General features: G+C 67.6%; 50 protein-coding genes (2 of these 50 only partly in view). 21 read left to right on the forward strand and 29 right to left on the reverse strand.

The window, feature by feature from the left end; genetic code table 11:
- From ASC92_RS00240 to ASC92_RS00270, 7 genes are all read left to right on the forward strand, one after another.
- Positions 1-445, forward strand: partial view of a hypothetical protein gene (locus tag ASC92_RS00240; RefSeq protein ID WP_056508958.1) — the 3' portion only. It extends 152 nt beyond the left edge of the window; only the last 445 of its 597 coding nucleotides appear in the window; its start codon lies off the left edge, out of view; the stop codon is at positions 443-445.
- Positions 446-991, forward strand: a complete 546-nt coding sequence (locus ASC92_RS00245) for a TlpA family protein disulfide reductase (protein WP_056508963.1) — start codon at positions 446-448, stop codon at positions 989-991.
- Between the two features lie 100 nt (positions 992-1,091).
- Positions 1,092-1,562, forward strand: a complete 471-nt coding sequence (accB, locus tag ASC92_RS00250) for an acetyl-CoA carboxylase biotin carboxyl carrier protein (RefSeq protein ID WP_056508966.1) — start codon at positions 1,092-1,094, stop codon at positions 1,560-1,562.
- 2 nt (positions 1,563-1,564) lie between these two features.
- On the forward strand, positions 1,565-2,914 hold the full coding sequence (gene accC / locus ASC92_RS00255) for an acetyl-CoA carboxylase biotin carboxylase subunit (RefSeq protein ID WP_056508970.1): 1,350 nt from the start codon (positions 1,565-1,567) through the stop codon (positions 2,912-2,914).
- 14 nt (positions 2,915-2,928) lie between these two features.
- Positions 2,929-3,813, forward strand: a complete 885-nt coding sequence (prmA, locus tag ASC92_RS00260) for a 50S ribosomal protein L11 methyltransferase (protein WP_056508974.1) — start codon at positions 2,929-2,931, stop codon at positions 3,811-3,813.
- Positions 3,814-3,868: 55 nt separating this feature from the next.
- The gene (locus ASC92_RS00265) at positions 3,869-5,221 is read left to right on the forward strand and encodes a zinc-ribbon and DUF3426 domain-containing protein (protein WP_056508977.1); all 1,353 of its coding nucleotides are present in this window, start codon (positions 3,869-3,871) and stop codon (positions 5,219-5,221) included.
- A gap of 60 nt (positions 5,222-5,281) precedes the next feature.
- Positions 5,282-6,184 (forward strand): carbohydrate kinase family protein, encoded by a 903-nt coding sequence (locus ASC92_RS00270; RefSeq protein ID WP_056508979.1) that lies wholly within the window; start codon positions 5,282-5,284, stop codon positions 6,182-6,184.
- A gap of 82 nt (positions 6,185-6,266) precedes the next feature.
- On the opposite strand, the gene ASC92_RS00275 is transcribed toward ASC92_RS00270, so the two are convergent.
- From ASC92_RS00275 to ASC92_RS00310, 8 genes are all read right to left on the reverse strand, one after another.
- A complete protein-coding gene (locus ASC92_RS00275) occupies positions 6,267-6,788 on the reverse strand; it encodes a histone H1-like DNA-binding protein (protein WP_056508981.1) in 522 nt (173 codons plus the stop codon).
- 196 nt (positions 6,789-6,984) lie between these two features.
- Complete coding sequence (locus ASC92_RS00280) at positions 6,985-8,187, reverse strand: ribonucleotide-diphosphate reductase subunit beta (RefSeq protein ID WP_056508984.1); 1,203 nt, start codon at positions 8,185-8,187, stop codon at positions 6,985-6,987.
- A 185-nt stretch (positions 8,188-8,372) separates the two neighbouring features.
- Positions 8,373-11,288 (reverse strand): ribonucleoside-diphosphate reductase subunit alpha, encoded by a 2,916-nt coding sequence (locus ASC92_RS00285; protein WP_056508987.1) that lies wholly within the window; start codon positions 11,286-11,288, stop codon positions 8,373-8,375.
- A gap of 349 nt (positions 11,289-11,637) precedes the next feature.
- Positions 11,638-12,261, reverse strand: coding sequence for a 1,6-anhydro-N-acetylmuramyl-L-alanine amidase AmpD (gene ampD / locus ASC92_RS00290; protein ID WP_056508990.1), 624 nt, complete (start codon positions 12,259-12,261; stop codon positions 11,638-11,640).
- Positions 12,248-13,816 (reverse strand): sigma-54-dependent transcriptional regulator, encoded by a 1,569-nt coding sequence (locus ASC92_RS00295; protein WP_056508996.1) that lies wholly within the window; start codon positions 13,814-13,816, stop codon positions 12,248-12,250. The genes ampD and ASC92_RS00295 overlap by 14 nt, the downstream gene beginning before the upstream one ends.
- Positions 13,817-13,821: 5 nt before the next feature.
- On the reverse strand, positions 13,822-15,519 hold the full coding sequence (locus tag ASC92_RS00300) for a two-component system sensor histidine kinase NtrB (protein WP_056508999.1): 1,698 nt from the start codon (positions 15,517-15,519) through the stop codon (positions 13,822-13,824).
- Positions 15,516-15,776: a PP0621 family protein gene (locus ASC92_RS00305; RefSeq protein WP_056509002.1), complete on the reverse strand. Its 261-nt coding sequence runs from the start codon at positions 15,774-15,776 to the stop codon at positions 15,516-15,518. The genes ASC92_RS00300 and ASC92_RS00305 overlap by 4 nt, the downstream gene beginning before the upstream one ends.
- Positions 15,773-16,585 carry an inner membrane protein YpjD gene (locus ASC92_RS00310; RefSeq protein WP_056509006.1) on the reverse strand — a complete coding sequence of 271 codons (813 nt, stop codon included), beginning with the start codon at positions 16,583-16,585 and terminating at the stop codon, positions 15,773-15,775. The genes ASC92_RS00305 and ASC92_RS00310 overlap by 4 nt, the downstream gene beginning before the upstream one ends.
- A 184-nt stretch (positions 16,586-16,769) precedes the next feature.
- On the opposite strand from ASC92_RS00310, the gene ffh reads away from it, so the two are divergent.
- Positions 16,770-18,158, forward strand: a complete 1,389-nt coding sequence (gene ffh / locus ASC92_RS00315) for a signal recognition particle protein (RefSeq protein ID WP_056511684.1) — start codon at positions 16,770-16,772, stop codon at positions 18,156-18,158.
- A gap of 188 nt (positions 18,159-18,346) precedes the next feature.
- Here the strand turns inward: ffh and mdoH are convergent, their stop codons facing one another.
- The 7 genes from mdoH to ASC92_RS00350 form a co-directional block, all read right to left on the reverse strand.
- Positions 18,347-20,353: a glucans biosynthesis glucosyltransferase MdoH gene (gene mdoH / locus ASC92_RS00320; RefSeq protein WP_056509010.1), complete on the reverse strand. Its 2,007-nt coding sequence runs from the start codon at positions 20,351-20,353 to the stop codon at positions 18,347-18,349.
- Positions 20,354-20,358: 5 nt separating this feature from the next.
- Positions 20,359-20,562, reverse strand: a complete 204-nt coding sequence (locus ASC92_RS00325) for a hypothetical protein (protein ID WP_056509013.1) — start codon at positions 20,560-20,562, stop codon at positions 20,359-20,361.
- A gap of 193 nt (positions 20,563-20,755) precedes the next feature.
- Positions 20,756-22,144, reverse strand: coding sequence for a sigma 54-interacting transcriptional regulator (locus ASC92_RS00330; RefSeq protein ID WP_056509015.1), 1,389 nt, complete (start codon positions 22,142-22,144; stop codon positions 20,756-20,758).
- Positions 22,145-22,205: 61 nt separating this feature from the next.
- Positions 22,206-22,832 carry a hypothetical protein gene (locus ASC92_RS00335; protein ID WP_235505684.1) on the reverse strand — a complete coding sequence of 209 codons (627 nt, stop codon included), beginning with the start codon at positions 22,830-22,832 and terminating at the stop codon, positions 22,206-22,208.
- Positions 22,833-22,932: 100 nt separating this feature from the next.
- A complete protein-coding gene (locus ASC92_RS00340) occupies positions 22,933-24,360 on the reverse strand; it encodes a sensor histidine kinase (RefSeq protein WP_056509021.1) in 1,428 nt (475 codons plus the stop codon).
- Positions 24,360-25,721: a tRNA (N6-isopentenyl adenosine(37)-C2)-methylthiotransferase MiaB gene (gene miaB, locus ASC92_RS00345; protein WP_056509025.1), complete on the reverse strand. Its 1,362-nt coding sequence runs from the start codon at positions 25,719-25,721 to the stop codon at positions 24,360-24,362. Before miaB ends, ASC92_RS00340 begins: the two co-directional genes overlap by 1 nt.
- 81 nt (positions 25,722-25,802) lie before the next feature.
- Positions 25,803-26,261 (reverse strand): hypothetical protein, encoded by a 459-nt coding sequence (locus ASC92_RS00350; protein ID WP_056509028.1) that lies wholly within the window; start codon positions 26,259-26,261, stop codon positions 25,803-25,805.
- A gap of 254 nt (positions 26,262-26,515) precedes the next feature.
- On the opposite strand from ASC92_RS00350, the gene ASC92_RS00355 reads away from it, so the two are divergent.
- Together ASC92_RS00355 and ASC92_RS00360 are read left to right on the forward strand one after the other, a co-directional pair.
- Positions 26,516-27,682, forward strand: coding sequence for an efflux RND transporter periplasmic adaptor subunit (locus tag ASC92_RS00355; protein ID WP_056511687.1), 1,167 nt, complete (start codon positions 26,516-26,518; stop codon positions 27,680-27,682).
- A complete protein-coding gene (locus ASC92_RS00360; RefSeq protein ID WP_056509031.1) occupies positions 27,679-30,849 on the forward strand; it encodes an efflux RND transporter permease subunit in 3,171 nt (1,056 codons plus the stop codon). The genes ASC92_RS00355 and ASC92_RS00360 overlap by 4 nt, the downstream gene beginning before the upstream one ends.
- Before the next feature lie 36 nt (positions 30,850-30,885).
- Here ASC92_RS00360 and norR read toward each other — a convergent pair whose 3' ends face one another.
- Positions 30,886-32,448 carry a nitric oxide reductase transcriptional regulator NorR gene (gene norR / locus ASC92_RS00365; protein WP_235505627.1) on the reverse strand — a complete coding sequence of 521 codons (1,563 nt, stop codon included), beginning with the start codon at positions 32,446-32,448 and terminating at the stop codon, positions 30,886-30,888.
- Between the two features lie 161 nt (positions 32,449-32,609).
- Here norR and hmpA point away from each other — a divergent pair, with 161 nt between their 5' ends.
- Positions 32,610-33,806, forward strand: coding sequence for an NO-inducible flavohemoprotein (gene hmpA / locus ASC92_RS00370; protein ID WP_056509037.1), 1,197 nt, complete (start codon positions 32,610-32,612; stop codon positions 33,804-33,806).
- A 7-nt stretch (positions 33,807-33,813) separates the two neighbouring features.
- Here hmpA and ASC92_RS00375 read toward each other — a convergent pair whose 3' ends face one another.
- The 4 genes from ASC92_RS00375 to ASC92_RS00390 are packed head-to-tail and all read right to left on the reverse strand — an operon-like array spanning position 33,814 to position 36,631.
- Positions 33,814-34,458 (reverse strand): histidine phosphatase family protein, encoded by a 645-nt coding sequence (locus ASC92_RS00375; RefSeq protein WP_056509040.1) that lies wholly within the window; start codon positions 34,456-34,458, stop codon positions 33,814-33,816.
- A 25-nt stretch (positions 34,459-34,483) separates the two neighbouring features.
- Positions 34,484-35,416, reverse strand: coding sequence for a tRNA 2-thiocytidine(32) synthetase TtcA (gene ttcA / locus ASC92_RS00380; protein WP_056509042.1), 933 nt, complete (start codon positions 35,414-35,416; stop codon positions 34,484-34,486).
- Between the two features lie 43 nt (positions 35,417-35,459).
- Complete coding sequence (locus tag ASC92_RS00385; RefSeq protein ID WP_007831468.1) at positions 35,460-35,840, reverse strand: dihydroneopterin aldolase; 381 nt, start codon at positions 35,838-35,840, stop codon at positions 35,460-35,462.
- An 8-nt stretch (positions 35,841-35,848) separates the two neighbouring features.
- Positions 35,849-36,631, reverse strand: coding sequence for an SDR family oxidoreductase (locus ASC92_RS00390; protein ID WP_056509047.1), 783 nt, complete (start codon positions 36,629-36,631; stop codon positions 35,849-35,851).
- 23 nt (positions 36,632-36,654) lie between these two features.
- Here ASC92_RS00390 and ASC92_RS00395 point away from each other — a divergent pair, with 23 nt between their 5' ends.
- Together ASC92_RS00395 and ASC92_RS00400 are read left to right on the forward strand one after the other, a co-directional pair.
- Positions 36,655-37,770, forward strand: a complete 1,116-nt coding sequence (locus ASC92_RS00395; RefSeq protein ID WP_056509050.1) for a class I SAM-dependent methyltransferase — start codon at positions 36,655-36,657, stop codon at positions 37,768-37,770.
- Positions 37,771-37,864: 94 nt separating this feature from the next.
- Positions 37,865-38,755, forward strand: coding sequence for a TauD/TfdA dioxygenase family protein (locus ASC92_RS00400; protein WP_056509052.1), 891 nt, complete (start codon positions 37,865-37,867; stop codon positions 38,753-38,755).
- A gap of 28 nt (positions 38,756-38,783) precedes the next feature.
- Here ASC92_RS00400 and ASC92_RS00405 read toward each other — a convergent pair whose 3' ends face one another.
- Positions 38,784-39,176: a DUF5329 family protein gene (locus ASC92_RS00405; RefSeq protein WP_056509057.1), complete on the reverse strand. Its 393-nt coding sequence runs from the start codon at positions 39,174-39,176 to the stop codon at positions 38,784-38,786.
- Positions 39,177-39,290: 114 nt separating this feature from the next.
- Between ASC92_RS00405 and hisN the strand changes: the two genes are divergently transcribed.
- Genes hisN through ASC92_RS00430 form a run of 5 tightly spaced genes read left to right on the forward strand, consistent with a single transcriptional unit; the run spans position 39,291 to position 43,220 of the window.
- Entirely contained in the window at positions 39,291-40,079 is a 789-nt protein-coding gene (gene hisN / locus ASC92_RS00410) for a histidinol-phosphatase (protein ID WP_056509062.1), read from the forward strand.
- 12 nt (positions 40,080-40,091) lie between these two features.
- Positions 40,092-40,286, forward strand: a complete 195-nt coding sequence (locus ASC92_RS00415; protein WP_056509065.1) for a DUF2905 domain-containing protein — start codon at positions 40,092-40,094, stop codon at positions 40,284-40,286.
- A gap of 17 nt (positions 40,287-40,303) precedes the next feature.
- Entirely contained in the window at positions 40,304-41,230 is a 927-nt protein-coding gene (locus ASC92_RS00420) for an ROK family protein (protein WP_056509068.1), read from the forward strand.
- A 23-nt stretch (positions 41,231-41,253) separates the two neighbouring features.
- Entirely contained in the window at positions 41,254-42,777 is a 1,524-nt protein-coding gene (locus ASC92_RS00425; protein WP_056509071.1) for a tetratricopeptide repeat protein, read from the forward strand.
- Complete coding sequence (locus tag ASC92_RS00430; RefSeq protein WP_056509074.1) at positions 42,774-43,220, forward strand: DUF1877 family protein; 447 nt, start codon at positions 42,774-42,776, stop codon at positions 43,218-43,220. Before ASC92_RS00425 ends, ASC92_RS00430 begins: the two co-directional genes overlap by 4 nt.
- A gap of 4 nt (positions 43,221-43,224) precedes the next feature.
- Here the strand turns inward: ASC92_RS00430 and ASC92_RS00435 are convergent, their stop codons facing one another.
- Positions 43,225-44,670, reverse strand: coding sequence for a PLP-dependent aminotransferase family protein (locus tag ASC92_RS00435; RefSeq protein WP_056511689.1), 1,446 nt, complete (start codon positions 44,668-44,670; stop codon positions 43,225-43,227).
- Positions 44,671-44,849: 179 nt separating this feature from the next.
- Between ASC92_RS00435 and ASC92_RS00440 the strand changes: the two genes are divergently transcribed.
- Positions 44,850-45,188, forward strand: coding sequence for a hypothetical protein (locus ASC92_RS00440; protein ID WP_056509077.1), 339 nt, complete (start codon positions 44,850-44,852; stop codon positions 45,186-45,188).
- A gap of 255 nt (positions 45,189-45,443) precedes the next feature.
- On the opposite strand, the gene otsA is transcribed toward ASC92_RS00440, so the two are convergent.
- From otsA to ASC92_RS00460, 4 genes are all read right to left on the reverse strand, one after another.
- Positions 45,444-46,829: an alpha,alpha-trehalose-phosphate synthase (UDP-forming) gene (gene otsA, locus ASC92_RS00445; protein ID WP_056509080.1), complete on the reverse strand. Its 1,386-nt coding sequence runs from the start codon at positions 46,827-46,829 to the stop codon at positions 45,444-45,446.
- Positions 46,826-48,748, reverse strand: a complete 1,923-nt coding sequence (locus tag ASC92_RS00450) for a glycoside hydrolase family 15 protein (protein ID WP_056509085.1) — start codon at positions 48,746-48,748, stop codon at positions 46,826-46,828. The genes otsA and ASC92_RS00450 overlap by 4 nt, the downstream gene beginning before the upstream one ends.
- Positions 48,745-49,536: a trehalose-phosphatase gene (otsB, locus tag ASC92_RS00455; RefSeq protein ID WP_056509088.1), complete on the reverse strand. Its 792-nt coding sequence runs from the start codon at positions 49,534-49,536 to the stop codon at positions 48,745-48,747. The genes ASC92_RS00450 and otsB overlap by 4 nt, the downstream gene beginning before the upstream one ends.
- A 128-nt stretch (positions 49,537-49,664) precedes the next feature.
- Positions 49,665-50,828 (reverse strand): multifunctional CCA addition/repair protein, encoded by a 1,164-nt coding sequence (locus tag ASC92_RS00460; RefSeq protein ID WP_056509090.1) that lies wholly within the window; start codon positions 50,826-50,828, stop codon positions 49,665-49,667.
- Between the two features lie 165 nt (positions 50,829-50,993).
- Here ASC92_RS00460 and ASC92_RS00465 point away from each other — a divergent pair, with 165 nt between their 5' ends.
- Positions 50,994-51,719, forward strand: coding sequence for an OmpW/AlkL family protein (locus tag ASC92_RS00465; RefSeq protein WP_056509093.1), 726 nt, complete (start codon positions 50,994-50,996; stop codon positions 51,717-51,719).
- A 22-nt stretch (positions 51,720-51,741) separates the two neighbouring features.
- On the opposite strand, the gene ASC92_RS00470 is transcribed toward ASC92_RS00465, so the two are convergent.
- Both ASC92_RS00470 and ASC92_RS00475 read right to left on the reverse strand, forming a co-directional pair.
- Positions 51,742-52,428 (reverse strand): glutathione S-transferase family protein, encoded by a 687-nt coding sequence (locus ASC92_RS00470; RefSeq protein WP_056509096.1) that lies wholly within the window; start codon positions 52,426-52,428, stop codon positions 51,742-51,744.
- 399 nt (positions 52,429-52,827) lie between these two features.
- Positions 52,828-54,861: a lytic transglycosylase domain-containing protein gene (locus ASC92_RS00475; RefSeq protein ID WP_056509099.1), complete on the reverse strand. Its 2,034-nt coding sequence runs from the start codon at positions 54,859-54,861 to the stop codon at positions 52,828-52,830.
- Between the two features lie 9 nt (positions 54,862-54,870).
- Here ASC92_RS00475 and ASC92_RS00480 point away from each other — a divergent pair, with 9 nt between their 5' ends.
- Positions 54,871-55,488 (forward strand): 5-formyltetrahydrofolate cyclo-ligase, encoded by a 618-nt coding sequence (locus ASC92_RS00480; RefSeq protein ID WP_056509101.1) that lies wholly within the window; start codon positions 54,871-54,873, stop codon positions 55,486-55,488.
- A gap of 9 nt (positions 55,489-55,497) precedes the next feature.
- Here the strand turns inward: ASC92_RS00480 and ASC92_RS00485 are convergent, their stop codons facing one another.
- Positions 55,498-56,225, reverse strand: the 3' portion of a protein-coding gene (locus ASC92_RS00485) for a LysR substrate-binding domain-containing protein (RefSeq protein WP_056509103.1). Its footprint extends 256 nt past the window's final position; 728 of the gene's 984 nt are visible here — the last part of the coding sequence; its start codon lies beyond the right edge, outside the window; it ends in the stop codon at positions 55,498-55,500.

Consider the following 56,225-nt stretch of genomic DNA (forward strand, 5'->3'; position numbering starts at 1 on the left):
GGTGCGCGAGTACATCGAGCTTTTTTGCGCCGACACCCAGCCTCAGGAACTGCATGTGTTGCGGCTGCTCGCGCTCGAATGGATGGAGCGGATGGCCGCGTTCCGCCCTCATGTGGGCGGTGCCGTGTGGCACGGAACGGCCACACGGTTGTCGGACATTTATATTCAGTTGTTCTGCGATGACTCCAAATCGGCCGAAATCGCCCTGATCGATCACCATGTGGACTACGAGCCGCGCATGGTGACCGGCTTCCATGGCGAGCAGGTCGAGGCACTGAGCGTGCATGCTCCGAGCCGCGCGCTCGGCGAGGAAATCGGTGTGCACCTGCTGGTCTACGACCTCGACGACCTGCGCGGTGCCCTGAAGCCCGACGCCCAGGGGCGCACGCCGCGTGGCGACCTGCCCGCGCTGCGCCGACTGATCGAACGAGAAAAGGACAAATGAATGACTTCTTCGCCCACCCGACGCGGCATGCTCTATGCCGGCGTGGCGGCCGCGGCTGCGGCCGCCGGGCTTGGTGGCGCCTGGTTGAAGGAACGCAGCAGCGGTACGGGCGGTGAGATGCTCGACGCGGCCTTCTGGGCCCAGAGTTTCGAGCGGCCGGAGGGCGGCAACCTCGTGCTGTCGAGCCTGCGCGGCAAGCCGCTGCTGCTCAACTTCTGGGCGACGTGGTGCCCGCCATGCGTCGAGGAAATGCCCATGATCGACGCCTTTTTCCGTGAACAGGGTGCCAATGGCTGGCACGTGGTTGGATTGGCCATCGATCAACCGAGTGCCGTGCGCAAATTCCTGCAGCGTACGCCGGTCACCTACCCGACTGGCCTGGCCGGTTTGCAAGGTACGGAACTGGTCAAGAGTCTGGGCAACACGGGCGGCGGCTTGCCCTTCACGCTGGTCCTGAATGCAAACGGCTCCGTGGCGGCCCGTAAAATGGGCAAGCTCGATGCCACCGACCTGAACACTTGGCGGCGTGAACTGGTTCACGGTTAGAATCAGTTCCTTACGCTGGCGTTAGACGCCGAAAGCCGAAAATCACCGATTTTCGAACAAGTTATATCCTGAAGACCGGCTCAGCCGGCACTGGAGTCCCATGGATCTGCGCAAACTCAAGACACTGATCGATCTGGTGTCCGAATCGAATATTTCCGAACTGGAAATCACGGAAACCGAAGGCAAGGTTCGCATCGTCAAAGGCGGTGGTGCCGCCCCCGTGCAGTATGTGCAAACCCTGGCAGCGCCTCAGGCGACCGCCGCACCCGCAGTCACCGCTGGTGCTCCGGCGGCATCCGCCGTGGCCGGCGCTCCGGCAGCCGAAGCCGCACCGGCAGGCCATGCCGTGAAGTCGCCGATGGTCGGCACCTTCTACCGTTCGTCCAGCCCCGGTGCCGCCGCCTTCGTCGAAGTCGGCAGCAAGGTGAACGAGGGTGACACGGTCTGCATCATCGAAGCGATGAAGATCCTCAACGAAATCGAAGCCGACAAATCCGGCACGATCACCCAGATCCTCGGCGAAAACGGCCAGGCGGTCGAATACGGACAGCCGCTGTTCATCATCGAGTGACCATGTTCAAGAAGATTCTGGTTGCGAACCGGGGAGAGATTGCGCTCCGGATTCAGCGTGCCTGCAGTGAACTCGGCATCAAGGCCGTGATGGTCTATTCCGAGGCTGACCGCGACGCGAAGTACGTCAAGCTCGCCGAAGAAGCGGTGTGCATCGGCCCGGCCCCATCGGCGCAGAGCTACCTCAACATGCCGGCGATCATCTCTGCGGCCGAAGTGACCGACGCCGAAGCCATCCACCCCGGCTATGGCTTCCTGAGCGAGAACGCGAACTTCGCCGAGCGTGTGGAGCAAAGCGGTTTCCAGTTCATCGGCCCGACGCCCGACAACATCCGCACGATGGGCGACAAGGTGTCGGCCAAGCAGGCCATGATCAAGGCCGGCGTGCCGTGCGTGCCCGGCTCCGAGGGCGAACTCTCGGACGACGCCGCCACCAACAAGCGCATCGCGCGTGCCATCGGCTACCCGGTCATCATCAAGGCGGCGGGCGGCGGCGGTGGCCGCGGCATGCGCGTGGTGCATACCGAGGCGGCACTGGTCAATGCGATCCAGATGACCAAGGCGGAAGCCGGCGCGGCCTTCAGCAACCCGGCCGTGTACATGGAGAAGTTTCTCCAGAACCCGCGCCACATCGAGATCCAGATCCTCGCGGACAAGCACAAGAACGCCGTCTACCTGGGCGAGCGCGACTGCTCCATGCAGCGCCGCCACCAGAAGGTGATCGAGGAATCGCCCGCCCCGGGCATTCCGCGCAAGCTGATCGAGAAGATCGGCGAGCGCTGCGCTGCCGCCTGCAAGAAGATCAACTACCGCGGCGCCGGCACCTTCGAGTTCCTCTACGAAAACGGCGAGTTCTATTTCATCGAAATGAACACGCGCGTGCAGGTGGAGCACCCGGTGACGGAGTTCACCACGGGCATCGACATCGTCAAGACGCAGATCATGGTCGCGGCCGGCGAGAAGCTGCCGTTCACGCAGCGCCAGATCCAGATGCACGGCCATGCCATCGAGGTGCGCATCAATGCCGAGGACGCGTGGAAGTTCACGCCGTCGCCAGGCCGCATCACGATGTGGCATCCGCCGGGCGGCCCGGGCGTTCGCGTCGATTCGCACGCGTACACCAACTACTTCGTGCCGCCGAACTACGACTCGATGATCGGCAAGATCATCGTCTACGGCGACACGCGCGAGCAGGCCATGGCCCGCATGCGCACCGCGCTCAACGAGACCGTGATCGAAGGCATCTCGACCAACATCCCGCTGCACCGCGAGCTGATGGTCGACTCCAAGTTCATGACCGGCGGCACCAACATCCACTACCTGGAAGAGTGGCTGGCTGCACACAAGCGCTGACCGGAAAGCCCGCGATGTTTGAACTTCGCCTCATGGCGCCGGAAGACCGGGTCGAAACGCTCAGCGACGCCCTCGATGCACTTGATGCATTGAGCGTGTCGGTGGAGGACGCCGACGCGCAGACCGATGCAGAGCAGGCACTGTTCGGCGAACCGGGCTTGCCGCCGCCAAAAGAGGGCTGGCAGCGTTCGCGCGTGATCGCTCTGTTCCCTGACGAGGCGCTCGCGAAAGAGGCTGCGTCGGTGCTGGTGCTGCAGGACTTCTTCGAAGGCTGCGAGGTGCTCGGCATCGCGCCCGTGCCCGAGCAGGACTGGGTGCGCCTCACGCAATCGCAGTTCGCACCGGTCGAGATCACGCCCGAATTCTGGATCGTGCCGACGTGGCACGAGCCGCCCGGGCAGGCCAGACAGGTGATCCGGCTCGACCCGGGCCTGGCCTTCGGCACCGGCACGCATCCCACCACGCGCATGTGCCTGCGATGGATCGCCACGCAAGGCACGCTCGGCAATCAGCGCATGCTCGACTACGGCTGCGGCTCCGGCATTCTCGCGATCGGTGCGGCGAAGTTCGGCGCGGCCGACATCGACGCCGTCGACATCGACGAAGCCGCGGTTTCGTCGACCCGCCTCAACGCCGAGGCCAACGGCGTCCGGCTGAATGCCGGCCTGCCTGAAGCGGCCAAGGGCCAGTACGACACCGTGCTCGCCAACATCCTGGCCACGCCGCTCAAGGTGCTGGCGCCGCTGCTGCGCAGCCACGTGAAGGCGGGTGGATCGCTGGTGCTGGCCGGCATTCTCGAGCGCCAGGCCGACGAGCTGAAGGAAGCCTATGCGCCTTACGCTGCGCTCGAAGTTAGCGACACCGAGGACGGCTGGATCCTCATGACCGCGCGCTGCTGAGTCGCCGCATCGCGCCCCTCTTGCGGCGAGGGCGCAACCCTACAATCGCCCGGTCATGAGTCTCGTCACGCGCTGCCCTGCCTGCACCACCACCTTCAAGGTGGTGCGCGACCAGCTTCGCATTTCGGACGGCTGGGTGCGCTGTGGCCGGTGCAGCCATGTGTTCGACGCCACGCTCGATCTGCACGAGGCGCCGGATGGCGCTCCGGCGAATGCGTCGCTGCCGCCGCAGGGCGGTGGCTACATGCCGGGGCTGGTCGAGTCTTCCCCGGAGTCCAAGGCGGCGCCCGATTCGGAACACCGGCAGCCGGCGGAAGAAGCGGATTTCCTCGACAACGAGCCCGAGCAACAACCTCGGCACACGCCGCCACCGGAAGTTCCGGAATCTGCACCGTCGCCTGCGGCCGTGTCGGCTCCGCCAGCGCCGGCGTTCTCGCTGTCATTGCCCGAACACGGCATTGACGAACCGTGGTCCGACCTCGACGCCAGCGAGCCCGCGTGGAAGCCGCCGCCGAGCACGCTGCCGCCGTTTCCGAACATCGACCTGAATCTCGCTTCACCGCCCCCTGCGCCGTCACCTCCGGCACCACCGCTGCCCGTCGCCTCGGGCATCAAGACGCGCGCGCTGATCGAGCATGCGAGCATCGACGACGATGGGGAAGGGGAGCGCGAGCGGCAGGAGAAAGACCACGACCAGGTGCAGATGCAGAAGGCGCTGCGCCGGGCCCGCGCCAAGTCGGCCAAGATCGCGAGCGCCAAGGCCCGTGAGGAGCGCGCGGCCGCGAAGGCGCCGGCCGTGGTGGTGCAGGCGGAGAGCGAAAGCGAGCTTGGCCCTGCGTTCTCCTCGGACTTCGAACTGCCGGTGGGCCATCCCCTCGCAGACGAGGACGAGCTCGCCGAGAAGGCGCCCGGCTTCTGGCAGCGCAAGGGCGTGCGCATCTTGCTGATCTTGTTGGTGGTGCTCGCCGTACTGCTGCTCATCGTTCAGGTCATTCGCCATGAGCGCGACGGCATCGCGGCGCGCCAGCCGAACCTTCGGCCTGCCCTTGCGGCGCTGTGCCAGTACACCGGCTGCGAACTCGCGGCCCTGCGCCAGATCGGCGACATCGTCATCGAAGGCGCGGCCTTCGCTCGCGAGAAGAGCGGCGGCAACGACTACCGCCTGAGCTTCACCCTGCGCAATGGCGCGACCGTGCCGCTCGCCATGCCGTCCGTCGAACTCTCGCTGCTCGACACGCAGGAGCGTGCGGTGGTGCGCCGTGTGCTGATGCCGGCGGACTATGGCGCGCCGGCGGTGCTGCCGGCCCGCGCCGACCGCGCGGCCTCGCTGCCTCTGGTCTTGTCCGCCTCGGAGGCCGCGGCGCTGCCGCCCATCGCGGGCTACCGCGTCGAAGCTTTCTATCCCTGAGCGGCGGCGCCTGCCTGCACGCGTCCTTTACTTCCCCAATCTTTTACCAACGGTGCACCCATGGCAGCAGTGATTTGCGGTTCCCTCGCATTCGACACCATCATGACTTTCGAGGGCCGGTTTGCCGACCAGATTCTTCCGGACCAGCTGCACATTCTCAATGTGTCGTTCCTGGTGCCGACGCTGCGCCGTGACTTCGGCGGCTGCGCGGGCAACATCGCCTACAGCCTCAATGCGTTGGGCGGCACCGCGCTGCCCATGGCGACGCTCGGCAGCGACGGCGCGTCGTACCTCGAGCGCATGCGCTCGCTGGGCATCGACACGGGGTTCGTGCGCCAGCTCGACGACACCTTCACCGCGCAGGCGATGATCATGAGCGACGTCGACAACAACCAGATCACCGCCTTCCACCCCGGCGCGATGCAGCAGGCGCACATCACGAAAGTGGCGGCGCGGGACGACATCAAGCTCGGCATCATCGCGCCCGATGGCCGCGACGCGATGCTGCAGCACGCGGAGCAATTCGCCGCCGCCGGCATTCCGTTCGTGTTCGATCCGGGCCAGGGCCTGCCGATGTTCGACGGCGAGGCGCTGCGCCATTTCGTCGACCTTGCGAGCTGGGTGGTGGTGAACGACTACGAAGGCAAGATGCTGTCGCAGCGCACCGGCTGGAGCCTGGCCGAGATCTCGAAGCGCGTGCGTGGCCTGGTGGTCACGCTGGCGGCCGAGGGCTGCGAGGTATGGACCGATGGCGAGCGCGAGCATGTGCCTGGCGTGGTCGCGGCCGAAGTGGTCGAGCCCACGGGGTGCGGCGACGCCTGGCGCGGCGCGCTGCTGTTCGGCCTGGAAAAGGGTTGGCCGCTGGCGCAGTGCGCCGCACTGGGCAACAAGGTCGGTGCGCTCAAGATCGCGCAGCGCGGCCCGCAGAACTACGAGATCGACCGCAAGGCCTTGGGCCTCTGATCTTCTTTCTTCTGGAAGCTCCAGTAAAAAAGCCCGGCACCGCAAGGTGCCGGGCTTTTTGCCTTCAAGGCCGCTGAGAAACTCAGGGCTTGCTGGCCGTGGGAAACGGCCAGGCTGCCTGGGGATTCAGCGTCGTTTGCGCCGCAGGGGCAGGCGCTACGGCTGCAGCCTTGGCGGGTGCAGCGGCCTTGGGAGCCTTCTTCGCAGCAGGCTTCTTGGCAGCAGGCTTTTTCGCGGCTTTCTTGGCCGCAGCCTTTTTCGCAGGCGCCTTCTTGGCAGCAGCCTTCTTCGCAGGGGCCTTCTTGGCGGCTGCCTTCTTGGCAGGAGCCTTCTTCGCCGCCGCCTTCTTGGCTGGCGCCTTCTTCGCTGCGGCCTTCTTCGCCGGAGCCTTCTTGGCAGCGGCCTTCTTGGCCGGTGCTGCCTTCTTCGCGGCTACCTTCTTCGCAGGCGCCTTCTTGGCGGCTACCTTCTTCGCTGCGACCTTCTTGGCCGGAGCCTTCTTCGCAGCTACCTTCTTGGCGGGAGCCTTCTTGGCTGCGACCTTCTTTGCCGGAGCCTTCTTTGCAGCGGCTTTCTTAGCCGGCGCTTTCTTTGCAGTTGCCATTTCTATTTCTCCTTGATCAAGTTGAAAAAATCAACCTATTGAAGCACTCCACGCACGTTGGGTAGCGTGAAGCGATCCATGGCGTTGGAATCTGAGTCCAGCACCATGAACACCTGAGCCCTCGTCCATGCCGCGCTCTTCGGCGCGATCGGTGGCAAGGGCAATTCTTGAATTCATTAATTATTGTCGGAAAGATTCAATCCCAGGAGAGCGCACCACCCGACTGGTACTCGATCACGCGGGTTTCGAAAAAGTTGCGCTCTTTCTTCAGGTCAATCATTTCGCTCATCCAGGGGAAGGGATTTTCTTCGTTGGGGAAGAGCGTTTCGAGGCCGATCTGCTGCGCGCGCCGGTTGGCGATGTACCGCAGGTAGCCTTTGAACATGGAGGCGTTCATGCCGAGCACGCCGCGGGGCATGGTGTCTTCGGCGTATTTGTATTCGAGCTCGACGGCGCGCATGAAGAGCGCCTTGATCTCGGCCTTGAACTCGGTTGTCCACAGGCCGGGGTTTTCGAGCTTGAGCTGGTTGATCAGGTCGATGCCGAAGTTGCAGTGCATCGACTCGTCGCGCAGGATGTACTGGTACTGCTCGGCGGCGCCGGTCATCTTGTTCTGGCGGCCGAGCGCAAGGATCTGCGTGAAGCCGACGTAGAAGAAGAGACCTTCCATCAGGCAGGCGAACACGATGAGCGACTTGAGCAGCGTCTGGTCGGTCTCGTGGGTGCCGGTCTTGAAGAGCGGGTCGCTGATGGCGTCGATGAACGGGAGCAGGAACTGGTCCTTCTCGCGGATCGACTGCACTTCGTTGTAGGCGTTGAAGATCTCGCTCTCGTCCAGGCCGAGCGACTCGACGATGTACTGGTACGCGTGCGTGTGGATTGCTTCCTCGAAGGCCTGGCGCAGCAGGAACTGGCGGCATTCGGGCGCCGTGATGTGGCGGTAGGTGCCCAGCACGATGTTGTTGGCGGCCAGCGAATCGGCGGTCACGAAGAAACCGAGGTTGCGCTTGACGATGCGGCGCTCGTCTTCGGTGAGGCCGTTCGGGTCTTTCCAGAGCGCGATGTCGCGCGTCATGTTCACTTCCTGCGGCATCCAGTGGTTGGCGCAGGTGGCCAGGTACTTCTCCCAGGCCCACTTGTACTTGAACGGCACCAACTGGTTGACGTCGGTCTGGCCATTGATGATGCGCTTGTCGGAAGCCTTGACGCGCTGGGCGACGGGTGCTGCGGCACGCATCGTGTGTTGCTGCGCAAGCTGTGCAGTTTGCGCGAGCGACGAAGTCGGAGCATCCACCACACGGCCTGCGGGCGAACCGCTGGTCGATGCGTTGTGGTGCTGCAATCCTTGCTGCATATCCTTTGGTAAGGAGGGCTTGACTTCTTCGTCCCAGGTCAACATAGAAAAATCCAATGCTCAATTATCGGAGCAACGCGTGAGAGTTGCAAAGTGCTCGTTCACACCGTGCTCCATTTATGTGGTTGTTATGTTGCTCGCATGCGTCGCGCGGTGTCGGTCAATGCCTCGATCGACCGAACGCCGCGCGATTTTTTTCTTCGCACGCGCCTCGCTGATTCAGCGCCGAGTTACTGGCACGCTTCGCAGGTCGGATCGTCGACACCGCAGAACGCGATGTCGGTGGCGGGCATCGCGCTCATCTGTGCCTTTGCCGCAGCCGCCGCCGCTTCGAGTGCGCTCATGCCCGAGGGTGCGTCGTTGCCCGAGGACACCGCGTTGAGACGGCCCGATTGCACCGTCGATTTTTCGGCGTGCGTCGCGCTCTGCGTGCGCAGGTAGTACGTGGTCTTCAGTCCGCGCAGCCATGCGAGTTTGTAGGTGTCGTCGAGCTTCTTGCCCGATGCGCCGGCCATGTAGATGTTCAGCGACTGCGCCTGGTCGATCCACTTCTGTCGGCGCGCGGCGGCTTCCACCAGCCACGTCGTTTCGACTTCGAACGCGGTGGCGTAGAGCGCCTTCACGTCCTGCGGCACGCGGTCGATGGGACGCAGCGAGCCGTCGAAGTGCTTCAGGTCCATGACCATCACGTCGTCCCACAGGCCCAGGCGCTTCAGGTCGCGCACCAGGTAGTGGTTGATCACGGTGAACTCGCCCGACAGGTTCGACTTGACCGACAGGTTGCCGAAGCAGGGCTCGATCGAAGCGTCCACGCCGATGATGTTCGAGATGGTCGCGGTCGGTGCGATGGCCACGCAGTTCGAATTGCGCATGCCGTCGGACTTGATCTTCGAGCGCAGCGCGTCCCAGTCGAGGGTGGCCGAGCGGTCGACCTCGACGTAGCCGCCGCGTGCCTTTTCCAGCAGGTCGAGCGAGTCGATCGGCAGGATGCCCTTGTCCCACAGCGAGCCCTTGTAGCTCGAGTACTTGCCGCGTTCGCGGGCCAGTTCGGTCGAGGCCCAGTAGGCGTGGTAGCAGATGGCTTCCATCGACTCGTCGGCGAACTGCACGGCTTCCTGCGAGGCGTACGGAATGCGCAGTTCGTACAGCGAGTCCTGGAAGCCCATCAGGCCCAGGCCGACCGGACGGTGGCGCAGGTTGGAGTCGCGCGCCTTCTTCACGGCGTAGTAGTTGATGTCGATCACGTTGTCGAGCATGCGCATCGCGGTCGAGATCGTGCGCTTGAGCTTTTCCTGGTCGACCTTGCCATCCTTCAGGTGCTGCAGCAGGTTCACGGAACCCAGGTTGCAGACGGCGGTTTCGGTGTCGCTGGTGTTCAGCGTGATCTCGGTGCAGAGGTTCGACGAGTGCACCACGCCGGCGTGCTGCTGAGGCGAGCGCACGTTGCAGGCGTCCTTGAACGTGATCCAGGGGTGGCCGGTCTCGAACAGCATCGTGAGCATCTTGCGCCACAGGTCGGTGGCCTGCAGGGTGCGCGCGGGCTTGATCTCGCCGCGGGCGGCCTTCTCTTCGTAGGCGACGTAGGCCTTCTCGAAGTCGGCGCCGAACAGGTCGTGCAGGTCAGGCACGTTGGAGGGCGAGAACAGCGTCCAGGTGCCCTTTTCCATCACGCGGCGCATGAAGAGGTCGGGGATCCAGTTGGCCGTGTTCATGTCGTGCGTGCGGCGGCGGTCGTCGCCGGTGTTCTTGCGCAGCTCCAGGAACTCCTCGATGTCGAGGTGCCAGGTTTCCAGGTAGGTGCAGACAGCGCCCTTGCGCTTGCCGCCCTGGTTCACGGCCACGGCCGTGTCGTTCACCACCTTCAGGAACGGCACGACGCCTTGCGATTCGCCGTTGGTGCCCTTGATGTGGCTGCCCAGTGCGCGCACGCGGGTCCAGTCGTTGCCCAGGCCGCCGGCGAACTTCGACAGCAGCGCGTTTTCCTTGATCGACTCGTAGATGCCGTCCAGGTCGTCGGGCACGGTGGTCAGGTAGCAGCTCGACAGCTGCGAGCGCAGCGTGCCGGCGTTGAAGAGGGTGGGCGTGCTCGACATGAAATCGAACGACGACAGCACTTCATAGAACTCGATGGCGCGCGCCTCGCGGTCGATTTCATTCAGCGACAGGCCCATGGCCACGCGCATGAAGAAGGCCTGCGGCAGCTCGATGCGGGTCTTGCGCACGTGCAGGAAGTATCGGTCGTACAGCGTCTGCAGGCCGAGGTAGTCGAACTGGTTGTCGCGCTCGGCCTTCAGGGCAGCGCCCAGGCGGGGCAGGTCGTACTGCAGCAGCTTCTCGTCGAGCAGCTCGTTCTCGACGCCCTTCTTGATGAACTGCGGAAAGTAGTCGGCGTAGGCGGTGGCGCGCTCGACCGGCATCACTTCGCGGCCGATGATCTCCTTGAAGATCGTGTGCAGCAGCAGGCGCGCGGTGGCGAAGGTGTAGTCGGGGTCTTTCTCGATCAGCGTGCGGGCCGCGAGGATGGACGCCTTGTAGACCTCGTCGAGCGGCACGCCGTCGTACAGGTTGCGCATCGTCTCGGCGACGATCGGCGCGGCCGTGATGCTGTCGCCCAGGCCTTCGCAGGCGGACTCGATCAGGCCCTTGAGTTCGTTCAGGTCGAGTGCGACGAGCTCGCCGTTGTCCAGCACGTGCAGCGCGGGCGCGGCCGGCACGTCCTGTTCGCCCTGCTTCGAACGCTCCTGCGAGCGGCGCTCGCGGTACAGCACGTAGGCGCGGGCGATTTCATGGTGGCCGCCGCGCATCAGGCCGAGCTCGACCTGGTCCTGCACGTCCTCGATGTGGAAGGTGCCGCCGCCCGGACGCGAACGCACCAGCGCGCGAATCACACCCTGCGTAAGCACATCGACCGTTTCGCGCACGCTGGCGGAAGCCGCGCCCTGGGTGCCGTGCACGGCCAGGAAAGCCTTCATCATCGCGATCGCGATCTTGTTCGGCTCGAAGGGAACGACGGCGCCGTTGCGCCGGATGATCTGGTAGTGGGCGAGGTTCTGGCCGCTCGGGGAGCCAGCAGTGTCTCGCTGCTGTTGCAGTGACGTCGAGGGAACGGCACGCGGGGTCGATTGGGGGTTCAGGGCTGTTTGCATTCGCTTCCTCTCGGTTGGCAATTCTTGTTGGATGGCGACGCCTGGGTTGGGCGCAGCGCCGGTGTGAATGACCGGACGGAGGACACTATATCTAGGGTGCCGGGGGTCTACAAGCCACTACAGGTAGTGTTTTTCGGCAATTTTAAGTAGTAGGGGTAACTATCTAGGCGTCGACACGGCCGTCGATGCCGCGTGAACACTGGCCTATGGTCGCGCAACCCGCATGGAGCTTGGCTTGCAAGACGATTTGGGCCTGCAGGGCGCATGGTTGCTGCATTGCACGTTCGCAGTTTTCGCGTTGCTGCGCTGCACGAGCGGCGCATCGCGAGGCGCCGTGCGATTGAAAAAATTAGCGCTGCACCACCCGCGGCGGAAACATCTGTGGATTCCATCCGAGTTGTTCGCGCAGCAGACGCCAGTCGAAGCCAGCGCCCGGGTCCTGCTTGCGGCCCGGCGCGATGTGCTCGTGGCCGGCGATGTGCGCGATCGGATAGTGCTGCGCGACCGCTGCGCACAGGCTCGCGAGCGTCTCGTATTGCGGCTCCTCGAATGGCTGGCCTTCGAGTCCTTCGAGTTCGATGCCGATGGAGTCGTCGTTGCAGTTGCTGCGGCCGCGCCACGACGATGCGCCGGCGTGCCAGGCGCGATCGTCGCAGCTCACGAACTGCCAGAGCTCGCCGTTGCGGCGCACGTAGAAATGCGAGGACACCTCGAGCCCGCGGATCGACTGGAAGTAGGGGTGCGCGTCCCAGTGGAGCTGGTTGGTGAAGAGCTGCTGCACCGCATCGCCGCCGTATTCGCCGGGTGGCAGGCTGATCGAGTGCAGCACGATGAGGTCGGTCTGCGCGCCAGTCGGCCGGGGCCCGAAGTTGGGCGAGCGCAGCGCCTTCGCGAAGCGGTACCAGCCGGCTTGCCAGAGCCCGTCGTCGCCGTTGTTGGGAGCGCCGGGCGTGGGGGCTTCAGTCGTCGGCATGGCTGCTCGGACCATCTTCGCCGTTGGGCGTGGTGATGCCCAGCCGCGCGATGCGGTAGCGGATCTGGCGCAGGCTCATGCCGAGCCGTGCGGCGGCTGCAGTGCGGTTGAAGCCGCTCTCGTGCAGCGCGCGCACGAGGATCTCGCGCTCCTGCTGGTCGAGGTAGGCCTGCAGGTCGGAGGGCAGCGGCGGCGGTGCGGCCTTGGGTGGCGCGACCGGTGTGATCGGCAGCGGAGCCAGCACGGCAGCAGGCGCATCGGCGGCGGGCGACAGCGGGGCCGGTGCGGATGCCGCGGCTTCGACGGATGCGGTGAACCCGCCCATCAGGTCGAGGTGCAGCTCGTCGCCGTCGTTCAGCGCCACCGCGCGGTGCAGCAGGTTTTCGAGCTCGCGCACGTTGCCGTTGAGCGGATGCTGCGCGAGGCGGCGCAGCAGGTCGTCCGACAGGTGCGGCACCGGCAGTCCGCCGTCCTGCGCGATGCGCGACAACAGCGCGGCGCACAGCGCGGGCAGGTCCTCGCGGCGCTCGCGCAATGCGGGCACCGCGATCTCGATCACGTTGAGGCGGTAGAAAAGGTCTTGCCGGAAACGGCTGGCCTGCACTTCGGCATGCAGGTCTTTATGGGTGGCGCTCACGATGCGAACGTCGACAGCGTCTTCCTGCGTCGAGCCGATCGAGCGAACGCTGCGCTCCTGGATCGCGCGCAGCAGCTTCGACTGCATGGCCAGCGGCAGGTCGCCGATCTCGTCGAGAAACAGCGTGCCGCCGCGCGCGGCCTGGAAGTAGCCGTCGCGGTCCTGCGACGAGCCGGTGTACGAGCCCTTCTTGGCGCCGAAGAACTCGGCCTCGAGCAGGTTCTCGGGAATCGCACCGCAGTTGACCGCGACGAACGGGCCGTCGCTGCGCTGGCTGCAGGCATGCACCGCGCGCGCCACCAGTTCCTTGCCGGTGCCCGATTCCCCGCGCACCAGCACCGGCGCCATGCCGCGCGCCACCTTGGCGATGCGCGACTTGACGAGGCGCATGGGTTCCGAATCGCCCACGAGGCGGTCGAGCGCGGCGATGCCGGTGCTGGAGGTGGCCACCACTGCATCGCTGCTGCTGACGTTGTTGTTGACGGCGGGCGCCGCCTGCGCCAACTTGGGCGCCGGCTGCGGCGCGTGCCGCGCCTGCACGGCGGAGGCCACCACGGCGCGGAACTGCTTCAGGTCGACCGGCTTCGTGAGGTAGTCGAAGGCGCCGGCCTTCAATGCTTCCACCGCGTTCTCGGCGGAGCCATAAGCCGTCATCACCACGCAGCGCTCGCTGCGCTGGTCCTTCTGGATGCGGTGGATGATTTCCATGCCCTGTCCGTCGGGCAGCCGCATGTCGGTGATCACCGCGTCGAAGCGGCCGGCCTCCAGGTGCTCCCACGCTTCCGACACGCTGCCGGCGGCCTCGACGCGATAGCCCTCGCGCAGCAGCGTCAGTTCGTACAGCGTGCGCAGGTCGGGTTCGTCGTCGATGACGAGGATCTGCGCCGGCCGCTGGGTGGAAGGGGTGGAGTTGCTCACGGGCGTTATTGTGTCAGCCGGTTTTCGCTGGCGGTAAAGCTGACGAAGAATTCGTTGCCCTCGGGTCCGCCCGGCACCAGCGCGCGCCGCTCGTAGCCGATGGTGGCGCCATGCCGGCGGCACAGTTCGCGGCACAGGAACAGGCCGAGCCCGCTGGAGCGACTCTCGGACGAGAAGAAGGGCTCGAACAGGTGCCGCTGCACCGCCGGCTCCAGCGGCGCGCCGTCGCTCCACACCATCAGGCTCGGGCGGTTGCTGCCGCCGCGCTGCTGCGCGGTCAGCACCTGGATCGAGCCTTCGCTCTTGCCGGCGTAGCGCGAGGCGTTGTCCAGCAGGTTCACGATCAGCCGCCGCAGGTGCTCGGCGTCGAAGCGCACCTCGCTGCTGGGCGCGTCGAGCGACACCAGCACGCCCTTGCGCTGGGTCTGGCGCACCCATTCCTCGGCCAGCACCTGCACCGCGGGGTCGAGCACGACCTGCTCGCCGAGCGACAGCACGCGCTGCTGGCGCGCGCGCGAGACGTCGAGCACGTCGTCCACGATGCGCGCGAGCCGCTGCGCGTTGTGCTGCACCATGCTCGTGAGCTTGCGGTGCGCGGGGTCGGTCAGGTCTTCGTTGAGTAGCGCGCTGGCCTGCGTGATGGCGGCCAGCGGGTTGCGGATTTCATGCGCCACGGCTGCCGACATGCGGCCCATCGCGGCCAGCTTCTCGGTGCGGATGCGGGCCTCGAGCTCGCGCAGGTCCTGCAGGAACATCACGCACAGGCTGTCCAGGCGCTGCTCGCTGGTGGGCGTGAGCCGCGTGCGCACGCGCACCTCGCGCGCCGCGCCGCGCGCCTGTGCGACGGGGATTTCTTCCGTCTGCGGCTCCCGGCGCGCGAAGGTCTGGCGTGCCAGCGCGGCCAGCGCATGCCAGGCGGGCTGGGCATGCAGCGGAAACGGCAGCGTCAGCTTCGCCAAACCCTGGCCGAGGATCGCGTCGGCCGCCGGGTTGGCCGCATGCACCAGGCCTTCGGCGTCGATCACCAGCACGCCTTCGCTCAGGGTCTCGATCACCAGGTCGTTGACCTGCGCCTGCATCTGCGCGCTGCTGCGGCTGTGCTGCGCCACGGCTTCCTCGCGCGCCAGCCGGCGGGCCATTTCGTGCGCGAGCAGCGCCACCACGAACAGGCCGGTGCCGGTGAGCGCCGCCTGCACGAAGCGGCCCGACGAATCGACCGGCTGCTGCAGCCAGTGCCAGCCCGCGTCGGCCAGCAGCAGCAGGGTGACGGTGGCGGTGGTGCCCAGGCTCACGATCATGGTGCCGAGCACCGCGCTCATGAGCACCGGCAGCGCGAACAGCGGCGTGTAGTTGACGTTGCCGCCCTGCAGCACCTGCAAGGCAGTGAAGGCGGCCAGGTCGATGCCGATGGTCAGCAGCCAGAGCGCGGTGAAGCCGCGGATCGGCGGCTGGACGCGCCTGTAGCTCATGCCCAGCCAGGTCGCGACGAGGTACAGCGCCGAGATGGCGATGGCCACCGGCTGCATCGTCTGCCCGATGGCAAGGGCCACGCCCTGCAGCAGCATCAGCACCAGCGCGACGAAGCAGCGCGCCCCCATGAAGCCGCGCCAGAGCCGGATCAGCGCCGTGCTCTCGTCCGGGTGCTGGTCGAGCACGTCCCAGTCGGTGACCGGCTCGCCGCGCGACCAGAGGGAGGAGTTCATTGCGCGGCGGCGGCTTCGCGGTGCGCAGCGCTGCAGTAGACCGTGCCGCCGGGGCCGGAGATGGCATCGGTCGCTGGCAGGTGCAGCCCGCAATGAGCGCAGCGCACCATGGCCTGCGGCGGGCCGGGCGGAGTGGCGGCGCGTTGCTGTGCCTTGGCCGCGCGCTCGCGCATGGCGTCGCGCATTTCTTCGCGCCGGTTCTTGCGCCAGAGCCAGATCGCGACCCAGAGCACCGCGAGAACGAGGAGGTATTTCATACGGGAGGCCGGGCCAGCACCACTTCGAGCACGAAGCGAGAGCCGACGTAGGCCAGCAGCAAAAGGGCGGATCCTGCATACAGCACGCGCCGCGCCGTGCGGCCGCGCCAGCCGAAGCGGGCCCGGCCGGTCAACAGGATCGCGAAGGTGAGCCAGGCGAGCACCGAGAAGGTGGTCTTGTGGTCCCACTTCCAGACACGGCCCGCGGCGCCGTACAGCTGTTCGCTGAACAGCAGGCCGGCCAGCAGCGTGGCCGATAGCAGCACGAAGCCGGCGGTGACGAAACGGAAGGTGAGCCGTTCGAGCGTGAGCAGTGGCACGCCGCCTTGCGGTTCGGCGGTGGCGAGACGAATCTGCTTTTCGGCGCGGGTGATCAGCCAGGCGTGCACGACCGCGGCGCCGAACAGACCGTACGAGGCGATGCCGAGCGCCAGGTGCAATGGCAGCCACGGCGAGGCCGTGACGTGCAGCGGCGTGCCCGGGAACAGGATGGCCAGCAGCACCGCGGCCGCGCCCAGCCAGGCCAGCGCGCGCCGTACTTTCAATTGGGGATACATGCGGCTTTCGACCGCGTAGACGGTGAGCACCAGCCACGCGGTGACCGACAGGGCGGGCGCGAAACCGAAGCGCGGCTCGCTGCCGATGAGGCCGTGGGCCAGCACGGCGGCATGCAACAGCCATGCAATGCCGAGCGCCCACTGGGTCGATTGGCGGCTCAGTCTTGCGCCGGCAGCGGCGACAAAACCGTAGGCGACCGCGGTGGCGATGCCCAGCGCCACGCCGAGTGGGGAGGGGATCGCTAAAATCATCGGCTGGAGTTTATCTCCCCCAGGCTTGCGCACTTCGTGCCGCAGTGCCAACCCCCTCACCGGGGGGCGGCACCGGAGGCCCGGCACAGCCGGTTCCCGGCGTCTCGCGAAGGGGCGCAAGCCACCGATCCAGGTACACGACTTTCCAATGACCCGCCGCGGCGGGCAGCAAGGCATCCCGCTCATGGCCACCGCCCTCACAGAAAAGTTCTCCCGCCTCGTCAAGACGATGAGCGGCCAGGCCCGCATCACCGAAAGCAACGTGCAGGACATGCTGCGCGAAGTGCGCATGGCGCTGCTGGAAGCCGACGTGGCGCTGCCCGTGGTGCGCGACTTCGTTGCGCGGGTGAAGGACAAGGCGCTCGGCCAGGAAGTGCTGGGCTCGCTCAAGCCGGGCCAGGCGCTGGTCGGCATCGTGAACCGCGAACTCGCCGCCACCATGGGCGAGGGCGTGTCCGACATCAACCTCGCGGCCCAGCCTCCGGCCGTGATCCTCATGGCCGGCCTGCAGGGCGCCGGCAAGACCACCACCACCGCCAAGCTCGCCAAGCACCTGATCGAAAAGCGCAAGAAGAAGGTGCTCACGGTGTCGGGCGACGTCTACCGCCCCGCCGCCATCGAGCAGCTCAAGACCGTGACGAAGCAGGCCGGCGCCGAATGGTTTCCGAGCACGCCCGACCAGAAGCCGCTGGACATCGCACGCGCCGCGCTCGACCACGCCAAGCGCCATTATTTCGACGTGCTGCTGGTCGACACCGCCGGCCGCCTCGCGATCGACGAAGTGCTGATGACCGAGATCAAGCAGCTGCACGCGGCGGTCGATCCGGTCGAGACCCTGTTCGTGGTCGATGCGATGCAGGGCCAGGACGCAATCAACACCGCCAAGGCCTTCAAGGAAGCGCTGCCGCTCACCGGCATCATCCTGACCAAGACCGACGGCGATTCGCGCGGCGGTGCGGCGCTGTCGGTGCGGCAGGTCACGGGCGTGCCGATCAAGTTCGCAGGCACCAGCGAGAAGATCGACGGCCTCGAGGTATTCGATGCCGAGCGCCATGCGGGCCGCATCCTCGGCATGGGCGACATCGTCGCGCTGGTCGAGCAGGTCACGGCCGGCGTCGACGTGGCGGCGGCGCAGAAGCTCGCCGCCAAGGTCAAGAGCGGCGCGGGCTTCGACCTGAACGACTTCCTCGGCCAGCTGCAACAGATGAAGCAGATGGGCGGGCTCTCCAGCCTGATGGACAAGCTGCCCACGCAAATGGCCGCCAAGGCGACCGAGGCCGACATGACGCGCGCCGAGCGCGACATCCGCCGCAAGGAAGGGATCATCCAGAGCATGACCCCGCTGGAGCGCCGCAAGCCCGAGCTGCTCAAGGCCACGCGCAAGCGCCGCATCGCGGCCGGTGCCGGCGTGCAGGTTCAGGAGGTGAACCGCCTGCTCAACGAGTTCGAGCAGATGCAGGGCATGATGAAGAAGATGAAGGGCGGCGGCCTCATGAAGATGATGAAGAAGATGGGCGGCATGAAAGGCATGGGCGGAATGGGCGGCCCCGGTGGCCCGAAGCTCCCGTTCTGAGCGAACGCCACACGCACACATATATAAGAAGGCCCGCCGGTTCGCACCGGCGGGCCTTCTGTCTTAAGGGCTGCATTTCGTAGACCTGCTGCGCCTCGACGGCTTCGTGTGCGCCAGCGCGGTCTGCGTGCCCGCCATGAAAAAAGCCGACCCTGAGGCCGGCTTCGGGGCGCTGTGTCTTCAGCGCATCAGGCGGTTGCCAGCGCAGCAGGCCGCGCGAGGCGAACCGCATGCATCCACGCACGGCGCAGCACGGCCGGTGAACGCGATTCCTCGGGAATCAGCAGGAAGCCGCGGTCGCGCAGCGTGGTGCCCAGCGCGATCTGGCTGGTCAGCACGGTCAGCGGAATCGCCAGCAGCAGCGGCAGGCCGACGGGCATGAGCCAGATCAGCGCGCTCGGGTCGATCATCGCGACGCCGACGGCCAGCATGGCGATCACCAGCGTCATCGGGGCCAACTGCGTGGCAGCAATCTTCCAGGGCACGGCGTTGGCTTCGCGCGGGGGCGACTTCCAGTCGAGCTTGATGCCGGTGAGGGCGACCAGCACGAACAGCGAGTGGGCCAGCATGCGGACCGGGGCCTGCACGATGGCAAGACCGCTTTCCATCATGGAACTCTTCACCAGGCCCCACACACCGCCGTACTGGCGTTGCTCGCCGCGCATCAGCACGGCAGCGATGCCCAGCACGCGCGGCAGGAACAGCAGGCACAGGGTCCAGACCCACAGGCCGGCCAGTTCGGCGGGCAGCACGTTCCAGCTCGACACGAGGCTCGAGCCGCTCAGCCACAGGGCGGTGCCCAGCGTCAGGAAAGCCAGCCACAGCGGGGCGGAGACGTAGGCCATGGTGCCGGTCACGAACATCGCGCGGTGTACCGGATGGATGCCGGGCTCGGCCATCAGGCGGGCGTTCTGCAGGTTGCCCTGGCACCAGCGGCGGTCGCGCTGGAGTTCGGCCAGCAGGTCCGGGGGTTGCTGCTCGTAGCTGCCGACCAGGTCGGACACCAGCCACACGTTGTAGCCGGCACGGCGCATCAGCGCGGCTTCGACGAAGTCATGCGACATGATGCCGCCCGACATGCCGCCGGTGCCCTTGATCGGGGCCAGCGCGCAGTGCTTCATGAAGGGTTCGACGCGGATGATCGCGTTGTGGCCCCAGTAGTGCGATTCGCCCAGTTGCCAGAACTGCATGCCCAGCGTGAACAGGCGGCCCGTCACGCGGGAAGCGAATTGCTGTGCGCGGGCATGCAGCGTGACGTGGCCGATGGCCTGCGTCGCGGTCTGGATGATGCCGGCGGTGGGATTGGCTTCCATCAGCTTGACCATCGAGGTCAGGCAGTCGCCGCTCATCACCGAGTCGGCGTCGAGCACGACCATGTAGCGGTAGTCCTTGCCCCAGCGGCGGCAGAAGTCGGCCACGTTGCCGGCCTTGCGGTGCGTGCGGCGGGTGCGCAGGCGGTAGTACACCTCAACCTGCGGCTGGTTCGGGCTCTCGGCCAGGGCGGCGCGAAGGTCTTCCCAGGCGGCGCGCTCGGCGGCGGCGGTCTCGGGGTTGTAGCTGTCGGACAGCACGAACACGTCGAACTGCTTCGCGTGGCCGGTGGAGGCGACCGATTCGCAGGTGGCGCGCAAGCCGGCGAACACCGTGGCAACGTCTTCGTTGCAGATCGGCATGATGATCGCAGTGCGTGCCTCGGGGTTCATCGGGTGGTTGACGACCTGCTTGGCCGACAGCGCGTGCTTGTCACCGCGCACGGAGACATAGAAGCCCATGAGCGCGGTCACGAAGCCGGTCACGACCCAGCCCGAGAGCAGGCCGTACAGGCCGATCTGGCCGTATTCGAGCCAGACGTTGTTGTAGTCGGGTTGCACGCCGGCGAACAGCGTCGAGGCGATCACGGTGCTCAGCACTGTGAGCAGCATGAACGCGTTGCGGCGCTGGGCCGCGGCGCGCTGCCACGGTTGGCGGGCTTCGGCCGGGCCGGCGCTTTCGCGCTTGCCGCCAGCACCGAGCTTGACCAGCAGGGCGGTGCCGATGCTGTTCCAGAAACCGCGCCAAGGGCGGGGCGTCATCGAACCGCGATTGACCGGCGGGGCGGTGACCGAATTGGGATGGCGTTCTTCGCGGACCGCGCTGCGGTGCGAAAAATCGGTGTCGGCCAGCACGTTCAGTTGGGAGAAGTCGTTCGGCTTCATGCGGTTTACCAACGTTGCTTGTCGAGGGAAGGGGTGTCGCCAATGGCAGGAAAGCGCTTGATCACGCAATCCGGCTCGGCGCCGCCGGCGCTTGCGAGCGCGGCGAGCGAATGGCCCGCGGCACGGGGCCGCGAGGAGGAAAACTGCTTTTGACGCAGGCCGTCGCGCTGCTGGCGCAGTGCGAAAGATGGGCTGGTTAGTGCTGTCATGCCAGTACAGGGGCAAACCCTGTGCCAGCCTGGAAAAACGCTTTCAGATCAACGACTTGGGCCGATTCGAAGGTGTTTTTCGCGGGAGGAGGCCGCCGGAAGGCCTCCAAACCTCTATTTTTGTCGCCGAATCCCGACAAGCCTCTTGGGCTGGTAGGGATAGGCCATATAAATCAACGACTTAGGGGCGTCGCTACTCGGCGACAGGTTCCCCACCAGGAGCGACAGCGTCGGCCTTGAAGTGACCCGGCGTGAGTTCGTGCTTTTGCAAGAGCCGGTAGAACTCCGTGCGGTTGCGATCGGCCAGGCGCGCCGCATCGGCCACGTTGCCGTCGGTCAGTTTCAGCAGGCCGACGAGGTAATCGCGCTCGAAACGCTGCTTGGCCTCCGCATAGGTCTGCACTTCGACCGTCGGCACGCGCAACGCGCGCTGCACCAGCGCCAGGGGAATCAGCGGCGAGCTCGACAGCGCGCAGACCTGCTCGACCACGTTGAACAGCTGGCGCACGTTGCCCGGCCAGGCGGCCGTGGTCAGCGCCTTCAGCGCCTCGGGCGCGAAGCCCGACAGCCGCTTGCCGTACTTGGTCGACAGGCGCTGCAGGAAGTGGTTGGCCAGCAGCGGAATGTCTTCGCGCCGCGCCGACAGCGGCGGCAGCGTGAGCGTCACCACGTTCAGGCGGTAGTACAGGTCTTCGCGGAACTGGCCCGCTTCCATTGCGGCGTCGAGGTCGCGGTGGGTGGCCGAGACGATGCGCACGTCGACCTGGATCGACTGGCTCGCGCCCAGCGGCCGCACTGCGCGCTCCTGCAGCACGCGCAGCAGCTTGACCTGCAGCGCGGGCGGCATGTCCCCGATTTCGTCGAGCAGCAGCGTGCCGCCGTCGGCCTGCTGGAACAGGCCCTTGTGGTTGGCATGGGCGTCGGTGAAGGCTCCCTTCATGTGGCCGAACAGCTCCGACTCAAGCAGCGCTTCCGGAATGGCGCCGCAGTTGACCGCCACGAAGGGCTTGTCGGCGCGCGCGCTGGCCTTGTGAATGGCGCGCGCCAGCATTTCCTTGCCCGCGCCCGAGTCGCCGCGCAGCAGCACCGAGGCGTCCGACTTGGCGACCATGCGTGCCTCGGCCAGCAGCTCGGCCATGCGGTTGCTGCGGCTCACGATCTCGGAGCGCCAGCTGTCGTCGCCGGCCTTGCTCGGCGTGGTGGCGGGCGCGCCGAGCGCCAGCGCCTGCGCGATCTTGTCGAGCAGCTCACGGCCGTCATAAGGCTTGGTGAGGTAGGTGAACACGCCGCGCGCCGTGGCCTCGACCGCGTCGGGAATGGTGCCGTGCGCGGTGAGCAGGATCACCGGCAGCGAGGGATGGCGTTTGCGGATTTCGTCGAACAGCTGGAGGCCGTCGCGCCCGGGCAGGCGCACGTCGCTGAGCACGAGCTGCGGATGCTCGATCTCGAGCTGCGTGAGCGCGGTCTCGGCCGAGGTCACGGCCGTGACCTGGTAGCCCGCCGAGCTCAGCCGCATCGAGAGCAGCCGCAGCATGTCCGGGTCGTCGTCGACCACGAGGAGGCGGGCGCCGGTGGTGCTCATAGAAAAACCTCCGTGCTTCGCACCGCGGTGCGAGCTTGCCTGGAGCGGACCGGCGCTGCGCTCATGGGTTTGGTTTGCTTCCGCTTGGCGGTGCCGCCGGCGCGACGGGCGCCGGTGTGGCGTTGGGCCGCGCGAAGCTGCGCTCGATGGCGCGCAGGGCTTCGATGCGGTCGTTCAGCTGGTCGATGCGGCGCTGGCTGTCGCGCAGCTGCTGCGACTGCTTGTCGCGATCGTCCTCGACGCGGCGCTGCTCGATGTAGCGCGCGGCCAGGGCGCGTGCCAGCGGATGCAGGGCCTGCGCCTCGGGCGCGGGGTTGGCGATCACGCGCTGCAGCAGGCCCAGCGCACGCGCCAGGTCGGCCGGCACGCGGGTCTGCGAGAGCAGCAGCGCCAGCTGCATCTGCGTGGTGGGCGTATCGCCGGGGTCGCCGATGCGCGAGATTTCCGCGCTCAGGTCGGCGCCGTTCAGCGGGCGCACCTTGTCGGCGTACGACAGCATGGCCGCCTGCGGCCCCTGCGTCATCAACGTGAAGAGCGAGGAGGCGGGCTGCGTGGCCGGCGCCTTCGGCTCAGCCTCCACTGGCATCACGCGCGGCGCGACCGGGGGCGGCGGCAGCGCATCGGCCTCCGCGGACGGCTTGGGCTGCGTGGCGCAGGCGGCCAGCAGCAGGACGAAAGGCACGGCCATCGCCCCGGCGAAGGAGGAACGGCGGACGAACGAAAAAAACATGGGTCGAAGAAAGGACGCGAGGCGTTCGGACAGTATTTGGAGAGGGGTGCGGGGGAGGTCAGGCCGTGCGCGGCAGTTCGATGCGAAAGCGAGCACCGGGTCCGCCGGGCTGCAGGGTGATGCGACCCCCGTGGGCTGCAATGTACTCCTGCACGATGGAAAGTCCGATGCCCGTGCCTTTCACCGTGTGCTCGGGCTGGCGCTCGCCGCGGAAGAAGGGTTCGAAGATCCGGTCGCGGTCGCCCTCGGCGATGCCCGGCCCGGCGTCGTTCACGTCGATGTGGACCGCCTCGGGCGTCCCCGACACCGCCAGGGTGATGACACCGCCCGTTACCGAAAAGCGAATGGCGTTGCTCAACAGGTTGGCGATCGCGGTGCCGAGCTTGGTGCGGTCGACCGTGATCGCGACGGGGTCGCCCTCGGCCCGCACGCGCAGGCCATGCGACTGCCACTGCAGGCGCTGGGCCTCGATCTGTTCCTCGATCAGCGGCAGCAGCTCGGTGCGTTCGCGGCGCAGTTCGCGCGCCTCGAAGGCGGCGGCGTTGAAGCGCAGCAGCGCCTCGATCTGGCCCTGCAGCGACACGGTGTTCTGCTGCAGGATCTGCGCAACTTCGAGCTGCGCCGGGTTCAGCGGACCGGTCACGCCGTCTTCGAGCAGCGAGACGCCCTCGCGCAACGCGGCCAGCGGCGTCTTCAGCTCGTGCGACACGTGGCGCAGGAAGCGCGCCTTGTCGGCATCGAGCTCGGTCAGGCGCAGCCGCAGCCATTCGAGCTGCTGCGACACGCGCCGGACGTCGGCCGGGCCGCGGATGTCGATGGGCTCGTCGAGCCGGTTCTGCCCGAGACCGACGATGGCGTGCTCCAGCCGCTTGAACGGCCGCGCCAGCCAGATGCCGAAGGCCAGCGCCAGCGACACGGCCAGCACGCTGGCGGCCACCACTTCGCGCATCAGCCGGCGGCGCGCGTTCTCGATGCGCCTGGCCAGCGCGTCGTTCTGCGTTTCGATCAGGAACTGCGCCTGCTGCGCGAGGTTGGTGTTGAGCGCGTCGAGTTCGCGGAACTGCATCGCCATCGTGCTTTCGCGGGCCAGGGCGCTGTCGGCGTTGCCGCTCATCAGGCCCTCGATCACGCCGAGCTGGGCGCGCCACATCTCGGTGCCCGCGGGGGCCAGGCCGTTTTTCTCCAGGCGCTCCAGCACCTGATGCGCCTCGCGCGCCGCGTCATCGAAGCGGCGGCGCAGCACTGCGTCGTTGAGCACCAGCGACTGGCGCCCCGCGCGCTCCATGGCCGCGCTGCGTTCGGCCAGCGACTGGGCCGCGCCCGACAGGCGCAGCGCGCGCGCGGCCGCGTCGCGGCTCTGTGTCATCAGTGCGTCGTACTGCAGCACCGAGCGCAGCGCCACGCCGACCAGCAGCGCGGTGATCAGCAGGAAGGCAAACAGCAGGAGCTGCTGGAACGAGCCCCGGATGGACGGTCGCTTCGCCATCAGTGGGCGAGCACCGGCATCGACGATTCGCTCGTCACGACCTCGCCGCGCAGCGTGTAGGCCAGCGAGCGCGTGATGCGAAGGTCGGCCATTTGGCCGACGAGGCGCCCGGACAGATGAGGTGGGCCTTCGAAGTTGACGACGCGGTTGCAGGCGGTGCGGCCCATGAGTTCGTTCGCGTCCTTGCGCGAGGCGCCTTCCACCAGCACGCGCTGCGTGGTGCCGACCAGCGCCTGGCCGAACCGCTTCACGTTGACGTCGATCACGGCCTGCAGCGTGTGCAACCGCGCGAGCTTCACTTCATACGGCGTGTCGTCCTGCAGCGCGGCGGCGGGCGTGCCGGGGCGCGGACTGAAGATGAAGCTGAAGCTGGCGTCGAACCGGCAGTCGTCGATCAGCTTCATCATCTTGTTGAAGTCGTCGTCCGTCTCGCCGGGGAAGCCGACGATGAAGTCGCTGCTCAGGGCAAGCTCGGGGCGGATGGCGCGCAGCTTGCGCACCGTGCTCTTGTATTCCATGGCGGTGTAGCCGCGCTTCATCGCCATCAGGATGCGGTCGCTGCCGTGCTGCACCGGCAGGTGCAGGTGGCTCACGAGCTGCGGCACCTTGGCATAGGCCTCGATCAGCCGGGGCGTGAACTCGTTCGGGTGGCTCGTGGTGTAGCGGATGCGCTCGATGCCGGGGATCTCGGCGACGTATTCGATCAGCAGCGCGAAGTCGGCGATCTCGGCGGTGTCGCCCATCTTGCCGCGGTAGGCGTTCACGTTCTGGCCCAGCAGCGTGATCTCGCGCACGCCCTGCTCGGCCAGCCCGGCGATCTCGACCAGCACGTCGTCGAGCGGGCGGTTCACCTCCTCGCCGCGGGTGTAGGGCACCACGCAGTAGCTGCAGTACTTGGAGCAGCCTTCCATGATCGACACGAAGGCCGTCGCGCCTTCGACGCGCGCGGGCGGCAAGTGGTCGAACTTCTCGATCTCGGGGAAGCTGATGTCCACCTGCGGGCGGTTCAGGCGCTCGCGGTCGTTGAGCATCTCGGGCAGGCGGTGCAGTGTCTGCGGGCCGAACACGATGTCGACGTACGGCGCACGCGCAATGATGGCCTCGCCCTCCTGGCTCGCCACGCAGCCGCCCACGCCGATCTTCACGCCCCTGGCCTTCAGGTGCTTCACGCGGCCGAGGTCGGAGAACACCTTTTCCTGTGCCTTCTCGCGCACAGAGCAGGTGTTGAACAGGATGAGGTCGGCCTCGTCCACGTTCTGCGTGGGCTCGTAGCCCTGCGCGGCATTGAGCACGTCGGCCATCTTGTCCGAGTCGTACTCGTTCATCTGGCAGCCGAAGGTCTTGATGAATACTTTTTTCATGGGGAGCTCTCTCTCATGCCCTCCGCAACAACGGGGAGGGCTGGGCAGCGGGCAGCGCATGGGCCGCGCCGCCGTCTTTGCCTACTGCGTGTTGACGGTGTCGTTCGAGGTGAACGGCCAGATGTTCAGGAACGGCTTGTTCAGCGATTCGCGCGGGGCCGAGGCTTCGTCGGCCGTGAGGATCCAGACCTCGCGCAGCAGGCCGGCGGCATCGCGCGTGTAGTTGACCAGGTACTTCTGGCCCGTGATGGCGCCGGGCATGACCAGCATGTTCTGCGGGCTTCGGATGCGCGCGCCGGCCCCCAGCCGATCGGCATGGCCGTCGAGGTCGACGTCGGGCGCGTTGAGGACCGTGAACTTGCCGCGCAGGGTGCCGATGGGGAAATTGCGGCCGCCAACGAGCGATTCGTTCTGGGTCTGCGGCCGGGGCACTTCGTCCTGGGCGCTGGCGCTGAGCGGGAAAAGGCCTGCCGCAGCAATGGCTGCTGTGCAAAGCGCTATGAAGGTGAGAGCATTCGTGGGTGTCTTGCAGCGGTTCATGGGGTTTATCCAGAGGCTGTGGAGCGGCGATTTTAGCGAGGGGGTGCGGTTCCCCGGCGCCGGCCACAGCAGGTAGTGTGGGGCTTTCGGTTGACTGGCTTTACATTTCTTTACGGGGGCCGCGAACACCGGGAGTCGGCCGCTGATCCAATAGTCGGAGTCAGCCCAAAGTGCACAAAGAACCCATGAAGAAAAATGTCGCCGTCGCCCTTGCGGGCGTGTTGATCGTAGCCGTCGCGGGCGGGTGGTGGAGCATGTCCGGGGACAAATCTGCCGGCAAGGACGCGAAGGCTCCGGCCGCGGGCAGCAACAGCGGCGGCGCGCCCGCGCTCGTGACCCTGGCCACCGCGCAGAAGCAGGACGTGCCGGTGACGGTGCAGGTCAACGGCAGCGTGGTGTCTCTCAACAGCGTCGACCTGCGTCCGCAGGTGACGAACACGGTGAGCGCGGTGCATGTCAAGGAAGGCCAGTTCGTCAAGGCCGGCCAGTTGCTCTTCACGCTCGACGACCGCAACGACCAGGCCAACCTCGCCCGCGCCCGCGCGCAGCAGCAGAAGGACGAGGCCACCATGGCCGACCTGGAGCGCCAGTACAAGCGCAGCCAGGACCTCGTGGCGCAGAACTTCATCGCGAAGAGCGCTGCCGATGCCACGCTCTCGCAGCTCCAGGCGCAGCGCGCCGCCGTGGCGGCCGACCGCGCGGCCGTGCAGTCGGCGCAGGTGGCGCTGGGTTATGCCACGCTGCGCGCGCCCATCGCCGGGCGCATCGGCGCCGTCAACATCTACCCGGGCACGCTGGTGCAGCCGACGCTGTCGCTCGTCACCATCACGCAGCTCGACCCGATCGCCGTGAGCTTCCCGGTGCCCGAAGGCAACCTGCAGGATTTGCTCGAAGCCGCGCGCTCGCACGCCAAGGTCGAGGCCGTCGTCACCGGCGGCAAGGCGCCGCTGAGCGGCACGCTCGACTTCGTCGACAACACCGTCGACCCGCAGATCGGCACGGTGCGCGCCAAGGCCGTGTTCGCGAATGCCGACCAGAGTCTGTGGCCCGGCCAGTTCGTCGGCACGCGCATCACGGTGCGCATGCTCAACGGCGCCACGGTGGTGCCGGCCGCGGCGCTGATGATGCTGTCCGACGGCACTTCGCTCTATGTGGTCGACGAGGGCAAGACCGCCACGCGCCGCAAGGTGAAGACGCTGCACACCTTCGGCACCGATGTGGCAGTGAGCGGCGTGGAGCCGGGCGAGCAGGTGGTGATCGAGGGCAGCCAGAATGTGCGCCCTGGTGGCAAGGTTCGTGTCGATGCCAAGGCGCCGGGTGCGTCTGGCGCACCCGGCAACGGCACCACCGGCGTCACGCCGGGCAGCGCCGCTTCTTCCGGCGGTGCCGACATCAAGCCGCCGCAGCGGGAACGCGCATGAACATATCGGAGCTTTGCATCCGCCGTCCGGCGATGACGGTGCTGCTGTCCGCGGCGGCCGTGGTCGTCGGCATCTTCGCGTACTTCAGCATCCCCGTCGCCGCACTGCCCAGCTACAACACGCCGGTCATCAACGTCAATGCGCAATTGCCGGGCGCGAGCCCGGACACCATGGCAAGTTCGGTGGCGCTGCCGCTCGAAAAGCAGTTCTCGACCATCCCGGGCCTGCAGACCATCAGCTCGGTGAACACGCAGGGCGTGTCTTCGATCACCCTCGAATTCGTGAGCAGCCGCGACATCGACGCCGCCGCGGTCGACGTGCAGGCCGCGCTGCTGCGCGCCCAGCGCCAGCTGCCGCAAGAACTGACGCAGCTGCCCTCGTACCGCAAGGTGAACCCGGCCGACGCGCCGGTGCTGTTCATCGCGCTGATCTCGCCGTCGATGAACCCGTCGGAGCTCAACGACTACGCCGAGAACCTGATCTCGCCCACGCTGTCGACCATCGATGGCGTGGCGCAGGTGGGCGTGTACGGCCGCAAGGCTTTCGCGGTGCGCATCAAGGCCAATGCCGACCTGCTCAACGCGCGCAACATCACGCTCGACGAACTCGCCAAGGCCGTGAACTCGGCCAACGCCAACACGCCGGTCGGCGTGCTCGACGGCCCGCGCCAGACGCTCACCATCCAGGCCAACCGCCAGCTCATGAAGGCGGCCGACTTCGCCAAGCTGATCGTCGGCCAGCGCAACGGCGCGCCGGTGCGGCTCGACGAGGTGGCCACTATCGAGGACAGCTTCGAGTCGGTGAAGACCGCGAGCAGCTTCAACGGGCAGGACTCGATTTCGCTCGCCGTGCAGCGCCAGCCCAATGCCAACACCGTGCAGGTGGTGGACGCGGTGCGCGCGCTTGTTCCGCGCTTCAAGGCGGAACTGCCGCAGTCGGTCGACATCCAGGTGGTGAACGACCGCTCGATCTCGATCCGCGAGGCGGTGCACGACGTGCAACTCACGCTGTTGGGCACCATCGCGCTGGTGGTGCTGGTGATCTTCCTGTTCCTGCACCGGCTGGTGGCCACGTTGATTCCGGCCGCGACCATCCCTATTTCGCTGATCGGTGCGGTGGCGTTGCTCTACGCCTTCGGCTACAGCCTCGACAACATCTCGCTGCTCGGCATCACGCTGGCCGTGGGGCTGGTGGTCGACGACGCCATCGTGGTGCTCGAGAACATCATGCGCTACGTCGAGAAGGGCATGGACCCGTTCGCGGCGGCGCTGCGCGGCGCGCGCGAGGTGGGCTTCACCATCGTGTCGATCTCCATCTCGCTGGTGGCGGTGTTCATCCCGATCTTCTTCATGCCGGGCGTGATCGGCCTGCTGTTCCACGAGTTCGCGGTGGTGGTGGCGCTGGCGGTGCTGGTGTCGGCCGTGGTGTCGCTCACGCTGGTGCCGATGCTCGCGAGCCGGCTGCTCAAGCAGGTGCCGCGCCGTGCGGGCGCGCTCGATCACGAAGAAGAGCATCCCGAGCCGGGCACGGCCATCGGCCGAGCCTTCGAGCGCGGCTACCGCGCGGTGCACGCAACCTACATGCGCTCGCTCGGCTGGACGCTGGTGCACCGCAAGGTGATGCTGGCGATCGCAGGGCTGACCTTCGTCGTCACGGGCTGGCTGTTCGCGACCATCCCGAAGGGCTTCTTCCCCGAGGAAGACATCGGCCAGATCCAGATCACGACCGAGGCCGCCGAGGACATTTCATTCAACGCCATGAAGGCGCTGCAGGACCGCGTGGCCGCCACCCTCAAGGATGACCCGAGCGTCAACTACGTGAGCTCCTTCGTCGGCGTGGGCGGCCCCACGGCCACGCAGAACTCCGGCCGGCTGTTCGCGGTGCTCAAGCCGCGCAGCGAGCGCCCGCCGATGGCGAAGGTGCTCGAATCGCTGCGCCAGCGCTTCCGCGAGATCCCGGGCATTGCCGTCTACATGCAGCCGGTGCAGAACCTGCGCCTGGGCGGGCGCCAGAGCAAGGCGCGCTTCCAGTACACGCTGCAGAGCGTGAACGCGGGCGAGATGGTGCCGTGGTCCACCAAGCTCATGGAACGCATGCGCGCCGACCCGGCTTTCCGCGACGTGACCAGCGACTCGCAGAACCGCGGCCTGCAGGCCACGCTCGACATCGACCGCGACAAGGCCGGCGTGCTCGGCGTGGCCGTGGGCGACCTGCGCACCGCGCTCTACAACGCCTACGGCGACCGCCAGATCGGCAGCATCTACGGCACGAGCAACACCTACCAGGTGATCCTTTCGGCGGCCGACAACGACCGCCAGTTCGAGGAAGACGTGTCGCGCCTGTCGGTGCGCAGCACCACCGGCCGGCTGGTGCCGCTGTCGGCCTTCTCGACCGTCAAGCGCACCGTGGGGCCAACCGCGGTCAACCACCAGGGCCAGCTGCAGGCGGTGACGGTGTCGTTCAACCTCGCGCCCGACGTGCCGCTGGGCAACGCAACCGCGAAGATCGACCGGTTCAAGGAAGAGCTGAAGATGCCGCCCTCGATCATCACCACCTACGGCGGCGATGCGGCGGTGTTCCAGAGCTCGCAGTCCAGCCAGGCCGTGCTGCTGGTGCTGGCGGTGCTCGTGATCTACGTGCTGCTCGGCGTGCTGTACGAGAGCTACATCCATCCGATCACGATCCTGGCCGGGCTGCCTTCGGCGGCGGTGGGCGCGCTGATTTCGCTGAAGCTCTTCGGCTTCGACCTGACGCTGATCGCGACCATCGGCATCCTGCTGCTGATCGGCATCGTGAAGAAGAACGCGATCATGATGATCGACTTCGCGCTCGACGCGCAGCGCACCGAGGGCCTGCAGCCGGTGGACGCGATCCGCGAAGCCTGCCGCCTGCGCTTCCGGCCCATCCTGATGACCACGCTGGCCGCGCTGATGGGCGCGCTGCCGCTCGCGCTGGGCCTGGGCGCCGGCGCCGAGTTGCGCCAGCCGCTGGGCGTGGCAGTGGTGGGCGGGCTGATCTTCTCGCAGGTGATCACGCTGTACATCACGCCGGCGATTTATCTGGCGCTGGACCGCTACAGCGGCACGGGGCCGATGGTGGATCTGCCGGACGAGGCGAAAGCCGAGGCCGGCAGATCCACCGGCGGCCACGCGGCCTCGCACGTCTGACGGACGTACCGGCGCGGCATTCGCCCGCCGCGCATTTCAACCGGGCTGCTGCTGCGGGCGGATGCCGAACTTGCGCAGCAGACGGTGAAAGTTGCTGCGATCCATCCCGGCCTGCCCCGCCGCCTGGCTGATGTTGCCGGCATGACGGGCCAGGCAGGCAGCCAACCAGTCGCGCTGGAAGGCCTCGGTGGCGTCCCGCAGCGTGGTCGCCGTGGCGTCGTTCCCGGCCGAGGCCGAAGCGGGCACGCCGTAAGCGGCCGGCGCGGTGTCTGGCGGCAGGGCCGGGGCGATCATTTCCTCCAGCAGCAGGTGCCGGGGCTCGATGGCCACCCAGCGCCCGGCGCGCCCGTGCTCGCGGTATGCGCGCAGGGCGGCGCGGCTGATCGCGTGCTCGAGTTCCCGCACATTGCCGGGCCAGGGGTGCGCCAGCAGCGCGGCCCGCGCGCCGGGCGAAAGCCGCAGGTTGCGTGCACCCAGGCGGTGCTGGTTCTCCTCCAGGAAGCCGCCGGCCAGCGCGAGCACGTCGCGGCCCCGCGCGCGCAGCGGCGGCACCACCAGCGGGTAGACCGACAGCCGGTGGTACAGGTCGGCGCGGAAGCGCCCCTGCGCGATGGCGGCGGGCAGGTCGCGGTTGGTGGCGGCGATCACGCGAACGTCGACCCGCAGCGTGCGGTCGCTGCCGGGACGCTGCAGCTCGCCGCCCTGCAGCACGCGCAGCAGCTTGGCCTGCACGGTGAGCGGCAGCTCGCCCACCTCGTCGAGGAACAGCGTGCCCCCGTCGGCCAGCTCGAACTTGCCGGTGCGGTCCTGAATGGCGCCGGTGAAGGCGCCCTTGCGGTGGCCGAAGAGCTCGCTGTCGGCCAGCGTCTCGGGCAGGGCCGCGCAGTTCACCTGCACCAGCGGCTGCGCCTCGCGGCGCGAGCGCGCATGCAGGCGCTGCGCCACGAGGTCCTTGCCCACGCCGGTCTCGCCGAGCAGCAGCACGGTGAGGTCGGAGGCGCCCACGGTGTCAATCTCGCGGCGCAGCTGCTGCATGGCCGCGCTGGTGCCCAGCAGCTCGCGCGTGGCGACGCGGCTGGACTGCCAGGCCTGCGCGAGCGCCTGCTCCTGCGCGGCGCGCCGGGCCATGTCGCGGATGGTCTGTGCCGCGTCGATGCCCGACTCGACCAGCCGCACCAGCGCCTCCATCCGCGCTGGGCCGACTGCGTCAAAAGCTGAGGCTTCGAGCGCGTCGAGCGTGAGCAGGCCCCAGAGTTCGCCGCGCAGGCGCAGCGGCGCGCCCATGCAGTCGTGCACCGGAAGGATCTCGGGCTGGCCCGACACCAGCCCGTCGTACGGGTCGGGCAGCTCACAGTCGGGCGGAAAGCGCAGCCCGGCCGGACTGTCGAGCAGGCGTGCGAAGCGCGGGTGCGCGGCCACGGTGAAGCGGCGCCCCAATGTCTCGTCGCTGAGGCCGTCGACCGCGACGGCGGAGAGCGCGCCGTCTTCCAGCCGCAGCAGCGCGGCCGCGTCGCAGCGCACGAACTCGCGCACGGCCTTCAGCAGGGCACTGAAGCGTTCGGCCTCGCTGGGGAGTTCCGGGCCAGTGGATGTGGTCATTTCTGCACTCATGGGTGTCCATTTGACAACGAGTTTTTGTTGTCGCTTTGACCATGCTCAAGAAAATGGCTTGAAAAACAAGGGCTTGCGCACGTGCGGCAGCTGGCACGTTTCATGACTGGGAAAGAGCTCACATCCTTACTTTCAATATCTCATCCGCCATGTTCACCGACCGCACCATTTCTCTCGTCAAGGCCACCGTTCCCCTGCTGCAGACCCAGGGGGAGGCGATCACCACCCACTTCTACCGGCTCATGCTCACGAACCATCCCGAGGTGAAGGCCTTCTTCAACGAAGCGCACCAGGCCAGCGGCACGCAGGCGCGCGCGCTCGCGGGGGCGGTGCTGGCCTTCGCGGCGCACATCGACCGGCTGGAGGCGTTGTCCGGCGCGCTGCCGCGGATCATCCAGAAGCACGCCGCGCTCGGTGTGCTGCCGGAGCACTACCCGATCGTCGGCCGCTGCCTGCTGCAGGCCATCCGCGAGGTGCTGGGCGAGGTGGCAACGGACGACATCATTGCCGCGTGGGGCGAGGCTTACCAGGCGCTGGCCGGCATGCTGATCGCCGCCGAAGAAGAGGTCTACCGCGCCAACGAGCAGCAGCCGGGCGGCTGGCGCGGCGCGCGCCGGTTCCGTGTCGCGCGCCGCGAGGCCGAAAGCGAACTCATCCTCTCGCTGTACCTGGAACCCGAGGACGGCGGCCCGCTGCTCGGGTTCACGCCCGGCCAGTACCTCACGCTGGTGCTGAACGTCGACGGCGAGACGGTGCGGCGCAACTACTCCCTGTCGGACGCGCCCGGCAAGCCCTGGTACCGCATCAGCGTCAAGCAGGAGCAGGGCGGGCGGGTGTCGAACTGGCTCCATGCGCAGGCCCCGGTCGGCACGGTGCTCGAGGTGCTGCCGCCCTGCGGCGACTTCGTGCTGAAGCCCGCACCCGCGCAAGCACAGGGCCGGCCGCTGGTGCTGGTGACGGGCGGCGTGGGCATCACGCCCGCAATGAGCATGCTCGAAGCCGCGGCGCCCACGGGGCGGCCGATCCGTTTCATTCATGCCGCGCGCCATGGCGGCGTGCATGCCTTCCGCGCGCGCGTCGATGCGCTGGCGGCCGCCCATGCCAACGTGGAAGCGCTGTACGTGTACGACACCCCGCGCGATGCGGACCGCCCGCACGCGACCGGCTTCGTGACGAAGGAACTGCTCGCGCAGGCACTGCCGGCAGACCGCGACGTGGACTTCTACTTTCTCGGGCCGAAGCCCTTCATGCAGGCCATGTACGCGAACGGCCTGACGCTGGGCGTGCCGGCGCAGCAGATCCACTACGAGTTCTTCGGACCGCTGGAAGAACTGCGCGCAGCCTGAGCACGCCTCAGCTCGTGGTTTCGTCGAGCGGGGTGTCCGTGGCAAGGTGGGCGGTGTCGCTCCAGCCCACGAGGCTGAAGCCCTCGGGCGTCCACAGCATGCGGTTGATGGCGGCGTTGCCGAGCTGCCAGGTGCGCGGCGCCTGCAGTTCCTGGCGGGTGGCGGCGCGGTAGAGCACGTCCATCACGCCGCCGTGCGCGACCAGCACGACCAACTCGCCCGGATGGCGCGCCGCCAGCTCGGCAGCCACGCCCGTCACGCGGTCGCGGAACATCAGCAGGCTTTCGCCGCCCTCGGGCTCGAATTCGGGATCGCGCTCGCGCCAGAGCCTGGCCTGCACGGGCAGCGTGGCCTCGATCTCGGCAAAGCTCAGACCCTCGAAATGTCCGAAGGCCCGTTCGCGCAGGCGCGGTTCGGGTTGCACGGCCAGGCCATGGGGCCTGGCGATTTCCTCGGCGGTCTGCCATGCGCGCGAGAGGTCGCTGGCATAGACGACGCCGATGGGCTCGTCGGCCAGCGCACTACCGGCGCGTTGTGCCTGCCAGAGGCCCGTGGCATTGAGCCCGATGTCGAGCTGGCCCTGGATGCGCGTGTCGACGTTCCAGGCGGTCTCGCCGTGGCGAACGGCGATCAGGCGGGTGGCTTCTTGCATCCGTGGGAATTCCCTGGGGTGCCGTTCAGCCCTGGACGATGCGCAGGGCCGAGGGTGCCTGGGAGAGCAGGTCGAAAGAGGGCGTATCGAAGGCCTTGTCGCCATCGTCGTCCGCCACGCCCGTCGCCTTCAGACCCTTGAAGTCATGCTGCGTTCCATCGAGCAGGTGCGAAGGCACCACGTTCTGCAGCGCGGTGAACATGTTCTCCACCCGGCCGGGGTACTTCTTGTCCCACTCGCGCAGCATCTCGCCGACCTGCTTGCGCTGCAGGTTTTCCTGGCTGCCGCACAGGGTGCAGGGAATGATCGGGAACTCGCGGTGCTGCGCCCAGCGCACGGTGTCCTTCTCGGCCACGTAGGCCAGCGGACGGATCACGACGTGCTTGCCGTCGTCGCTCACCAGCTTGGGCGGCATGCTCTTCAACTTGCCGGCGAAGAACATGTTGAGGAAGAAGGTCTGCAGCATGTCGTCGCGATGGTGGCCCAGCGCGACCTTGGTGGCGCCCAGCTCGTCGGCCACGCGGTACAGGATGCCGCGGCGCAGCCGGCTGCACAGTCCGCAGGTGGTCTTGCCCTCTGGAATGACGCGCTTGACGATGCTGTAGGTGTCCTGGTTCTCGATGTGGAAGTCCACGCCCAGGTCGCTCAAATACTTGGGCAACACCTCTTCGGGAAAGCCGGGCTGCTTCTGGTCGAGATTGACCGCAACGATGTCGAAGTGAATCGGCGCGCGCGCCTTCAGCTTGAGCAGGATGTCGAGCAGCGCATAGCTGTCTTTGCCGCCCGAGACGCACACCATGACCTTGTCGCCCTCTTCGATCATGTTGTAGTCGACGATGGCTTTGCCGACTTCGCGGCACAGGCGCTTTTCGAGCTTGTGCGTTTCGCGCTCGATCTTCAGGGAATTGGCGGTGGTGTCGGCGGCGGCGGGCGCCTCGTCGATCCAGACGGCGTTCATGGGCAGCAATGTCTTGGGGGGAAAGGGGGGATTTTGCCCCGGATCACCATTCCCCGGCTTCCATGCGGATCGCCACCTCGCAATCGTCGAAGATTTCGAGCTTGGCGATCTTCACGCGCACGCCCAGCACGCCGGGCAGCTGCAGCAGGCGCTGCACCAGCTTGCCGATCAGGCTTTCGAGCAGGTTGACGTGCTCGGCGGTGCACTCCTCGATGATGATGCGGCGCACCTTGCGGTAGTCGAGCACGTGGAAGATGTCGTCGTCCTGCGGCAGCAGCGGCTGCGGGCCGAGGCTGAGCTCGGCATCGACCAGGATCGGCTGCGGCGCCGTCTTTTCCTGCTCGAGGATACCCAGGTTGGCGTCGAAGCGCAGGCCCTGGAGGGTGAGTGTCTGGCGGCCTTGCACGGGCATGGGAATGGACATGGTGGTGCTCACATGAGCGAGAAATCGCGCTCGAATTTCATCAGGTGCTGGCCGCCGTCCACCAGCAGCGTGGTGCCGGTGATCGAGCGGTTCTCCAGCGCGAACTTCACCGTGGCGACCACGTCGTCCGGGGTGGAGGAGCGGCCCAGCGGCGACAGCTTGTGCAGCTGCGCGAACCTGTCGTCGTCCAGCATGTGGCTCGCCAGCGTGAGGCCGGGCGCCACGCCCACCACGCGCACGCGCGGTGCAAGCGCCAGCGCCAGCATCGGCGTGGCGGCTTCGAGCGCGGCCTTGGAGAGGGTGTAGCTCAGGAAGTCGGGGTTCGGGTTCCAGAGCTTCTGGTCGAGCAGGTGGACCACCGCGCCTTGCGCGTCGCGGGCCGCCAGGTGCTCGTGCAGGGCATGCGCCAGCAGGATCGCCGCGCCGGTGTTGCTGCGCGCATGGCGTTCCATGAGTGCGTAGCTGAAGGTGGCGGCCTCGTCGTGCTCGAACAGCGCGGCGCTGTGGACCACGGCATCGACGCCGCGAAAGCGCGCGACCACGCGGGGCAGCAGGGCGCGCGTGGCCTGTTCGTCCTCGAGGTCGGTCGCGAAGAGCGCCGAATCGCCCGAGAGCGCGGCGCAGTCGGCCACCGTCTGCTCGGCCTCGGTGCGCGAATTGCGGTAGTGCACCGCCACCTGCCAGCCGCCCGCGGCAAGTGCCAGCGCGATCTCGCGGCCCAGCCTGCGGCCCGCGCCCGTGACGAGGACGGTGCGGCGGGAAGCGGAGGAGGGGGGCGCGGCGGGGCTCATGCGAGGAGGGGGAGAATGGCGCTGTGACGACAAAGACGACCCCCAGCAGTTTACCCACCGCCCTCGACCACCTCATCGCGCGCTCCGTCGAGCGCGCGGGCGGATGGATCGGGTTCGACCGCTTCATGGCGCTCGCGCTGTACGCGCCGGGCCTGGGCTATTACGCCAACACCTCGGCCAAGTTCGGCCACATGCCCTCGTCGGGCAGCGACTTCGTGACGGGGCCCGAGTTGACGCCGATGTTCGGGCAGACCCTGGCGGCGCAGGTGGCCGAGGCGCTGGAGAAGACGGGCACTGACATGGTGTGGGAATTCGGCGCAGGCTCGGGTGCGCTCGCGGTCCAGCTGCTGCATGCGCTCGACGAGATGGGGCGCAGCGATGTGCGCTACCGCATCGTCGACCTGTCGGGCACGCTGCGCGAGCGGCAGCAGCAGGCGCTGGTGCGCTATGCGGACCGCGTCGAATGGCTCAACGAGCTGCCCGATTCGATGGAAGGCGTGGTGGTCGGCAACGAGGTGCTCGATGCGATGCCCGTGCAACTGCTGGCGCGTGTGGGTGGGCAGTGGTTCGAGCGGGGCGTGGTGCGCAATGCGCAGGGCGACGGGTGGGCCTGGGCCGACCGCGCCACCGAACTGCGGCCACCGGTCGACGTGCCCGGCGAGCACGACTACCTGACCGAGATCCACCCGCAGGCGCGGGCCTTCATCGCCACGCTGGCCGACCGGCTCGGCAAGGGCGCGGCCTTTCTCATCGACTACGGTTTTCCCGAGGCGGAGTACTACCACCCGCAGCGCCACATGGGCACCGTGATGTGCCACCGCGCGCACCAGGCCGATGGCGATCCGTTGTCCGACGTGGGCTACAAGGACATCACCGCGCATGTCGACTTCACCGGCATCGCGCTGGCGGGGCAGGATGCGGGGCTCCACGTGCTGGGCTACACGAGCCAGGCGCGCTTTCTGCTGAACTGCGGGCTGCTGGCGAAGATGGAACAGCGCACTACCGCAGAACGTGCCATGGCGGCGCGGCTGATCCATGAACACGAGATGGGCGAGCTGTTCAAGGTGGTCGGCTTCGTGGTCGGCGAGCCGTGGGACGCGATGGGCTTTGCCGAGGGCGACCGCAGCCACACGCTGTAATTACGGCTCCAACAGGGGCATTGAAGGCACCGGCGCATAAGCTAGCAACGAAGAGTTCGTTGGGGAACGGCGCCCCGGCCCCTACATTGGCGGCATGACCGCCGTTCCCACCAGCGAGGCCAACGCTGCCGCACAGCACTTCGAAGTGCGCCCCTTCGACGCCCCGGTCGGCGCCGAAATCATCGGCCTCGACATCTCGAAACCCATCACCACCAAAGACTTCATACGCATCCACCGCGCCCACCTCGACCACCACGTCGTGGTGTTCCGCAACCAGCAGATCACCCCGCAGGAGCACATCGATTTCAGCCGCCGCTTCGGCCCGCTCGAAATCCACGTGTTGCACCAGTTCCAGCTGAAGAACCACCCCGAGATCCTCATCGTCTCCAACATCAAGGAAAACGGCGAGCCCATCGGCCTCGGCGATGCGGGCGTCTACTGGCACTCCGACCTCTCGTACAAGCCCAAGCCCAGCCTCGGTTCCCTGCTGCACGCGCAAGAGCTGCCTAGCGAGGGCGGCGACACGCTGTTCGCCAACCAGCACCTCGCATGGGAATCGCTGAGCCCCGGGCTGCAGCAGCGCATCCTGCCGTTGAAGGCGGAGCACAGCTACCTCGCCAAGTACGAAGAGTTGCGTGCGAAGAATCCCTGGCGGCCCAAGCTCTCGCAGGCGCAGATCGACCAAGTCGCGCCCGCCGTGCAGCCCGTGGTGCGCACGCACCCGGAAACGGGCCGCAAGGCGCTGTTCGTCAGCGAGCATTTCACGACGCGCATCGTCGATCTGCCGCAGGACGAAAGCGATGCCTTGCTCGCCGAGCTGTTCGCGCACAGCGTGAAACTCGAGTTCGTCTATCGCCACAAATGGGCGCCGCACGACCTCGTGTTCTGGGACAACCGCTCGCTGATGCACCTCGCAGCAGGTACGCCCGACCACCTGCGCCGCAGGCTCAACCGCACCACCATCGTCGGTGACGCGCCTTTCTGATTTCTCTTGCGGACCGACTTCAAGGCGCTCAGCCGCTGGTCTTCTTCGCGGCCTGCCGCAGCGCGCGCAGCTCGCCGTTGAGAAACTCGTTGGCGTCGCGCACCACGCCATCGGTCAGCTTCACCTTGTAGGCCTGCCCCGTCATCTCCGAGCGCGAGGCGCAGCGCTCGATGAAGTCTTCGGCCGTCACCAGTTCCTTTTTGAAGTAGTCGTACTTCGCCTGCATGTGCTTGGCGGCGTCGGCGGCGTTGTATTCGTTGCCGTTGCGCATGAAGACCATCGCCGACATCTTCGAGACGCGCTGGATCAGGTTGTCGATCAGCTTTTCCTCCGTGGCGGAAGGGGTGGCGTGGGCCAGCAGGGCCGAAGCGCCGAGCAGGAGGGCGAGCAGCGCGGCGCGCAGGAATCTGGGTGAAGTCATTTGTCGTGTTCCCTGGCAATTTCCGGGCCATGCTAGGGCTGGCGCCACTGCCGTGTCAAACCCGGCCCGGCTCGGGTCTAATCGCAGGTTTTGGCACGTGTTCTCCTCTCTCCCATGAGCTCTTCGATTCCCGATCTCCCGTCGATTGCCCAGGCGCTGGCCGATGCCGCGGCCGCGCAGTCGATGCGCTACTTCCGCACGCCGCTGGACATCATCACCAAGGCCGACGAGAGCCCGGTCACGCTGGCCGACCGCGCTGCCGAGACGGCCATGCGCGACATCCTTGGCGCTCGCGTGCCGGCCGACGGCATCTACGGCGAGGAGCATGGCCCCGAGCGGCTCGACGCTGGGCGCATCTGGGTGCTCGACCCGATCGACGGCACGCGCAGCTTCATCACCGGCTCGCCGCTGTGGGGCACGCTGATCGGCGTGCTGGAGGGCGGCCGCGTGGTGCTGGGCATGGTCGACATGCCGGTGCTCGAGGAGCGCTGGATCGGTCACAACCCCAAGGACGGGGGCAAGGGCGCCACGCGCGACGGCCTGCCCGTGCGCGCGAGCGGCTGCACGGAAGTGGCCAAGGCCCGCATCGTCACCACCTCGCCCGACATCTTCGCGCCGGCCGACTGGGCCGCCTTCGACAGGCTCAGCCGCCAATGCGCGATGCGCCGCTTTGGCGGCGACTGCTACGGCTACGCTCAGCTGGCGGGCGGCACCATCGACCTCGTGGTCGAAACCGGCCTGCAGCCCTACGACTATCTCGGCCCGGCCGGACTGATCGAGGCGGCGGGCGGCGTCATCACCGACTGGCAGGGCCAGCCGCTGGGGCTGAAGTCCGACGGGCGGGTGATCGCGGCCGCAACGCCCGAACTCCACCGGCAAGCCATGGCCATTCTCTCGGCCTAGACTGTTGTCCCTATGTTCCGCTGGCTGATCGTCGTCGTCCTGGCACTGGTGCTCATGAGCGGCCTGACCGCCTGGCTGCGCCGCTTCGGCTTCGGACGCCTGCCCGGCGATTTCGAGTTCCGCGCCTTCGGCCGCGAATGGCAGCTGCCGATTGCGAGCACGGTGGTGCTCAGCATGATCGCGGCGCTGGTCGCGCGCCTTCTGTAGACAAGAGACAAACAGCAATGAGAGCCTGCGTAGACATCGGCGGCACCAAGGTGGCCGTGAGCCTTTCCGCTTCGAGCGGCGCGCCGCTGATCGGCCGCCGCAGCGAGCCCACGGCCAAGACCGGCGACAACGATGCGGTGGCGGTGCAGATCATGCGGATGATCGACGAGGTCTGTGCGCAGCAGGGCATCGACGCGGCCACCATCGATCGCGTGGGCGTGTCGTCGGCCGGGCCTTTCGAGCTGCGCGACGGCAAGGTCGAACTGGCCACGCCCAACATCTGCGGCGGCATCGCAGGCCCGGCGCGCGGCCTGCCCAACACCTGGATGACCGCGCTGATCGAGGCCCCGCTGGCAAAGCGCTTCGCCCGCGTGCGGGTCGAGAACGACGCCGTGGCCGCGCTGGAGGCCGAGCGCCATTGGGGTGCACTCCAGGGCGTGGACGATTGCGCCTATGTCACGTGGAGCACCGGCGTCGGCGTCGGCCTGTGCGTGGACGGCCGCGCGCTGCGCGGCAAGAACGGCAACGCCGGCCATGCTGGCCACAGCTTCGTGGTTGACGACGCCAGCGGCGCGCTGTGCGGTTGCGGCAACGTCGGCGACGTCGAAGGGCTGATTGCCGGCAACTCGATCGCGCGGCGCTTCGGCCAGCCCGCGGCCGATCTTTTCAGTTCGGCTGCGGGCGGCGAGCGGCATTCGCTCGAGATTGTCGACGCGCTGTGCCGCGTGATGGGCCGCATGCTCTACAACCTGATCGCCACGCTCGACCTGCAGCGCATCAGCCTGGGCGGCAGCGTGTTCTGGCACCACCGCGATTTCCTGCTGCCGAGGCTACAGGCGCAGGTCGACGGCAAGCTGCCGCCGCTCACGCACGGCGTGCGTCTCGTGCCAGCGGGGCTGGGCGACAAGGTCGGCGACTACGCGGCACTGGCGCTGCTCGACTGAACGGCCACGCGCACCGGCGAACCATGACCCCGTCGCCTCGCCGCCTCTCCTATGCCTACCTGCTGTGGCTGGTGGGCGGCTTCATCGGGGCGCATCGCTTCTATCTGGGGAGCTACCTGGGCGGCGCGGCGCAACTGGCGCTGCTGCTGTACGGAATGGCGGGCCTGCCGGGATCGCGTTTCGGTCTGGCGCTCGTCCTGCCGTGGCTGCTGTTCGACCTCTACTGGATCCACCGGCAGCTGAAGCGGCAGGCCTCGGCCGGGGCCGGGAATGAAGATGCGCCGGCCCGCCGCAGCGTCCGCCGCCCCGCGGCGAACGACGCCAAGGACTACGATCTGGCCGCCCTCGCCGAAGTCAGCAGGCTGCAGGAGCGCTTCGTGGCCGCCGCCGAGGCCGACGACTGGTCCGGGGCCGTCGCCATCGGCGAGCAGGTCGTCGCCAGCGCGCGCCGCGTGTTCAAGGGCCCGCACCAGAACCTCGCGATGAGCCTGTGCATGCTCGGGCAGGCCTGCTACCAGCTTGGCGCCTTCGACAAGGCCCGCGCCTGCCTCGAGGAAAGCCTGTCCATCGGCCGCAAGATCGGCATGCCCGCGGAGGACATGGACGTCGCTCGCAAGGCACTCGACCAGACCCTGGCCGGCATCGACGCACGCAAGGCCCGCGGCGCGGCATCCGACGCGCAGGGCGCGCTGCTGAACCTCCTCGAAGACCGCGAAGCGCGCTACCGCGACGCGCTGGCCCAGGGCGACCTGCCGAATGCCGAGAAGCTCTGTGCCGAGGCCGTCGCCTTCAGCCGCCGGCTGCATGGCGGCCCGGACAAGGCCGTGGTGCTCCACCTGTCCAGCTACGCGGAACTGTGCCGCCGGCTGCGCTGGAACGACAAGGCACAGGCCGCGGCCGACGAAGCCCTGGCCATGATCGGGCAGCTCGGCCTCGATGACAGCTGGCGGCGCGGACCGACCAACACCCTGGCGCTGCTGCATGCCGCGGCCGGGCGTTCCGACGAGGCGGAAGCGCTCTACAAGAAGACCATCGCCATGGCGGTGGCCGAGGCCCGGGGCGGCTCCAGCGATGGCGTGGTGCGCGCCTTCAACAACCTCGCGTTCCTTTACGCCGACTCTGGCCAGGACGAGAAGGCCGAGCTCTGCTACGCGCGCGCCCTCGTGCACCTCGACAAGCTCCCGCCGGGCCAAGGCGATGCCGAGCTGCATTCCGACATGCTCAACAACTTCGCCGGCCTCTACATGGCGCGCCGCGAATTCGTCCGGGCCAAGGAACTGTTCGAGCGTTCGCTCGACATCCAGCAGCGCGACTGCCGCGGCATTTCCCCGGCTGCCGCCAATTCCCACAACGACCTCGGCCTGATCGCGCAGGAAGAGGGCGACCTGCGCCAGGCGCTGGTGCACTTCAAGCGCACGCTGCTGCTCAACCAGATCTGCTCGCCCGACCACGTCAGGAACATCGACAACGCGCAGCGCAACATCGACAGCGTGAGCATGGCGCTCGCGGCCGTCGCACACGCAGCGCGCATGGAGCCCAGCACTTGAGCATCGGCGCCGCCTTCTACGCCCTCGACCGCTACCGGCTGCGCGCGCTGGTGATCGATCCGTCCACCGTGTCGGGCTTCGTGAACTCGCCCGCCGAGCAGGGCGGTCCGCACGACAGCCAGACGGTGGAGCAGGCCTGGGACGTGGTGCGCACGCTGATGCCCGAGGCCGTGGATGGCGAGGAGTTCGACGGCACCGACGGCCTGGGCTGCATCTATCTCACGGCCGCCCACGTGGAGCGCGCGGCGGCGCGGCTCGCGCAGTGCGACGTGGCGGAACTGGTAGGCCGTTTCACCGGCGAGCCGGCGCAGTTCGGCGAGCTCTACTGGACCAAAGTCTGGCAGGAAGGCGCGCAGGAGCTCGCGGAGTTCTTGGAAGGCGTGAAGCGATTCTTTGCCGCTGCGGCCGCAAGGCGCGACGCCGTCGTGTTCTACATCGTCTGAATCGCTAGCCCCGCGGCCGCACGGCCGCCACGATCTCGCCGAGCCGCCGCAGCCCCGCATCCACCGCCTTCGAATACGGCCATCCGCAGTTGATGCGCAGGTAGTTGTCGAAGCGCCCCGAGTTCGAGAACTGCGCGCCCGGCGCCACCACCATGTGCTCGCGCAGCGCCGCCTCGAACACGTCCACCGACGAGCGCTGCCCGGGCAGCTCCACCCACAGCTGCAGCCCGCCGCGCGGCAGGTTCAGCCGCGTGCCGGGCGGAAAATATTTGGCGATGGCGTCCGCCGTCTGGTCGCGCTGCACGTGCAGCCGCTCGCGCAGCCGGCGCAGGTGGCGGTCGTAGGCGCCGCTGGCGATGAACTCGCCCGCGGCGATCTGCGCCAGCGCCTCGTTGTTGCGCGTCTGCGCGTACTTGAGCATTTCCACCTGGGCATGCCAGCGCCCGGCGGTGATCCAGCCCAGCCGCAGCCCCGGCGCCAGCACCTTGTGCAGCGAGGCGCAATAGATCACGTTGCCCGTGCGGTCCCACGACTTCATGGCGCGCAGCGGCGCGTCGCTCTCCACGAGGTCGCTGTAGGTGTCGTCCTCGACCAGCGCAATGCCGTGGCTCTCGCACAGGTGCACCAGCCGCTGCTTGTGGGCGTCGGGCATCACGCTGCCGATGGGGTTCTGCAGGTGCGGCACCACCACCACGGCCTTGATGTCGTCGTAGGTGTGGATGGCGAGGTCGAGCGCCTCGAGGGAGATGCCGGTCTGAGGGCTGGTCGGGATTTCCAGCGCGCGCAGCCCCAGGCTTTCGAGCACCTGCAGCAGTCCGTAGAAGGTGGGCGACTCCACGGCCACCGTGTCGCCCGGCTTGGCGATGGCGCGCAGTGCGAGGTTCAGCGCCTCGATGCAGCCGTTGGTGACGAGCACTTCGTCGGGCGGCACCGTCATGCCGACGCGCAGGTTGCGTTGCGCCAGCGCCTCGCGGAACTGCTCGTGGCCTTTCTGCGACGAGGCGGTGGTCAGCAGCTCGGGCCGCTGGCGCAGCGCGCGCGTCATCGAGTTGCGCAGCGCCTCGGCCGGATAGAGCTCGGGGGCCGCGCGGGCGATGGCGAAGTTGAGCTTCACGCCCGTGTGCCGGCCGCGCGCCATGAAGTTGGCCATGCGCGCACGCATGCTGACGAACTGCGCCGGGTCGGGCGGCACGCCAGCCACCGGCTCTTCCATCGGCGCGATGGCCAGTCGCTGCGGCCGCCGCACGAAATACCCCGAGCGGTCGCGTGCCTCGACCCAGCCGTCGCTCTCCATCGCGCGGCAGACCTGCAGTGCGGTCGACAGGCTGATGTCGTGCAGCCGCATCAGGCTGCGCAGCGACGGCATCTTGTCGCCCTGCTTGAGCGAGCCGGTGTGGATCGCGTCCACGTAATGCGCGGAGAGCTGGCGGTAGAGCGGTAGCGAGTCCATGGCGTTGATGTTCCCCGCATCGGGCATCCGAAAACAGATGCAGTTGCTCGGGAAAACGACCATAACAGATGCGTTCGCGGCCGGGCTGTTCCGGTCGCAATAGCCGTGGTGTGTGCCTGTTTTTCGAGCGGCCGGATTCCTACGATCGATACCCGAACCACCGCTTTTCAAGGCACGCCATGATCACCACGCTCACATCCGCACCTGCCTCCGTCATCCTGGAGCCGGGCCAGTCCCTGCGCACCGCCGTCGATGCCGGCACGTGGCTGCAGGTGGCCGAGGGCCGGGTTCGCGTGGTGTCCCCGCCCGGGTGGTTCGGCGAGACGGTGTTCACGGCGCAGGCGGTGCTGGACGAAGGCGATGTGCATCACCTGGCGCGTGGCGGCTGGATCGAGGTGTCGGCGCTGGCGCCTGCACATCTGCGGGTTCATGCGCCGGCGGCGGGGCTGGCTTCGAGGCCTGAACCTGAACAGGGCCGGCCGGTGATGCGCCTTGTGCGCTTGCTCACTGGCTGGTGAAGGCTAGTGCCTCAATCCGTGGCGCGTGCGAAGGCCACCGGGTACTCCCCTCCGCGAATGTTCCCCGCTTCGCTCCTCCTTTATTTCGCTGCGGGGAGCACCCGGCGCCCTTCGCACAATGAGCGCGGCTCTTGTGCTCGCCGATCAACCAGTGCTCTGAACGATCACGCCGATGGGGTGCCTTGCGCAGCGAAATAAAGGAGGAGCGAAGCGGGGGACATTCGCGGAGCAAGGTACCCCCGCAAAAACAGAAAATCAGCGCTCGCTCGCCGCCTCCCGCAGCGCATCCAGAAAGCTGCGGCGCCACCAGTGGATGTCCTGCTCGCGAATGCGAGACAGCAGCTTCTGGTGCCGCTCGCGACGCTCCTCCAGCGGCATCTGCAGCGCCTGTTGCACGGTCTCGGCCGTGCCGTGGGTGTCGTACGGATTCACCAGCAGCGCTTCCTTCAACTGCTCGGCCGCGCCGGCAAAGCGCGACAGCACCAGCACGCCCGGGTCGGCCGGGTCCTGAGCGGCGATGTATTCCTTCGCCACGAGGTTCATGCCGTCGCGCAGCGGCGTCACCAACCCGACGGCCGCCGCGCGGCACAGCCCCGGCACGCGCTTGCGCGCCACCATGCGGTGGATGTAGCGCACCGGCATCCAGTCGAGCTCGCCGAAGTCGCCGTTGATGGCGCCGCACAGCGATTCGAGCTCGCGCCGGATGTCGCCGTACGCATCGACCGTCTCGCGCGTGGGCGAGGCGATCTGGATCAGCGTTGCGCTGCGCCGGTTCTCGGGGTAGTTGGCCAGCAGCTCGCGGAACGAGCGCACGCGCTGCGGAATGCCCTTGGAGTAGTCGAGCCGGTCGATGCCCAGCAGCAGCCGGCGGCTCGAATACTCGCGCTTCATGGTCTCGTACATGTCGCGCGATTCCTTCGCATGCGTGAGCGCCGCGAACTCGTCGACGTCGATGCCGATCGGGAAGGCGCTGCTGCGCACCGTCTGCCCGTAGGCGCGGTACATGTCGTTGCCCACGTACTCGCCATGTGCCTCGTTGCGCACGTAGTGCTCGAAGTGCTGCACGTCCTGCTGCGCCTGGAAGCCGATCAGGTCGTAGGAGAACAGCGAACGCATCAGCCACTCGTGCTGCGGTACGGCCGCGATGATGATCTGCGGCGGCAGCGGAATGTGCAGGAAGAAGCCCATGCGCTGCCTGCAGCCCATGGCACGCAGTTCGGCCGCCAGCGGAATCAGGTGGTAGTCGTGCACCCAGATGATGTCGTCGTCCTTCAGCAGCGGCAGCAGCTTGCGCGCAAACAGCTGGTTCACGCGCCGGTAGCCGCCGATGAAGCCGGCGTCGAAGTGAGCGAGGTCGAGGCGGTTGTGGAACACCGGCCACAGCACGTCGTTGCTGTAGCCGAGGTAGTAGCTGTCATGGTCCTCGCGGCTCAGGTCGATGGTGGCGAGCGTGACCTTGCCGGCCTGCTGCCTGTGCAGCTCGCCTTCGCCGGTCGGGCCGTCTTCGACGATCTGTCCGCTCCAGCCGAACCACAGGCCGCCGCTTTGCTGCAGGCTCTCGCCGAGCGCCACGGCCAGGCCGCCGGCGGCCGGCTTGCGCGGGTCCGCCACGCGGTTGGAAACGACGACGAGCCGGCTCATATGCAGGAATCCCAGGGCGCCGACAGCCGCACGGCGGCGTTGATGATGCCGACCATCGAATAGGTCTGCGGAAAGTTGCCCCACATCTCGCCCGTCACCGGGTGCGTGTCTTCCGACAGCAGGCCCAGCGGGTTGCGCGCCGCGAGCATGGTCTCGAAGATCTGGCGCGCCTCGGCCTTGCGGCCGATCTTGGCGAGCGCGTCGATGCGCCAGAAGGTGCAGATGTTGAAGGCGGTTTCGGGCTTGCCGAAGTCGTCGGCCGCCTCGTAGCGGCGCATGTAGGGGCCGTCGCACAGCGACTTTTCCATGGCGTCGACGGTGGAGATGAAGCGCGGGTCGCGCGCGTCGATCAGGCCCACTTCCACCATCAGCAGGATGCTCGCGTCGAGCTCGTGGCCGCCGAAGCTCTCGGCAAAGGCCTGGCGCTCCTCGCACCACGACTTGGCGAGGATCTCTTCCTTCATGCGCGAGGCGTGGCCGTGCCAGTAGGCGGCGCGATCGGGCAGGTGCAGCGCGCGTGCGATCTTGGAGAGCCGGTCGCAGGCGGCCCAGCTCATCAGCGCCGAGCTGGTGTGCACGCGGGCGCGGGTGCGCAGCTCCCACATGCCGGCGTCGGGCGTGCCGTAGACGCGCACCGCCTGCTCGCCCACCGCCTCCAGGTGCGGGAACTCCGCCACGCCCGCGCGGCTGAGCAGCCGATGGTCGTGGAAGGCCTGTGCCGCGCCGAGCACGATGTTGCCGTACACGTCGTGCTGGAAGTGCTCCTGCGCCTGGTTGCCCACGCGCACCGGACCCATGCCGCGGTAGCCCGGCAGGCCCTCGACGAAGGACTCGGGCAGCTCGCGCTCCAGCCCGATGCCGTACAGCGGCTGGATGTGCTCGCCGTGCGAGCCGATCACCACGTTGCCGAGCCAGCGCAGGTAGTCTTCCATGGTGCCCACTTCGCTCAGCGAATTGAGCGCGCGCACCACGAAGAAAGCGTCGCGCAGCCAGCAGTAGCGGTAGTCCCAGTTGCGCTGGCTGCCCGGCGCCTCGGGGATGCTGGTGGTCATGGCGGCCACGATGGCGCCGGTGTCCTCGTACAGCGAGAGCTTCAGCGTGATGGCCGCGCGGATCACCGCTTCCTGGTACTCGAAGGGAATGGCGAGGCGCTTGCTCCAGGTGCGCCAGTAGGAGATGGTTTCCTGCTCGAACTTGCGCGCGGTGTCGGCGATGCCGTCGAGCAGCGTCTCGTCCACGCCGAACATGAAGTTGTACTCGCGCGAGATCACGAAGGGCTGGCGCGAGAGGATGTGCGAAATCGAGGCGTCGGTGTTCAGCCGCAGCGTCACGTCGGGCCCGACGTAGCGGATGTGGTTGCTGCCGCGCGTTACTTCCTCAGGCGCCGAGGCGCCCCATTGGAAGCGCGGGTCGAGCGACACGCGCACGCGCGGCGCCCCGGCGATCGGCCGCACGCGGCGCACCATCATCAGCGGGCGGAAGTAGCGCGAGCGGCTGTAGAAGCGCGGCGCGAAGTCGGTGATCTCGATGCCCTGGCCCGCGCTGTCGAACAGCTGCGTGCGCAGCACCGCGGTATTGGGTTCGTACCACTGCTTGCTGGAGGCGAAGTCTTCGATCTCGGTGGCCCAGGCGCCGGCGTCCTCGCCGGGGTGCAGCAGGGCGTTGAACACCGGGTCGCCGTCGAAGCGCGGCAGGCAGCACCACACGGCGCGGCCGCGCGCGTCGATGAGCGCGCTGTAGGCGCAGTTGCCGATCACGCCGACGTTCAGCGAAGGCTCGGCCGGCGGCGCGAAGCCGCGCGGTCCGGGCGCGGCGGCAGCTTTTGCGTCAACCGGGGCCTTGTCGTCGGGGCCGGCGGCGCCGGCCAGCGCCTCGCCTGCGCGGTCTTCGGGAGCCTCCATCAGTTGTCGTTCGCTCATCGGGGGCTCCTCGGGGATTCGGTGTTCTTGTTCCTGGGGGCTGCCAGCAGGTCGCGTGCCTGCACCAGCCATTCATAGACGTCGCGCGGCGATTCAAGGCGGTGCAGCGCCAGGCTCGGCCCGGAGCCGACCTTGACGGCGATGCCGCCGCGCGGCTGCACCACGGCAAAGCCGGTTTCGTCGGTGGTGTCGTCGCCGAGAAAGACCGGCATGCGGCCTGCGAACGGCGCTTCGGCCATGAAGGCCTCGATGGCGATGCCCTTGTGCACGCCGGTGGGCTTCACCTCGAACACGAACTTGCCGTGCATCAGCTCGAGCTGCGGATCGTGCGCGATGGCGCGCGACATCGCGTCGCGGCACACCGCTTCGAGCTGCGGCGCGAGCCGGTAGTGCAGGGCGATGGCGGCGTGCTTGCGCTCCACCAGCAGGCCTTCGTGCACGCGCGCGAGTTCGTTGGCGATGTCGAGGATGGACACGAGGTCGGGCGCGCGCTGCTCCTGCATGTGGCCCTCGGCGTTGCGGCGCTGCACGCCGTGCTCGCCGGCCGCGGGCAGGCGCAGCGGGGCCAGGAAGCGGTCGATGGAATCGATCTGGCGCCCCGACACCACGGCGAGCGCGCCGCCGAGCAGGTCGCGCAGGTCGCCCAGCAAGGGCACGAGGGCAGGGGGAATCTCGATGGCTTCAGGCGTGGGCGCGAGTCCGACCAGCGTACCGTCGAAGTCGAGAAAGAGGGCTGCGTCCCGGCCCAACGGAGGAGGCAACTGCAAGTTGCTGGAGGACTTTGGCATTGGGAAAAACCATAACACGCGACATCATGCGCGCGTGTCGGCCAATGCCGAATCTCCCTCTGGTGTCAGCGGGCGGCCGATGCCCGGGGTGCCTCGTCACGCCCTGGAGAGCATCCTTCGCACCCGTTTCAGGTTCGTGCCGGCAGCGATGCCGCGACGGCCTCGACCCGCGCCCGGTGGATCGCCTCGCCGATCTTCGGGCCGGTCGCACCCGACTGCTGCGCAGCCTTCGCCACCGCATCGGTGGGCACCGCCGCCGCCGTTGCCAGCACCGCGAGCAGGCGCTCGCGCTGCGGGTAGGTCGCGTCGCCGAAGCCGGGCCGGCCGCGTGCATCGCACTCGCAGGCCAGCAGCGCCTCGGCGAAGCGTGAGGGCTTGCGCAAAGCATCGCAGCGCTCCAGCAGGCGCACCAGACCCGTTGCATCGAGCGCGCCGCTGCCGTCGATGTGGCCATGCTCACGCGCCACCACCTCGGCCAGCTCCCGGATGTCCACCGGCACGCGCCAGCGGTCGCACACTTGCTGCAGCTGCGGTTGCCCAACGCTGCGCATGAGGCAGGCGAAGCGCACCGCCAGCGAGGCCTGCAGGCGCGCACCGGCATCGATGGCCGCCATGGGTTGCGTGCCGGTTTCGATCCCGGGCAGCAGCACGGCCAGCGCGCCGCAGTCGCGCAGTACCTCGAACATGCGCGAGGGGCGCTCTTCCATCAGGCCGCGCGACAGCTCCTGCCACACGCGCTCGGGCACCAACGCATCGGCCTCGCCGGCGGCGACCATCTCGCGCATCAGCGCCATCGTTTCCGGGGCGACGGAGAAGTCGTCGAAGCGGGCCGCGAAACGCGCCACGCGCAGGATGCGCACCGGGTCTTCGCGGAAGGCGTCGGTCACGTGGCGCAGCACCTTGTCACGCAGGTCGCGCTGGCCGTGGAAGGGGTCGGCCAGCGCGGCGGGCGTGGGGTCGAAGCGGCCGTCGGCGCTCACCAGCTCTGCCGGCAGCGCGATGGCATTGACGGTCAGGTCGCGGCGCGCGAGGTCTTGTTCGAGCGTGACGTCGGGCGCGGCATGCACGGTGAAACCGCGGTAGCCCGGGGCGCTCTTGCGCTCGGTACGGGCCAGCGCGTATTCCTCGCGCGTCTCGGGGTGCAGGAACACCGGAAAGTCGCGCCCCACGGGCAGGTAGCCCCGGGCCACCATTTCTTCGGGCGTGGCGCCGACCACCAGCCAGTCATGGTCGGACACCGGGCGCTCCAGCAGGCGGTCGCGCAGTGCACCGCCAACGAGAAAAATCTTCATGGGTGCAGTGTAGGGATACTCCTTGGTTCAAAAAATAGAACGGTCGTTCGATAATTTCTGGCGAAGACCGGGCAATCGTTCGTCGATCGGGCGATTTTCAGCGGCATGCATAAGCCGAAGTCCGTATCCGGAGGGATTTTTCAAACCAAAGGAGTAATTCGCACCATGAAGAAAACAATGATTGCGCTGGCGGCCCTGGGCGCTCTGGCGTCCGGAAGCGCTATGGCGCAACAGGCCGGCAACTGGGTCATCGGTTCGGGTTGGTTCCATCTGTCGCCGCAGGATTCGAGCAAGCCCCTGACCGTGACCTCGCCGATTCCGGCCGTTCTGCCCGGCTCGGGGGCCAGCGTGAGCGATTCCGACACCCTCGGTGTCAGCGCGATGTATTTCCTCGACAGCCACTGGGCGGTGGAAGGCGTGTTCGGCGTGCCGCCCAAGTTCAAGCTCAACGGCACCGGCACGCTGGGACGCGTGGGCCAGCTCGGCGAAGCCCGCCAGTGGAGCCCGACCATCCTGGGCAAGTACTACTTCAACGAGGGCAACGACGCCTTCCGCCCGTACGTTGGCCTGGGCGCCGCCTACGTCTGGTACAGCGGCGTCAAGTTGACCTCGAACCTGCAGGGCGCGCTGGCCAGCCAGTTCCACCAGTCGCCGTTTGCCGTCAACACCACGGCCAAGCTCGACAGCTCGTTCGCACCCGTGGTCAACGTCGGCGTGGCCTATCAGTTCGACAAGCACTGGGGCCTCTCGTTCTCGGTGTCGTACATCCCGCTGAAGACCAAGGCCAAGCTGACGACGACCTCGGTCACCGGCCTGCCGGTGGCCACGAGCGAGGCCAGCCTGAAGCTGAACCCGATCGTCACCTACCTCGCGGCCACCTACCGGTTCTGACCTGCCGCCTGCCCCGAAGACCCTAGCGCCGCGTGCGGTAGGGCTCTTCGAATGGCAGGAAGTCCTCCTCCGCCAGTGCATCGTCGATCCAGGCCTTGACGCCCGGCAGTGCCTGCACGCGCTCGATGTAGTCCGCGATGTGCGGCGGCACTGGCAAGCCAAAGGTCTTGATGCGCGTGCCGATCGGTGCGAAGTAGGCGTCGGCGATGCCGAACTGGGCGCCGAACAGCATCGGGCCGCCGTGCACCTCCAGCAGGCCGCTCCACATCTGCACGATGCGCGCGAGGTCGCTGGCGACTTCGGGCACCTCCTTCATCAGCCGCGCGCCCACTTCGGGCAGCGAAGCCTCGATGTTCATGCCGCAATGGTTGCGCAGGCCGCCGAAGCCCGCATGCATTTCGGCGCAGACGCTGCGCGCGCGCGCACGGTCAGCCACCGACCGGGGCCACAGCTGCTTCTCGGGGAAGGCCTCGGCGAGGTATTCGGCGATGGCCAGCGTGTCCCAGACGACGAGGTCGCCGTCCACCAGCACCGGCACCTTGGCCACCGGATTGAGCGCGCCGATGGTGTGCTTGAACTGCGAGTCGGCCTCGAACGAATCGAAGCGCAGCACGACTTCCTCGAAGTCGATGCCGGCCTGCTTCATCAGCACCCAGGGCCGCATGGACCACGACGAGTAGTTCTTGTTGCCGACATAGAGCTTGCGCATGGGGAGGCCTTCGATTGCGGTGATTCGGGAAAGCCTTCGATGCTAGCCGTACGCTGTACCGTGATTGATGACGAACGCGGGGCGAATTGATGCGGGGCCGCTGTGTTCGGGGTGCGTGCGAAGGCCACCGGGTACTCCCCTGCGCGAATGTCCCCCGCTTCGCTCCTCCTTTATTTCGCTGCGGGGAGCACCCGGCGCCCTTCGCACATGGACGCTGTCGTTGTGCTCGCTGATCAATCAGTGCTCTGAACGATCACGCTGGCGGGGTGCTCTGCGCAGCGAAATAAAGGAGGAGCCCGAAGGGCGGGGGACATTCGCGGAGCAGAGTACCCCGTCGGCGTGAGCGCGCCCCAAACAACTCGCACCTCACGCACAACGAACCGAAAAGCCGGACTACCCCTATGGAAGATCCTTGTTCGGCTCCGGCTCGGCCGCGTCGCGCGGCCCCACGCGGCCCAGGCGCTCCTTCAGCGACTGCGGCCGGCCGCTGATGATGGCGGCGTAGTTGGTGGTGTTGGCCAGCACCTTCTTCACGTAGTCGCGGGTTTCGGTGAACGGCACGTTCTCGGCCCAGATGGCGGCGTCGAGCACCGGCCCGTTGCGCCAGTTGCGCGGGCGGCCCGGGCCGGCGTTGTAGGCGGCGGCGGCCAGCGCCATCGATCCGTCGAAGTCGTCGAGCGCGAGCTTCAGGTAGTTGGTGCCGATGGTGATGTTGGTCTCGCGGTCGTTGATCTGGCCGGGCGAGAAGTCGGACATGCCGATCTTGCGGGCGGTCCAGCGCGCGGTGGCGGGCATGACCTGCATCAGGCCCGAAGCGCCGACGCCGGAGCGCGCATCCATGATGAAGCGGCTTTCCTGTCGGATCAGGCCGTACACGTAGGCCGGGTCGAGGCCGATGTCCTGGGCCTTGCGCAGCACCGTGTCGTGGAAGGGCATGGGAAAGCGCTGCTCCACGTCGACCACGCCCTTGGTGCGCTCGCTGGTGTTGATGCAGCGGTCCCACACCTCGCGCTGGCAGGCGAAGTCGGCCGCGGCCAGCAGCGCGCGGTCGTCCATGCCGCCCTTGTCGTGCAGGTTGGTGGCGTAGTTCCACTCGCGCGTGCCTTCGGGGCGCAGGCCCATCGCGATGGCGTAGAGGCCGCGGGCGAGCGCCGGGTTGTTGCGCGCGGCGGCCTTTTCCTCGGGCGTGAGCGGGGCGGGGCGCGTGGGCACCACCGTGCGCTGGCCCAGCTCCTCGAGCGCCAGCATTTCGTAGAAGCCGCGCGAGCCGGCGATGCTCTGGTAGAACTCGCGGGCCTGGGCGCGGCGTTCGTCGCCGCCGACGCTGGCCAGGGCGCGGGCCTTCCAGTAGACCCAGGTCGGGTCGAGCTGGGCGGTTTCGCTCATGGCGTCGATGGCGGGCGCCACCTCTTTCCACTGGCCCGCGCGCAGGGCGGCGCGCACGCGCCAGCCGAGCATGTCGTCGGACAGGTCGCCGTTCTTCGTGACGTTGGCGAAATAGGTGCCGGCCTGCGGCCAGAGCTTCTGCGCGCCGGCGCGGCCGATGGTGCCCCAGAGCCAGTTGCGCTCTTCGGCGGAGAGCATCGGGCCCCACTTGCTGTCGAGCTGCGAGGCGGCCATTTCGGGGTCGGCAATGGCGACCTTGATGAGCGCCAGCACCACCAGCTCCTTGCGCGACTTGGCAGCCACGAAGGCGCGGCCGGTCAGGAACTTGGCCGAGCTGGCGTTGAGCTCGTCGAACAGCGGCAGCGCATCGGGCGCGGCGATGGTGACGGCGGCGCGCGCGGCCTGCGGGCGGTTGGCCTCGATGGCCAGCCGGGCCTTCTTCCAGACGTCGCTGGTCGACATCAGGCGGGCGGCGACCATGCGGTCTGCGGCGGTGAGGCAGCCGTCGTCCAGGTCTTTCTGGGCGAACCAGCTGCGACGCACCTCGTCGGCTTGCGCCTGCGTGGCGGTGCCGCTGCGCAGCGCGTCGACCAGGACCGCGTAGCAACGCACCTGCGCGTCGTCGCCCATGCGGAAGCCGTCGAGCGAGGCGGAGAAGTTGTCCCAGTCGCGGCGCTGGCCGGTGAGCAGCAGCCAGTCGTTGCGCAGGCGGTCTTCCTGGTAGGTGCCGGGGTAGCGCGCGAAGAAGTCCTGCACTTCGTTGGGCGCGGCTTCCTGCAGGCGTGCCTTGAGTTCCCAGTACGCGGCCCAGGGTTCCAGCGCATGGCCGCGGGCCTGCGGCAGCAGGGCGGTCAGGCGGGCTTTGTCGCCGCGCTGGAAGGCCTGCTTCATCTGGATCAGCACGTCGTCGTTGGTGTTGCCGTTCTGTGCTGCCGCGGGTTGCTGCGAGAGCAACGCGGCGAGGGCCAGGACAGCGGAAAAAACGAGTGCGGGGGTTGTGTTGCGCGGGTGGGCGCGCTTGGGTGCCAAAATGCTTGGGAACTGCATCGGGGGATTATGGACAAGTCAAAGGATGCCGGCACTTCGGCGACGGCGCGTTTTCTGAAGGATCAGCTGCGCAAGGCATTGATCGAACAACGCCTGGCCATGCCGGACCGGCTGACACGCGCCGACCTGCTGCAGCGCGTGATGCGGATCTGGCTGGTGGGCCGGCCCGACACCGTGATCGGCGCTTATTGGCCGATCAAGGGCGAGTTCGATCCGCTGCCTGCCCTGCACCGCTGGAAGGAAGACGGCGAGCTGATGGAGGAGACGCAGCGCCGCCGCATCGGACTGCCGGTGATCGACAAGGTCCACAAGACGCTGACCTTCCATGCCTGGTACCCGGGCTGCCAGATGGAAGAAGACGCCTACGGCATTCCCAAGCCCAAGGACACCGAGCTGATCGTGCCGACCCTGCTGTTCGTGCCCTGCGTGGGCTACAGCGCGGGCGGCTACCGGCTGGGCTACGGCGGCGGCTTCTACGACCGCACGCTGGCCGCGCTGGAGCCGCGACCGTTCACGGTGGGGCTGGGGTTCACCCACGGCTTCCTCGAAGACTTCGAGCCCGAGGCGCACGACCTGCCGCTCGACGCAATCCTCAACGACAACGGCGTCGTCTGGCCAACGAGCTGAGCGGCACGGTCAGTCGATGTTGTCGACGGTGTCCGGATCGGGCACCTCGCCGATGGTTTCGCGCGTGGTCATGGCCTGCAGCTGCAACCAGTCGCAGAAGGCCCTGATTTCCGGGCGCAGCGCGTTGCGCGGCCCGGCAATGAGCCAGTAGGACATCGGCGAGTCCAGCCGGTGCTGCGGCAGCACCTCCACCAGGTCGCCGTTGGCCAGGCTCTCGGCAATCAGCGAACTGCGCGCCAGCGTCACGCCCTGCCCGGTGAGCGCGGCCTGCACCATCTGGTAGGCGTAGTTGAAATAGAGCCAGCGCTTGGGCTGCGCACGCTCCAGCCCGTTCACCTCGAACCAGCGCCGCCAGGTCAGCCACTCCAGGTGCGTGCGGTGCGCGTCGCCGGCCTCGATCAGCGTGAACCGGGTGATGTCCGCGGGCGTCTTGATGGGCGGACTGCTCTTGAGCAGCCAGGGGCTGGCCACCGGCGTCAGCGTTTCGCCGAACAGGCGCAACGCGCCGGCCGGCATGCTTTCGCGCGGGCCGTAGCGCAGGGCGATGTCCACGTCGGCCACGTCGAGGTCGACCGCGACGTCGCTGGCGTCGATGCGGATGTCGATCTCTGGGTTGTCGCGCTGGAAGGCCTCCAGCCGCGGAATGAGCCACATCGAGGCGAACGAGGCAAAGGTGGTCAGCGACACGCTCTGGCGCCCCGCGCTCTGGCGGATCTGGCGCACGGCCGTGTCGATGC

The organism is Variovorax sp. Root411 (assembly GCF_001425205.1).
Lineage (GTDB): Bacteria > Pseudomonadota > Gammaproteobacteria > Burkholderiales > Burkholderiaceae_C > Variovorax.

Coding starts and splice junctions, on each gene's coding strand:
- ASC92_RS00355 (WP_056511687.1), top strand. CDS start 26,516: ATGTCCGGGGACAAATCTGCCGGCAAGGACGCGAAGGCTCCGGCCGCG.
- ASC92_RS00425 (WP_056509071.1), top strand. CDS start 41,254: ATGACCCCGTCGCCTCGCCGCCTCTCCTATGCCTACCTGCTGTGGCTG.
- ASC92_RS00285 (WP_056508987.1), bottom strand. CDS start 11,288: ATGCAAACAGCCCTGAACCCCCAATCGACCCCGCGTGCCGTTCCCTCG.
- ASC92_RS00460 (WP_056509090.1), bottom strand. CDS start 50,828: ATGAAGATTTTTCTCGTTGGCGGTGCACTGCGCGACCGCCTGCTGGAG.
- ASC92_RS00245 (WP_056508963.1), top strand. CDS start 446: ATGACTTCTTCGCCCACCCGACGCGGCATGCTCTATGCCGGCGTGGCG.
- ASC92_RS00385 (WP_007831468.1), bottom strand. CDS start 35,840: ATGTCCATTCCCATGCCCGTGCAAGGCCGCCAGACACTCACCCTCCAG.
- ASC92_RS00300 (WP_056508999.1), bottom strand. CDS start 15,519: ATGAACTCCTCCCTCTGGTCGCGCGGCGAGCCGGTCACCGACTGGGAC.
- ASC92_RS00360 (WP_056509031.1), top strand. CDS start 27,679: ATGAACATATCGGAGCTTTGCATCCGCCGTCCGGCGATGACGGTGCTG.
- ASC92_RS00420 (WP_056509068.1), top strand. CDS start 40,304: ATGAGAGCCTGCGTAGACATCGGCGGCACCAAGGTGGCCGTGAGCCTT.
- ASC92_RS00270 (WP_056508979.1), top strand. CDS start 5,282: ATGGCAGCAGTGATTTGCGGTTCCCTCGCATTCGACACCATCATGACT.
- ASC92_RS00475 (WP_056509099.1), bottom strand. CDS start 54,861: ATGCAGTTCCCAAGCATTTTGGCACCCAAGCGCGCCCACCCGCGCAAC.
- miaB (WP_056509025.1), bottom strand. CDS start 25,721: ATGAAAAAAGTATTCATCAAGACCTTCGGCTGCCAGATGAACGAGTAC.
- ASC92_RS00275 (WP_056508981.1), bottom strand. CDS start 6,788: ATGGCAACTGCAAAGAAAGCGCCGGCTAAGAAAGCCGCTGCAAAGAAG.
- ASC92_RS00305 (WP_056509002.1), bottom strand. CDS start 15,776: ATGAAATACCTCCTCGTTCTCGCGGTGCTCTGGGTCGCGATCTGGCTC.
- ASC92_RS00330 (WP_056509015.1), bottom strand. CDS start 22,144: ATGAGCACCACCGGCGCCCGCCTCCTCGTGGTCGACGACGACCCGGAC.
- ASC92_RS00440 (WP_056509077.1), top strand. CDS start 44,850: ATGATCACCACGCTCACATCCGCACCTGCCTCCGTCATCCTGGAGCCG.
- ASC92_RS00350 (WP_056509028.1), bottom strand. CDS start 26,261: ATGAACCGCTGCAAGACACCCACGAATGCTCTCACCTTCATAGCGCTT.
- ttcA (WP_056509042.1), bottom strand. CDS start 35,416: ATGAACGCCGTCTGGATCGACGAGGCGCCCGCCGCCGCCGACACCACC.
- ASC92_RS00340 (WP_056509021.1), bottom strand. CDS start 24,360: ATGGCGAAGCGACCGTCCATCCGGGGCTCGTTCCAGCAGCTCCTGCTG.
- norR (WP_235505627.1), bottom strand. CDS start 32,448: ATGACCACATCCACTGGCCCGGAACTCCCCAGCGAGGCCGAACGCTTC.
- ASC92_RS00470 (WP_056509096.1), bottom strand. CDS start 52,428: ATGCGCAAGCTCTATGTCGGCAACAAGAACTACTCGTCGTGGTCCATG.
- accC (WP_056508970.1), top strand. CDS start 1,565: ATGTTCAAGAAGATTCTGGTTGCGAACCGGGGAGAGATTGCGCTCCGG.
- ASC92_RS00335 (WP_235505684.1), bottom strand. CDS start 22,832: ATGGCCGTGCCTTTCGTCCTGCTGCTGGCCGCCTGCGCCACGCAGCCC.
- accB (WP_056508966.1), top strand. CDS start 1,092: ATGGATCTGCGCAAACTCAAGACACTGATCGATCTGGTGTCCGAATCG.
- ASC92_RS00390 (WP_056509047.1), bottom strand. CDS start 36,631: ATGAGCCCCGCCGCGCCCCCCTCCTCCGCTTCCCGCCGCACCGTCCTC.
- hmpA (WP_056509037.1), top strand. CDS start 32,610: ATGTTCACCGACCGCACCATTTCTCTCGTCAAGGCCACCGTTCCCCTG.
- ASC92_RS00415 (WP_056509065.1), top strand. CDS start 40,092: ATGTTCCGCTGGCTGATCGTCGTCGTCCTGGCACTGGTGCTCATGAGC.
- ASC92_RS00435 (WP_056511689.1), bottom strand. CDS start 44,670: ATGGACTCGCTACCGCTCTACCGCCAGCTCTCCGCGCATTACGTGGAC.
- otsB (WP_056509088.1), bottom strand. CDS start 49,536: ATGCCAAAGTCCTCCAGCAACTTGCAGTTGCCTCCTCCGTTGGGCCGG.
- ASC92_RS00450 (WP_056509085.1), bottom strand. CDS start 48,748: ATGAGCGAACGACAACTGATGGAGGCTCCCGAAGACCGCGCAGGCGAG.
- ffh (WP_056511684.1), top strand. CDS start 16,770: ATGGCCACCGCCCTCACAGAAAAGTTCTCCCGCCTCGTCAAGACGATG.
- otsA (WP_056509080.1), bottom strand. CDS start 46,829: ATGAGCCGGCTCGTCGTCGTTTCCAACCGCGTGGCGGACCCGCGCAAG.
- ASC92_RS00265 (WP_056508977.1), top strand. CDS start 3,869: ATGAGTCTCGTCACGCGCTGCCCTGCCTGCACCACCACCTTCAAGGTG.
- hisN (WP_056509062.1), top strand. CDS start 39,291: ATGAGCTCTTCGATTCCCGATCTCCCGTCGATTGCCCAGGCGCTGGCC.
- ASC92_RS00400 (WP_056509052.1), top strand. CDS start 37,865: ATGACCGCCGTTCCCACCAGCGAGGCCAACGCTGCCGCACAGCACTTC.
- ASC92_RS00480 (WP_056509101.1), top strand. CDS start 54,871: ATGGACAAGTCAAAGGATGCCGGCACTTCGGCGACGGCGCGTTTTCTG.
- ASC92_RS00280 (WP_056508984.1), bottom strand. CDS start 8,187: ATGTTGACCTGGGACGAAGAAGTCAAGCCCTCCTTACCAAAGGATATG.
- mdoH (WP_056509010.1), bottom strand. CDS start 20,353: ATGAAGCCGAACGACTTCTCCCAACTGAACGTGCTGGCCGACACCGAT.
- ampD (WP_056508990.1), bottom strand. CDS start 12,261: ATGCCGACGACTGAAGCCCCCACGCCCGGCGCTCCCAACAACGGCGAC.
- ASC92_RS00310 (WP_056509006.1), bottom strand. CDS start 16,585: ATGATTTTAGCGATCCCCTCCCCACTCGGCGTGGCGCTGGGCATCGCC.
- prmA (WP_056508974.1), top strand. CDS start 2,929: ATGTTTGAACTTCGCCTCATGGCGCCGGAAGACCGGGTCGAAACGCTC.
- ASC92_RS00375 (WP_056509040.1), bottom strand. CDS start 34,458: ATGCAAGAAGCCACCCGCCTGATCGCCGTTCGCCACGGCGAGACCGCC.
- ASC92_RS00325 (WP_056509013.1), bottom strand. CDS start 20,562: ATGACAGCACTAACCAGCCCATCTTTCGCACTGCGCCAGCAGCGCGAC.
- ASC92_RS00405 (WP_056509057.1), bottom strand. CDS start 39,176: ATGACTTCACCCAGATTCCTGCGCGCCGCGCTGCTCGCCCTCCTGCTC.
- ASC92_RS00465 (WP_056509093.1), top strand. CDS start 50,994: ATGAAGAAAACAATGATTGCGCTGGCGGCCCTGGGCGCTCTGGCGTCC.